44 protein-coding genes, 1 tRNA gene and 2 pseudogenes (2 of these 47 only partly in view) are annotated in these 57671 nt (G+C 62.6%); 24 read left to right on the top strand and 23 right to left on the bottom strand.

The features are described from left to right. Together AC0L2M_RS06045 and AC0L2M_RS06050 are read left to right on the top strand one after the other, a co-directional pair. A protein-coding gene (locus tag AC0L2M_RS06045) for a vWA domain-containing protein (protein WP_473534328.1) crosses the window boundary here: on the top strand, positions 1 to 719 show its final stretch. Its footprint begins 943 nt before the window's first position; the window shows 719 of its 1662 coding nt (coding positions 944-1662); the start codon falls outside the window, past its left edge; its stop codon occupies positions 717 to 719. 335 nt (positions 720 to 1054) lie between these two features. Beyond that, positions 1055 to 1588, top strand: coding sequence for a dihydrofolate reductase family protein (locus AC0L2M_RS06050; RefSeq protein WP_473534329.1), 534 nt, complete (start codon positions 1055 to 1057; stop codon positions 1586 to 1588). A 369-nt stretch (positions 1589 to 1957) separates the two neighbouring features. Here AC0L2M_RS06050 and AC0L2M_RS06055 read toward each other — a convergent pair whose 3' ends face one another. The 7 genes and pseudogenes from AC0L2M_RS06055 to zwf form a co-directional block, all read right to left on the bottom strand. After that, positions 1958 to 3847: a CHASE2 domain-containing protein gene (locus AC0L2M_RS06055; protein WP_473534330.1), complete on the bottom strand. Its 1890-nt coding sequence runs from the start codon at positions 3845 to 3847 to the stop codon at positions 1958 to 1960. A 5-nt stretch (positions 3848 to 3852) separates the two neighbouring features. Then, the gene (locus AC0L2M_RS06060) at positions 3853 to 4389 is read right to left on the bottom strand and encodes a FecR domain-containing protein (protein ID WP_473534331.1); all 537 of its coding nucleotides are present in this window, start codon (positions 4387 to 4389) and stop codon (positions 3853 to 3855) included. A gap of 223 nt (positions 4390 to 4612) precedes the next feature. After that, complete coding sequence (locus AC0L2M_RS06065; protein ID WP_287173647.1) at positions 4613 to 4744, bottom strand: hypothetical protein; 132 nt, start codon at positions 4742 to 4744, stop codon at positions 4613 to 4615. Between the two features lie 38 nt (positions 4745 to 4782). Continuing rightward, a pseudogene (locus AC0L2M_RS06070) lies at positions 4783 to 5241 on the bottom strand (anion permease); the annotation flags it as partial. Between the two features lie 90 nt (positions 5242 to 5331). After that, the gene (gene edd, locus AC0L2M_RS06075; protein ID WP_473534332.1) at positions 5332 to 7176 is read right to left on the bottom strand and encodes a phosphogluconate dehydratase; all 1845 of its coding nucleotides are present in this window, start codon (positions 7174 to 7176) and stop codon (positions 5332 to 5334) included. Between the two features lie 66 nt (positions 7177 to 7242). Then, on the bottom strand, positions 7243 to 7959 hold the full coding sequence (gene pgl, locus AC0L2M_RS06080; RefSeq protein ID WP_473534333.1) for a 6-phosphogluconolactonase: 717 nt from the start codon (positions 7957 to 7959) through the stop codon (positions 7243 to 7245). Continuing rightward, the gene (gene zwf, locus AC0L2M_RS06085; protein ID WP_236375126.1) at positions 7941 to 9410 is read right to left on the bottom strand and encodes a glucose-6-phosphate dehydrogenase; all 1470 of its coding nucleotides are present in this window, start codon (positions 9408 to 9410) and stop codon (positions 7941 to 7943) included. The genes pgl and zwf overlap by 19 nt, the downstream gene beginning before the upstream one ends. Before the next feature lie 307 nt (positions 9411 to 9717). On the opposite strand from zwf, the gene AC0L2M_RS06090 reads away from it, so the two are divergent. Continuing rightward, entirely contained in the window at positions 9718 to 10464 is a 747-nt protein-coding gene (locus tag AC0L2M_RS06090; RefSeq protein ID WP_473534488.1) for an SDR family oxidoreductase, read from the top strand. 112 nt (positions 10465 to 10576) lie between these two features. On the opposite strand, the gene AC0L2M_RS06095 is transcribed toward AC0L2M_RS06090, so the two are convergent. The 4 genes from AC0L2M_RS06095 to AC0L2M_RS06110 all read right to left on the bottom strand — a co-directional run bounded on the left by AC0L2M_RS06095 (position 10577) and on the right by AC0L2M_RS06110 (position 14858). Next, a complete protein-coding gene (locus AC0L2M_RS06095) occupies positions 10577 to 11434 on the bottom strand; it encodes an SH3 domain-containing protein (RefSeq protein ID WP_473534334.1) in 858 nt (285 codons plus the stop codon). A gap of 228 nt (positions 11435 to 11662) precedes the next feature. After that, positions 11663 to 12946 carry an NAD(P)/FAD-dependent oxidoreductase gene (locus tag AC0L2M_RS06100; RefSeq protein ID WP_473534335.1) on the bottom strand — a complete coding sequence of 428 codons (1284 nt, stop codon included), beginning with the start codon at positions 12944 to 12946 and terminating at the stop codon, positions 11663 to 11665. A 53-nt stretch (positions 12947 to 12999) separates the two neighbouring features. Continuing rightward, the gene (locus AC0L2M_RS06105; RefSeq protein WP_473534336.1) at positions 13000 to 13317 is read right to left on the bottom strand and encodes a four helix bundle protein; all 318 of its coding nucleotides are present in this window, start codon (positions 13315 to 13317) and stop codon (positions 13000 to 13002) included. A 104-nt stretch (positions 13318 to 13421) separates the two neighbouring features. After that, on the bottom strand, positions 13422 to 14858 hold the full coding sequence (locus AC0L2M_RS06110) for a glutamine synthetase family protein (protein WP_027156302.1): 1437 nt from the start codon (positions 14856 to 14858) through the stop codon (positions 13422 to 13424). A gap of 149 nt (positions 14859 to 15007) precedes the next feature. Here AC0L2M_RS06110 and AC0L2M_RS06115 point away from each other — a divergent pair, with 149 nt between their 5' ends. The 5 genes from AC0L2M_RS06115 to AC0L2M_RS06135 all read left to right on the top strand — a co-directional run bounded on the left by AC0L2M_RS06115 (position 15008) and on the right by AC0L2M_RS06135 (position 19521). Then, the gene (locus AC0L2M_RS06115; RefSeq protein WP_473534337.1) at positions 15008 to 15721 is read left to right on the top strand and encodes an HAD family hydrolase; all 714 of its coding nucleotides are present in this window, start codon (positions 15008 to 15010) and stop codon (positions 15719 to 15721) included. 320 nt (positions 15722 to 16041) lie between these two features. Then, on the top strand, positions 16042 to 16923 hold the full coding sequence (locus AC0L2M_RS06120; RefSeq protein ID WP_288142217.1) for a metal ABC transporter substrate-binding protein: 882 nt from the start codon (positions 16042 to 16044) through the stop codon (positions 16921 to 16923). Continuing rightward, positions 16920 to 17825: a manganese/iron ABC transporter ATP-binding protein gene (locus AC0L2M_RS06125; protein WP_027156305.1), complete on the top strand. Its 906-nt coding sequence runs from the start codon at positions 16920 to 16922 to the stop codon at positions 17823 to 17825. Before AC0L2M_RS06120 ends, AC0L2M_RS06125 begins: the two co-directional genes overlap by 4 nt. Further along, a complete protein-coding gene (gene sitC / locus AC0L2M_RS06130; protein ID WP_287341971.1) occupies positions 17822 to 18679 on the top strand; it encodes an iron/manganese ABC transporter permease subunit SitC in 858 nt (285 codons plus the stop codon). Before AC0L2M_RS06125 ends, sitC begins: the two co-directional genes overlap by 4 nt. Beyond that, the gene (locus AC0L2M_RS06135) at positions 18676 to 19521 is read left to right on the top strand and encodes a metal ABC transporter permease (RefSeq protein WP_128247872.1); all 846 of its coding nucleotides are present in this window, start codon (positions 18676 to 18678) and stop codon (positions 19519 to 19521) included. The genes sitC and AC0L2M_RS06135 overlap by 4 nt, the downstream gene beginning before the upstream one ends. 137 nt (positions 19522 to 19658) lie before the next feature. Here AC0L2M_RS06135 and AC0L2M_RS06140 read toward each other — a convergent pair whose 3' ends face one another. The 4 genes from AC0L2M_RS06140 to aceA form a co-directional block, all read right to left on the bottom strand. Beyond that, complete coding sequence (locus tag AC0L2M_RS06140) at positions 19659 to 20102, bottom strand: Fur family transcriptional regulator (protein ID WP_023800311.1); 444 nt, start codon at positions 20100 to 20102, stop codon at positions 19659 to 19661. 194 nt (positions 20103 to 20296) lie between these two features. Further along, positions 20297 to 20710, bottom strand: a complete 414-nt coding sequence (locus AC0L2M_RS06145; protein WP_287341972.1) for a response regulator — start codon at positions 20708 to 20710, stop codon at positions 20297 to 20299. A gap of 279 nt (positions 20711 to 20989) precedes the next feature. Further along, positions 20990 to 21232: an SMc00767 family acetate metabolism repressor gene (locus tag AC0L2M_RS06150; protein WP_027156310.1), complete on the bottom strand. Its 243-nt coding sequence runs from the start codon at positions 21230 to 21232 to the stop codon at positions 20990 to 20992. Positions 21233 to 21296: 64 nt separating this feature from the next. Then, positions 21297 to 22586 (bottom strand): isocitrate lyase, encoded by a 1290-nt coding sequence (aceA, locus tag AC0L2M_RS06155; protein ID WP_287341973.1) that lies wholly within the window; start codon positions 22584 to 22586, stop codon positions 21297 to 21299. A 245-nt stretch (positions 22587 to 22831) separates the two neighbouring features. Between aceA and AC0L2M_RS06160 the strand changes: the two genes are divergently transcribed. From AC0L2M_RS06160 to AC0L2M_RS06185, 6 genes are all read left to right on the top strand, one after another. Further along, positions 22832 to 24286, top strand: coding sequence for a helix-turn-helix domain-containing protein (locus AC0L2M_RS06160; protein ID WP_287341974.1), 1455 nt, complete (start codon positions 22832 to 22834; stop codon positions 24284 to 24286). A 147-nt stretch (positions 24287 to 24433) separates the two neighbouring features. Continuing rightward, on the top strand, positions 24434 to 25384 hold the full coding sequence (locus tag AC0L2M_RS06165; protein ID WP_287341975.1) for a DMT family transporter: 951 nt from the start codon (positions 24434 to 24436) through the stop codon (positions 25382 to 25384). A gap of 357 nt (positions 25385 to 25741) precedes the next feature. Continuing rightward, complete coding sequence (locus AC0L2M_RS06170) at positions 25742 to 26839, top strand: polyamine ABC transporter substrate-binding protein (protein ID WP_473534338.1); 1098 nt, start codon at positions 25742 to 25744, stop codon at positions 26837 to 26839. Between the two features lie 75 nt (positions 26840 to 26914). Beyond that, complete coding sequence (locus AC0L2M_RS06175) at positions 26915 to 28054, top strand: ABC transporter ATP-binding protein (protein WP_091595229.1); 1140 nt, start codon at positions 26915 to 26917, stop codon at positions 28052 to 28054. A 9-nt stretch (positions 28055 to 28063) separates the two neighbouring features. Beyond that, the gene (locus tag AC0L2M_RS06180) at positions 28064 to 29038 is read left to right on the top strand and encodes an ABC transporter permease subunit (RefSeq protein WP_287377848.1); all 975 of its coding nucleotides are present in this window, start codon (positions 28064 to 28066) and stop codon (positions 29036 to 29038) included. Beyond that, positions 29035 to 29853, top strand: coding sequence for an ABC transporter permease (locus tag AC0L2M_RS06185; RefSeq protein ID WP_287065432.1), 819 nt, complete (start codon positions 29035 to 29037; stop codon positions 29851 to 29853). Before AC0L2M_RS06180 ends, AC0L2M_RS06185 begins: the two co-directional genes overlap by 4 nt. Positions 29854 to 29921: 68 nt before the next feature. On the opposite strand, the gene AC0L2M_RS06190 is transcribed toward AC0L2M_RS06185, so the two are convergent. Beyond that, on the bottom strand, positions 29922 to 31772 hold the full coding sequence (locus tag AC0L2M_RS06190; protein WP_023800321.1) for an AsmA family protein: 1851 nt from the start codon (positions 31770 to 31772) through the stop codon (positions 29922 to 29924). Positions 31773 to 32048: 276 nt separating this feature from the next. Between AC0L2M_RS06190 and AC0L2M_RS06195 the strand changes: the two genes are divergently transcribed. Continuing rightward, complete coding sequence (locus tag AC0L2M_RS06195; protein ID WP_473534339.1) at positions 32049 to 34031, top strand: acetoacetate--CoA ligase; 1983 nt, start codon at positions 32049 to 32051, stop codon at positions 34029 to 34031. A 381-nt stretch (positions 34032 to 34412) separates the two neighbouring features. Here the strand turns inward: AC0L2M_RS06195 and AC0L2M_RS06200 are convergent, their stop codons facing one another. Next, a complete protein-coding gene (locus AC0L2M_RS06200) occupies positions 34413 to 38081 on the bottom strand; it encodes a PAS domain S-box protein (RefSeq protein ID WP_473534340.1) in 3669 nt (1222 codons plus the stop codon). Between the two features lie 254 nt (positions 38082 to 38335). Between AC0L2M_RS06200 and AC0L2M_RS06205 the strand changes: the two genes are divergently transcribed. Continuing rightward, positions 38336 to 38794, top strand: coding sequence for a phasin (locus AC0L2M_RS06205; RefSeq protein ID WP_128166139.1), 459 nt, complete (start codon positions 38336 to 38338; stop codon positions 38792 to 38794). 441 nt (positions 38795 to 39235) lie between these two features. Beyond that, positions 39236 to 39312 (top strand) — tRNA-His (locus AC0L2M_RS06210). A gap of 254 nt (positions 39313 to 39566) precedes the next feature. Here the strand turns inward: AC0L2M_RS06210 and AC0L2M_RS06215 are convergent. Further along, entirely contained in the window at positions 39567 to 41018 is a 1452-nt protein-coding gene (locus AC0L2M_RS06215; RefSeq protein ID WP_473534341.1) for an acetamidase/formamidase family protein, read from the bottom strand. A gap of 329 nt (positions 41019 to 41347) precedes the next feature. Between AC0L2M_RS06215 and AC0L2M_RS06220 the strand changes: the two genes are divergently transcribed. Then, positions 41348 to 43663: an acetamidase/formamidase family protein gene (locus AC0L2M_RS06220; RefSeq protein ID WP_473534342.1), complete on the top strand. Its 2316-nt coding sequence runs from the start codon at positions 41348 to 41350 to the stop codon at positions 43661 to 43663. A 49-nt stretch (positions 43664 to 43712) separates the two neighbouring features. Here AC0L2M_RS06220 and AC0L2M_RS06225 read toward each other — a convergent pair whose 3' ends face one another. The 3 genes from AC0L2M_RS06225 to AC0L2M_RS06235 form a co-directional block, all read right to left on the bottom strand. Then, a complete protein-coding gene (locus AC0L2M_RS06225; protein WP_473534343.1) occupies positions 43713 to 45620 on the bottom strand; it encodes a putative bifunctional diguanylate cyclase/phosphodiesterase in 1908 nt (635 codons plus the stop codon). A gap of 229 nt (positions 45621 to 45849) precedes the next feature. Further along, positions 45850 to 47334: an ROK family protein gene (locus AC0L2M_RS06230; protein ID WP_473534344.1), complete on the bottom strand. Its 1485-nt coding sequence runs from the start codon at positions 47332 to 47334 to the stop codon at positions 45850 to 45852. Between the two features lie 268 nt (positions 47335 to 47602). After that, positions 47603 to 48508 (bottom strand): tagatose-bisphosphate aldolase, encoded by a 906-nt coding sequence (locus tag AC0L2M_RS06235; protein WP_473534345.1) that lies wholly within the window; start codon positions 48506 to 48508, stop codon positions 47603 to 47605. 284 nt (positions 48509 to 48792) lie between these two features. Here AC0L2M_RS06235 and AC0L2M_RS06240 point away from each other — a divergent pair, with 284 nt between their 5' ends. The 5 genes from AC0L2M_RS06240 (at position 48793) to AC0L2M_RS06260 (ending at position 53796) form a co-directional block, all read left to right on the top strand. Next, the gene (locus AC0L2M_RS06240; RefSeq protein WP_023800329.1) at positions 48793 to 49698 is read left to right on the top strand and encodes a sugar-binding transcriptional regulator; all 906 of its coding nucleotides are present in this window, start codon (positions 48793 to 48795) and stop codon (positions 49696 to 49698) included. A gap of 467 nt (positions 49699 to 50165) precedes the next feature. Further along, positions 50166 to 51146, top strand: coding sequence for an ABC transporter substrate-binding protein (locus AC0L2M_RS06245; RefSeq protein WP_473534346.1), 981 nt, complete (start codon positions 50166 to 50168; stop codon positions 51144 to 51146). Positions 51147 to 51242: 96 nt separating this feature from the next. After that, on the top strand, positions 51243 to 52295 hold the full coding sequence (locus tag AC0L2M_RS06250; RefSeq protein ID WP_027156329.1) for an ABC transporter permease subunit: 1053 nt from the start codon (positions 51243 to 51245) through the stop codon (positions 52293 to 52295). Beyond that, a complete protein-coding gene (locus AC0L2M_RS06255) occupies positions 52288 to 53043 on the top strand; it encodes an ATP-binding cassette domain-containing protein (protein WP_023800331.1) in 756 nt (251 codons plus the stop codon). The genes AC0L2M_RS06250 and AC0L2M_RS06255 overlap by 8 nt, the downstream gene beginning before the upstream one ends. Before the next feature lie 510 nt (positions 53044 to 53553). Continuing rightward, positions 53554 to 53796 carry a hypothetical protein gene (locus AC0L2M_RS06260; protein ID WP_287065469.1) on the top strand — a complete coding sequence of 81 codons (243 nt, stop codon included), beginning with the start codon at positions 53554 to 53556 and terminating at the stop codon, positions 53794 to 53796. A 170-nt stretch (positions 53797 to 53966) separates the two neighbouring features. Here AC0L2M_RS06260 and AC0L2M_RS06265 read toward each other — a convergent pair. Next, positions 53967 to 55099: pseudogene (locus tag AC0L2M_RS06265) on the bottom strand (DmpA family aminopeptidase). A 9-nt stretch (positions 55100 to 55108) separates the two neighbouring features. Continuing rightward, positions 55109 to 56674: an exodeoxyribonuclease VII large subunit gene (gene xseA / locus AC0L2M_RS06270; RefSeq protein WP_473534489.1), complete on the bottom strand. Its 1566-nt coding sequence runs from the start codon at positions 56672 to 56674 to the stop codon at positions 55109 to 55111. Between the two features lie 114 nt (positions 56675 to 56788). Here xseA and AC0L2M_RS06275 point away from each other — a divergent pair, with 114 nt between their 5' ends. Continuing rightward, positions 56789 to 57671, top strand: partial view of a putative bifunctional diguanylate cyclase/phosphodiesterase gene (locus tag AC0L2M_RS06275; RefSeq protein WP_473534347.1) — the 5' portion only. The gene runs 1331 nt beyond the window's last position; 883 of the gene's 2214 nt are visible here — the first part of the coding sequence; it begins with the start codon at positions 56789 to 56791; its stop codon lies off the right edge, out of view.

Here is a 57671-nt window from a genome sequence, read left to right on the forward strand (position 1 = left end):
CGCTCATCATTCATCCGCGGCCAAGCGAGGGAGCGGATGTGGCCGATGGTGCGGCTGTCGTGATCGCCTATCCGGGCGTTGAAATGCCGGCGACCTATTATGGCCACACCAAGGTGGTGTTGCCGGCCGGCGATCAGAAAGTGACGGTCAGGATCGGGCAGGGCGAGGTTACCGAAACCATCCCGCTCGCTGCCGGCAAGGTCGTCGACAAGGATATCATCGTCGGCGTCGGCCATGTCGTTGCCAACGCCTACTACATTGCCGGCGGCGACAAGGCCGACGGCTCGGGCATTGGCTTCAAGGTGTTCAAGGCAAAAAAGAAGCTCGACGGAACGAGGCAAGAGGTGGCTTATGCCTATGGCCCCGACAGCAAGTTCGATCTGCCGCCCGACGACTATGTGCTGACGGCGACGGTCGACCTTGCCGTCGTCGAGCAGCCGTTCAGCGTCAAGGCCGGTGAGCATCAGGATCTGCAGATCGCCATCAATGCCGGCGTGCTGGCGATCACCGCGCCAGGAGCTTCGAAGATCGAGATTTTCGATGCGAAGAAGGACATCAATGGCAACCGCAAATCGCTCGGCTACGCCTTTGACGAGAAATATCAGGCGGCGCTGCCGGCCGGCGAGTATGCGGTCGTTTCGGAGAAGTCGGACAACAGCTCGAAGGAAAGCGCGGTGACCATCAAGGCCGGCGAGCGTTCCGAACTGACGGTGCAGTAGGGACATTCGACGTCTGAAAAAGGGTGGTCGTGAAGACCCGCCCCTAACCCAAATTGGAACCCAAGTATCTTGCAGCGCAATATTCGCCTGCGGCGCAGACGTTTCGCGCGGTTTAGCTTGCTGTAAAAATTTCGCAAAGCATTCTGTTCGCTGGATCGTCGCAGAACATCCGGTTTTGCGATGTCGCAAATATCAGTCGCGAAACCGATTCAAAACTCGGGAATTTTGCGACAAGAACCGGGTAACGACCCCACAAGAAAAAATTTCGGGCATGTGTCGGGGCGCTTGGCTGTCGTTCGTCTTGTATACCCGACACGACGGGGAGATTTTGCAGCATGGCGAAGATCGTATTTGGAATGAACCAGTCCCTCGACGGCTATGTCGACCACCAGGAATTGCCTGCGCCAAGTCCCGCGCTCTTTCGTCACTGGATAGAGCACGTGCGCGACCTGACCGGCAGTGTGTACGGTCGCCGCATGTACGAGGCCATGCGCTATTGGGACGAAGACCGTCCTGAGTGGAGTACGGAGCAACACGAGTTCGCGGCGGCGTGGCGGCGCCAGCCGAAATGGGTTGTATCGCGCTCGTTGAAGTCGGTCGGTCCCAATGCCACGCTTATCGCGGATGAGGTCGAGGTAGTGATACGCAGGCTAAAGGCCAAGCTAACAGGAGAGATTTCCGCTTCCGGACCAGAGTTGGCGCAAAGCCTGACCGAAATGGGTCTGATCGACGAATACCGCCTCTACCTTCACCCCGTGGTGCTTGGTCGCGGCAAGCCCTTCTTCGCCGGCTCTCGGCCACCGCTCCGCCTTGCGGCCAGCGAGCGAATCGGCGGGGAAGTCATCAGGTTGACCTACGTTCCCGCCTGATTACAGACCACGCCGATGAGAAGGCGATGCATCGAAATCCCCCTTTCGGTTCAGCATACGTTGCGGAAAGGATTCGGAAGAACGACGGCTGCGGGTGGGGAGATCGCCATTCGGCGGGGATCGGCCGAACGGCTCGGTTGCGCCATTTGCCGACCTTCATTGCGTTTCTCCAAACCTGCCGTTCGCGCTACAGCCTGATACGACCTAAGCGGAAGCTCGTTCGCCCCCGGCCGAATTCACGCCCATGACCCGAAGCTGCCTTCCATCAATGCGGATTTTTTCAGAATCTCCCGTTCGGGTTGGCCGAGGCCTCAGGCAGGATTCGAAGTGTCGCGGCCAAACGGGCGCCATTCAGACATTCCGGTACCATCATTGTTCACGGGGCCTGGTATCCTGCAGCGTCTGCGAACTCTGCCACAGCCAGATTGCGAGCGAGCCTGAACGCCCGCGGACCTGTGCTTCCACCGGTCCTCTCAGAGCACCAGATTTGAACAACTCGCAGTCGCGGCCGGCGACTTGCAGCATTTCGTCGCTCACTGCGACTTCGGCATTTTGGTCGGCCGCGATCTCCATCAAGCGACTGGCGACGTTAACCGTATCACCCGTCGTCGCGATGTGCTGACGGCCTTTGCCACCGAGTCTCGACGCAACGATTGTTCCGTAATGCGCTCCGATCTTGAAGCCGAGCCTAGATGCAGTTGATGCGGGCAACGAGACGAGCCAGTTGCTGGTACGGCTGGAGAGCGCTGCGCAGCAGCGGACAGCATTGAAGGCATCATCTGTCGCTGCTTCCGGTAGACCGAACAGGATCATGGCTCCGTCACCCATGAAATTCGTGACAACGCCACCGCAGCTTGTCACCTCTTCGTCCACCAACGCATGGAACGTGTTCAAAAGTTCGCGTGTGGCGTTCGGCCCCAATGTTTCGCTCAGTCCGGTGAAACCGGACAGGTCAATGAATATGATGGCGGCGTCCCTCCGGACAGGTTCCAGGAGAAAGTCGCCATGCTTAGCGAGCCACCCCGCAAAGCCCGGGGCCTCAACTCGTTGAAGCAATTCGCTCTGCGTGGCGAAATACTGGGCCTGGTTCCTGCCCAACCAAAGCTGCGCGGCCCCGAACAAAATAGCCGGCGGAACGGCGGCGGCCATCGGCAACGCCGCGCTCAGCCAGATATGGTGTGAGAATGCGGTCATATTGACCACGAACCAGATCACAACCACGCCAACGATCGCTGCAAGGCCGATGGCGTTGCGACGCCATGCCAACAGCCCCACAAGAACCACTGGCAGCACCACTGCAAAGCCGGCATCTGCAAGGCGAACGTACTTATCTCGCACTATGCCGTCGCCGGTCATCAGATGGGCAATGGCCGTCGACATGACCTCGACGCCTGGGAGCACGGGATCAAACGGTGTCGGGAAAACATCGCCGGCGCCGGTTGCAGTTGCTCCGATCACAACAATTCGATCCCGAATAATGCCGCCATCGACTTGGCCGCCCAGCACCGTCGTGGCGCTGATCGTGCGGATCGTGCCGCGGGGGCCATAGAATGTCAGAGGGAGTATGTGACCAATGTCCGTCCGAATCCGCTGTCCGCCCAGAGATAGATAGTCGGGCGCTATTCCCGGATCCTCTCCCACCGCCATGGTGGCAACGCGCAGGGAGAAAGACGCTTCCGTCCGATCTCCGGCCCGAAACAGCAACGGGACGAACCGAGGCGTTCCCGTCCAGTCGGTAACCACGTTCACGACGCCGACAGCGGCGATATCCGAGAACGCTTTCAGGGGCCACAAAAACCGCTCGGCATTCGGCACTCGGGCGAGAGGGCCATCGCCCTCGACTGCAATCGATTGTTTACCTCCCGAGTAGACCGCTGCAGCAGCGATTACGCTTGAAGTCCCACGCAGCGAACGCGCGAGCGCCTCATCATCATCTTTTGTCCCGGGATCGACCAGCAGCAGGTCGACCGCAATGGCTTTCGGTCCAAAGCGAGCTATCGTATCGACAATCCGGGCAAGCGTGGCGCGGCTGAGGGGATAGCGGCCGTCGTTTCGGACCGCTTCGTCGTCTATTGCGACAATGGTAATCACCTCCGGCGGCTTTGCCGTTCCCCGAACAAGCGTTCGAAGATCCGTCATCGTTGCTTCGACGCGATCGAGGGACCACATGTTGCCGCGCCAGTGCGCAAAGCCAAGCCCGGCCCCCCAAAGACCCGCCAGAACGAGCGCGATCAGCGTCTGAAGCGCTCGCCCGCTCATTTAGCTTACTGACCGAAACGGGCCATCAAAGCCGAAACACGTGCGGCGGGCCAGCGCTTGACCGTCAGTGTGCCTGTTCCGGCTTCCACATCGACGCCTTCGCCCGGCCCGAGGACTACGCCAGCATTGGACGCCGGCCTTTGCACGGCGACGCGACCTTTGACGACGAAGACAGACGTCTTGCCTCGGGCAACGTCGACTGCCCATTTTGTACCTCGCACCGCGGCGATCGCCTGCGGGGTGACGACAGCGAAGCTACCCCGGACCCTGCCGGCTGGAGCATCGAGCAACAGCGCCTTGCGCCGTAATCTGACCGCATCGGCACTACCATTTCGATCACGGTCCACCAATGTAAAACGAGCGCCATCTTCCGCAATGATGGTAAGGCCTTCCCGGCATCTCAGAATTTGTCGGGACGTACCTGCTACCAGTCGGAACGTACAGCCGGCGTTATTCGACTGCGCTGAAGCGGTATCCACCCAGAAGACACAGGCAAGCATGCATGCCATCAGGCTCCGGAGATATCGGCCACTTGCGCTCATGAACGTCTCCTTGCTTTTGCGAAAATCTGCGGCAAGAAAATCTATGCATTGTCTTCTGCGGTCAGCTTGGCAGTATACTCATGCATACGAACCGGCACTTGCAGCCGCGTTGCCTTAGAGGTAGCACGGTGCCGACCAGCGATCTTAGCACGATAGCTTGCTCCAACACCAAATAAGGCGACATCAAGCCGTTGAAGCGGCCGCGATGCGAATGTCGCGAACGTCACGCGGCGACGCTGCTGTTCGGCTCATCTGCCAGAACGAGCAGGTCGCGCCATTTCGCGACATTCTGACCGCTTCTCCAAAGCTGATCTTCGAGCAGCGGCAGCAGTCGACCTTCGCGATCGTCAGTCAAACTTCCGGGCTCCGCATTAACTGAAGAGTGCCACGATTCTAACAGCAAGCAGCAATCAGCGCCGTAGAGGGCATGGTGATGACCCAGGCGATCACGATCGAGCCGGCTATGTCCGAGCGGAGGCAGAGGTGCGCCGTGCCGCTCCGACGCCGACGATCACGCCGGTGATGGTGTGCGTGGTGGAGACCGGGATGCCGAGCCAGGTCGCGCCGAACAGCGTGATCGCGCCGCCGGTCTCGGCGCAGAAACCCTGCATCGGATTGAGCCGGGTGATCTTCGAGCCCATCGTGTGGACGATGCGCCAGCCGCCAAAACAGCGTGCCTAGGGCCAGCATTGCCTGGCAGGTGATCACCACCCAGAAGGGCACGTAGAACTCGCCCCCGAGCATGCCCTGCGAGTAGAGCAGCACCGCGATGATGCCCATCGTTTTCTGCGCATCATTGCCGCCATGGCCGTGCGAATAGAGCGACGCCGACACGAATTGCAGGGTGCGGAAGGCGACAGCACGATGGCCGCGACGGTCTTCAAGAGCCCCTACCAGACGATGGCGACGCTTCCCGCCTTGGCGACAGCCCCGCCGCCCTTTTCACTGCAGCGCGAATTCCGCCACGTTGTTTCCGAATGCGCTGGCGCCGTGGTCGGCACGGCCGACCATTTGCCGCAACCCGGCGAAAAGCTCGCGGCCAAAACCGAATTCATTGCCGACAAGATCGCTGTCCGCTGCCCGGCGCAGCGCGAAATCGCCTGCCGGCACCAAGACTTCCAGCGTACCGGCGTCGGCGTCGAGCCTGATGATGTCGCCGTCATGGATCCTGGCGATCGGCCCGTCCTCGACCGCCTCCGGCGTCACATGAATCGCCGCCGGCACCTTGCCGCTCGCGCCCGACATGCGCCCGTCGGTGACCAGCGCCACATGCTGGCCGCGATCCTGCAGGACGCCGAGCACGGTGGTCAGCTTGTGCAACTCCGGCATGCCGTTGGCTTTCGGCCCCTGGAAGCGGATGACGGCGATGAAATCGCCGGTCAACGTGCCGGCCTTGAACGCCTCGTTGAGCCCTTGCTGGCTGTCGAAAACCTTGGCAGGCGCCTCGATGATGCGCCGTTCCGGTTTCACGGCGGAAGTCTTGATGACGGCGTGGCCGAGATTGCCTGACAGCATTTTCAGCCCGCCCGTCGGCTGGAACGCCTTCTTGAAAGGCGCCAGCACCTTCTCGTCGCCGCTTTCGCGGGGCGAGGCCTCGCGCACCACGCCGCCATCGGCGCCGAGCTTGGCCTCGACCGCATAAGGCCGCAGCCCTTCGCCCCAAACCGTCTGGACGTCCTCGTGCAATATTCCCTCGTCGAGCAGTTCGCGGATCAGGAAGCCGAGCCCGCCGGCTGCGTGGAAATGGTTCACGTCGGCAAGGCCGTTCGGATAGACCCGCGCCAGCAGCGGCACGGCTTCCGAAAGGTCCGAAATATCCTGCCAGCTAATGGCGATGCCGGCCGCGGCGGCCATGGCGATCAGGTGGATGGTGTGATTGGTCGATCCGCCGGTGGCGTGCAGGCCGACGATGCCGTTGACGAACGAGCGCTCGTCGATCATCCGGCCGACCGGCGTGTAGGCGTTGCCGAGCGCGGTGATGGCCAGCGCCCGCTTCGTCGCCTCCCGGGTCAGCGCGTCGCGCAACGGCGTGCCGGGGTTGACGAAGGAGGCGCCCGGCGTGTGCAGGCCCATGATCTCCATCAGCATCTGGTTGGAGTTCGCCGTGCCGTAGAAGGTGCAGGTTCCCGGCCCGTGATAGGATTTGGACTCGGCCTCGAGCAGCTCGGCCCGTCCTGCCTTGCCTTCGGCATAGAGCTGGCGGACCTTGGCTTTCTCGTCGTTGGGCAGGCCCGTCGTCATCGGCCCGGCCGGGATGAACACCGCCGGCAGATGGCCGAAGGTCAGCGCCGCGATCACCAGCCCCGGCACGATCTTGTCGCAGACGCCGAGATGGACGGCGGCGTCGAACATGTTGTGGGACAGGCCGATCGCCGCCGCCATGGCGATCACGTCGCGCGAGAACAGCGACAGCTCCATGCCGGGCTGGCCCTGGGTGACGCCGTCGCACATCGCCGGCACGCCGCTGGCGACCTGGGCAATGCCGCCGGCCTCGCGCGCCGCGTCCTTGATCAGCGCCGGAAATGTCTCGAAAGGCTGATGCGCCGACAGCATGTCGTTATAGGAGGTGATGATGCCGAGGTTCGGCACGCGGTCGCCGCCAAGTGCCAGCTTTTCCGAAGGGCTGCACACGGCGAAGCCGTGGGCGAGGTTGCCGCAGGACAGCACGGCCCGGTTGGCGGTGCGGCTCGATGCCTCGGCGATGCGGCCGAGATAGGCCTCGCGCCCCGGTCTGGAGCGTTGGCGGATGCGCTCGGTGATGGCTTCGATGTCGCGTCTCGCGGTCATGGCGTCGGTCCTTTCAGGCGAGGTCCCGCAAACACGGTCCGTGCGGGACCCCTTGGCAAGTTGAAATCAGGGTGCCCAGAAAACCTGTACGGGTCTCTCGGCTGCGTCGAGCACGGCGCGAATGGGCTTTCGCGTTTCCGATGCCATCGCGCTTTCGAATGCCGTGCGCTTGTCCTCGCCCTCGATGTGCAGCGCGACGAAGCCGGCCCTGACGATCCGCGCCAGCGACAGCGTCAGCCGCGGCTCGCCGGCGCTTGTCGCGTGAACCGGGAGCACGACCCTTTCCGAGGAGGGGTCGAGCAGTGGTTCCAGATTGTCGGCGTCAGGAAAAAACGACGCGGTATGGCCATCGGTTCCCATGCCAAGCACGACCACATCGAGCGGCCAGGGCAGCGACCGCAACATCCTGCTATCGGCCTCCGACGTATTGCAGACGGTTTCTGCCTCTTGGTAGAGCGGCACGAAACGTGCGGCTGCGGCGGCGTGTTGCAGAAGATTGGCGGCGACCAGCCCGGCATTGGAGCGCGGCGAGGACGCCGGCACGCAACGCTCGTCGACCAGCGACACCGTGACCTTGTTCCAGGCGATCGGGATGCTCGAAAGCGATGCGAAAAATTTCGCCGGCGTCGTGCCGCCGGAAACGGCGAGCAATGCCGTGCCACGCTCAGCGATCGCAGTGGTCAGGCGGCCTGCGACGTGGCCGGCAAGTGCAGCCGCCAGGTCCTGGCGTTCGGCAAATGCGTGCCAGTTGTAGGCGTCGCTGTTCAATTGCTCTCGTGCCATGTCCGCCCGTCGCGTTCGATCAGCGCAATCGAGGCGGAGGGGCCCCATGTGCCGGCGGTATAGCCCTGCGCCTCCTGCCTGGCGCCTTCCCATGCGTCCTGAATCGGGTCGATCCATTTCCACGCCGCCTCGACCTCGTCGCGGCGCATGAACAGCGTTTGGTTGCCACGGATGACGTCCATGATCAGTCGCTCATAGGCGTCGGGGGCGCGGCCGTCGAAAGATTGCGCGAAGCTCATATCGAGCGGGATCTGGCGCAGCCGCATGCCGCCAGGCCCCGGATCCTTGATCATGATGAACTGCTTGACGCCTTCGTCGGGCTGCAGCCTGATGACCAGTTGGTTGGCCGAGATCGGCCCGGCGCTGTCGCCGAAGATCGAATGCGGGATCGGCTTGAATTCGATGACGATCTCCGAAACGCGTGTCGCCAGCCGCTTGCCCGTCCTGAGGTAGAACGGCACGCCAGCCCAGCGCCAGTTGCCGATTTCGGCCTTGAGCGCAACGAAGGTCTCGGTGTTGCTATTCTTGCCGAGCTCCTCGACATAGCCTTTCACCGGCCCGCCGGCCGAGGCCCCGGCACGGTACTGGCCGCGTACCGTGTGCTTGGGCGCTTCATTGCCGTTGATGCGTTTCAGCGCGCGCAGAACCTTCAGCTTTTCGTCGCGCACGGCGTCGGCGTCCATCGACGACGGCGCCTCCATGGCGACGAGGCAGAGAAGCTGCAGCATGTGGTTCTGCACCATGTCGCGCAACGCGCCCGCCTTGTCGTAATAGGTGACGCGGTCTTCGAGGCCGACGGTCTCGGCCACGGTGATCTGCACATGATCGACATTGGCGGAATTCCACAGCGGCTCGTAGAGCGCATTGGCAAAGCGCAGCGCCATCAGGTTCTGCACCGTTTCCTTGCCGAGATAGTGATCGATGCGGAAAATCTGGCTTTCATGGAAATCGTCGCCGACCAAATCGTTGAGCTGGCGCGCCGAGGCGAGATCGCGCCCGATCGGCTTCTCCAGCACGATGCGCGAGTTCGGCGTGATCAGCCCGTTCTCTTTCAGCTTGTGAGAGATGTCGCCGAACAGCGCCGGCGCAACCGCCAGGTAGAAGGCACGGATGCATTCGCTGTCGCCGATCGCCGTCTTCAATTTGTCGAAGCCCGCGCCGGTCGTCGCGTCAGCCGAGACGTAGGAAAGCCGGGCAAGGAACGTCTCCAGCTCCGCGGCGTCGATATCGGCCGGTTTCACATGGTCGGAAATCGCCTGCCTGGCGAAAGCCTGGAATTCCTCGTCGGTCATTTTCGAGCGCGAGGTGCCGATGATGCGCGTCGGTTCGGAAAACTGATGGCCGCGCTGGCGATGATAGAGTGACGGCAAAAGCTTGCGTTCCGACAGATCGCCGGTGCCGCCGAAAATGATGAAGTCGAAAGGGTCGACGGGAATGATCTGGCTGGTCATGGTCTGTCCGCTCTGACGCCGCTCGCTGTGGTGCGGTGGATATAATCTAATCGATTTAGATTTTCCAGTGACACGGCGTCACATCCCAGGGCCAATCGGGTGTTTGCCGATTGTCCTGAGGTGTGCCCTTGACACTGGCGCAACCCGGACGCTTGTCGGCGAGGTGGTTCCGGGAGGCCTTCGCGGATGCAGCATAGAGCGGGATCGAGGCGAAAGCCAAAGGAGAAATCGAGAGTATATTGATCTTTCGGCGGCCATTGCCGGAGGCTGCCGGAGCGGGGAGTCTTCAATCATGAGTGAGAAAGCCATGCGCCTGGAAAACAAAGTTGCCATCATCACCGGTGCCGCGTCAGGCTTCGGCGAGGGCATGGCCAAGCGTTTTGCCGAGGAGGGCGCCAAGGTTGTTGTCGCCGACCTCAACGCCAAGGGCGCCGAACGCGTCGCCAACGAGATCGGCCGGGCGGCGATCTGGACCCAGACGGACGTCTCGACCCGTTCCGAGTTCGACGAGATGGTCTATGCCGCAAAGAGTGCCTTTGGCCGCATCGACATCATGGTCAACAATGCCGGCTACACCCATCGCAACGGCGATATGCTCGAGGTCGACGAGACGACCTTCGATCTGATCACGGCCGTCAACATGAAGGCGATCTACCACGCCGCCCTGGCGGTCGTGCCGGTGATGGCTAGGCAAGGCGGCGGCGTCATCCTGACCACGGCCTCGACCGCCGGCATCAGGCCGCGGCCCGGCCTCACCTGGTACAATGCGTCGAAGGGCTGGGCGATCACCGCGACCAAATCCATGGCGGTGGAACTCGCGCCGAAGAACATCCGCGTCAACTGCCTGTGCCCGGTCGCCGGCGAGACCGGCATGCTGGAAAAATTCATGGGCGCCGACACGCCCGAAATCCGCGAGAAATTCCGCGCCTCGATCCCACTTGGCCGGCTTTCGACCCCGCTCGACATAGCCAACGCGGCGCTCTGGCTGGCGTCGGCCGATGCGGCCTTCGTCACTGGCGTGGCGCTGGAGGTCGACGGCGGACGGTGCATCTGAGCCGTCCGGCCCTGTCGGTTTCAAGTTTGACCTGACCGTCCCTCGCACGCGGGCGGTTGATTGCGGCAGCCAAATGAGCCGTGGGCAACGTCAAAGAACGGCCTGACCGATGCTAGGCGCCGGTCTTGACGAAGCTCTTGTAGATCCAGCCGCGTTTGCCGTTGTAGACGATCTGGCACCATTTCTTGCAGCCCATCACCTGAACCGAGGTCTTGGCGGGAATGGTGACGATGGCGGCCGCACTGTTCTTCGGACCGGTGCGCATGGTGACGCCCCTGAGGATGCGTCCGGTCTCTGCCGCGCTCGCTGGCTTGGCCTCGACTTTGGCCTGGGCGCCATCCTTCTGTGTCGCGGCCGGCAGCGGCTTCGGGGTCGAGATGGCGGCGGTTGGCGCACCGTCCGTCGCCGCCTTGGCGGGAGCCGCGACTTTGGCAATCAATGCTGCCACTTTGGTTTTCGCTGCCGGATCGGCGAATGCCGCCGCAGTGGACGGCTTGTCTGCTTTTTCAGCCTGGCCCGCCATCTGGCCGCCCGCCGTCTGGCCGCCCCCCGTCTGGCCGGATGTGGTCTTCGGTCCCGATCCTGTCCAGCGAGGGTCATTGGGCGCCAGCGCCGCTATCTCGGCCTTCGCTGCAACCACCGCCGACGAAATCGCATCGGTCTTGCTTGCAGCCTGCTGTGCCGCTTCTATCCTCGCGGCCGCGGCCGCGGCCGGCACAATCCTTGTCGTTTTCACCGGAATGCTGGAAACGATCTGCTCGGGACTGGCGACCGCTTGCCTCTCGGTGGCCGGCAATGCCAGCCATAGCGCCATCGCTGCCACGCCAAGCAGCGCTGCTGTTCCAAACGCGGCGATGACCAGATGCAGGTTCGACCGGATCTGCCGCCAGAACCTGGGCTGCATGTCGTAGCCAAACTGCATCGCAAAGCGCCGTCGTTCCGGCGCGCCGAAACTGAAGGGCTCTCTCACTCTTACAACCTCCATTTGCGGGCCAACGTTCTTACGACCTGGGCCGGGAAACCGGCATCTGGTCGGCATTGGTCCCAATCCAACGCGGGCAGGCCCGCAAAATCCCCCTTCGACTGCCCAGAACCGGCATCCTTTGCCGGCGATTGTGGCATCACTGCGCCCTTGCCGGGCGGATTCTGCACCTTTACGATCGATTCTGCAACTTGCAAGGGATTTTGCAACCTTTGGTTATATGCGGTCCCTCAAGGCATACCAGTTGAGCGCAAGAAACATCAGAGGCGCGCGCAAGCGCCGGCCACCGGGAAAGGCCGGGATGTTCAGGTCCTCGATCAGCCTCAGCCGGTCCCGGTTGCCGGCGACGGTTTCGGCATAGAGCTTGCCGAAAAAGTTCGACAGCATGACGCCGTGGCCGGAATAGCCGCCGACCGAGATCACATTGGGCATCACCTCGCGCACGAACGGTTTTCTCGGCATCGTGATGCCGACATAGCCGCCCCAGCCATGGGTGATCTCGACATCCCTGAGGTCAGGGTAAAGCTCGGCGATCTGCCGGCGGATGTGGACATGGATGTCTTTCGGATCGTTGACCGCGTAGATCTCGCGCCCGCCGAACAGCAGCCGCCCATCCGTCGATTTGCGGAAGTAGCGCACGACGAAGCGGGAATCGTCGACCGCCTCACCGCCCGGCAACACGTTTGAATCCGCAAGCGGCACCGTCGCGCCGATGAAGGAGCCGATCGGCATGATATGCGCGGCACTGATCGGCTCGAGCGTGCCGCCATGGGCGTTGACGCCGATCAGACATTTCTCGGCTGATATCGTGCCTTTCGGCGTCGTGACCCTGATCTTGCCGCCAACGGACGCGATGGCGCTCGCCGGCGTCTGCTCGAACAGCTGCGCGCCCGCCTGCGCCGCCACTTTTGCCGTGCCGATCACCAGCTTCAGCGGATGGATGTGCCCGGTGCCGGTGTCGCGGGTGCCGCCGAAATAGCGCGCCGAGCCCAACCGCTCCGCCGTCTCCCTGGCGTCCATGAAGCTGATGTGTGGATAGCCGAAGCGGTTCGCCATGATCTCGGCATGCGCTTTGTAGTCATCGACATAGCGCTGCTTGTGCGCCACCGACATCTGGCCTTGCATGTAGTCGATCTCGATCTTGTTGACGGCGGCGAATTCGAGGAGATGCGCCTTGGCCTCTTCGGCGAGGTCGAACAGCGCCTTGGCCCGGGAAAAGCCATATTCCGCTTCGAGCTCCTCGGCCCAGGCGCGCTGACCGGTGCCGAGCTGGCCGCCATTGCGGCCCGATGCGCCGTCGCCGAAACGATGCGCTTCGACCAGCACGACATTGCTGCCGGCCCTGGCGAGGTGCACCGCCGCCGACAGGCCGGTAAAACCGCCGCCAACGACGACGACGTCGCACCTCAGGTCACCGTCGAGCGCCGTGTATTCGGGCCGTGGACCGGCCGTGTCCTCATACCAGGAGCGGCCGGGGGAGATTGGGGATTGGTAGGGCATGATGCTCGGAGTAGGGGAGTAGGGGAGTAGGGCAGTAGGGCAGTAAGGAGATGTTAGTCGGCTGAAAGTTTGCGGATTAGGAGCCGAAGAAGCTTTCCCACACTTTCGGTGCTCGCCAATAATGAAGCCGCTGTCCCGTTCGGCGCGATGCCGGTACGCTCAGCGATCAGAAGCTGCGTTTCCAGCTCCTTCAGTGACCCTTGAGCGATACGGAGAAATTGCTGATAGGAACCCCGTACCTCTCTGCCATAGCCTTCCGCTATGTTCGCCGGCACCGAGCTTGCGGCGCGCCGCACTTGGCTGGTCAGTCCATAAAGTTCCTCCTTCGGCCAGGATTTCGTCGCGCCGTAAACCGCCACCGCAAGGTCCATTGCCTGCTGCCTAACTATTAAACCTTGTAGGAACCCGTTTTCTCAGTCATTTCCCCTACTCCCCTACTCCCCTACTCCCCTACTCCCCTACTCCCCTACTCCTCCTACACATTCAACAACAGATACTCCCGCTCCCACGGGCTGATCACTTCCATGAAGGTCTCGAATTCCGCCCGCTTGATCGCCGCATAGGTGGCGGCGAACGACTTGCCGAGCAGCGCGCAGAGTTCCTCGTCGGCTTCGAACAGGTCGACGGCCTCGAGCAGGCTGCGCGGCAGGTCGATCTCGGCCGCGTTGGCGGTGGTGAGAACCGGCGGTTCGGCCTTGATCTTGTTGGTCATGCCGATCAGCCCGCAGGCGAGCGATGCGGCCATCGCCAGATAGGGATTGGCGTCGGAGGAGGGGATGCGGTTCTCGACGCGCCTGGCTGCCGGGTCGGAGCGCGGGACGCGGAAGGCGGTGGTGCGGTTGTCGTAGCCCCATTTGTTGTTGACCGGCGCCGAAGCCGACTGCGTCAGCCGGCGATAGGAATTGACGTAGGGCGCAAACATCACCAGCGCGTTCGGCACATGTTTCTGCATGCCGCCGAGGAAATGGAAGAAGGCTTCGGTTTCCGAGCCGTCCTCGGCAGAAAAGACGTTTCTGCCGGTCTTCTTGTCGATGATCGATTGGTGGATATGCATGGCCGAGCCGGGCTGCCCCTGGATCGGCTTGGCCATGAAGGTGGCATAGATCTCATGCTTCAGCGCCGCCTCGCGGATGGTGCGCTTGAACATGAACACCTGATCGGCCAGTTCGATCGGATCGCCGTGGCGCAGATTGATCTCGAGCTGGCCGGCGCCTTCCTCGTGGATCAGCGTGTCGATCTCCAGGCCCTGGCTTTCGGAGAAATGGTAGATGTCGTCGATCAGTTCGTCGAACTCGTTGACGCCGGCGATCGAATAGCCGGCGCCACCGCCGATCGCCCGTCCCGAACGCCCGACCGGCGGGGTCAGCGGGTAGTCCGGATCGGGATTCTTGCGCACCAGGTAGAACTCGATCTCGGGCGCCACCACCGGCTTCAGCCCGCGCTTGTCGTAAGCGGCAAGCACACGCTTCAGCACGTTGCGCGGCGTGAACTCGACCGAGCGGCCGTCCTGGTGGACGAGGTCGCAGATGACCGCCGCCGTCGGGTCCTCTTCCCACGGCACCACGGTCAGCGTCGAAAGGTCCGGCATCAGCTTGAGGTCGCCGTCGTCTTCCGGATAGTTGAAGCCGTTGCCGTTCTCGGGGTAGCCGCCGGAGATCGTCGTCATGAACACCGCCGAAGGCAGCGCCAGCGAGGTGTTGGAGGTGAATTTCTTCGACGGCATCATCTTGCCGCGCGCAACACCGGCCTGGTCGGGGGTGATGCATTCGATATCCTCGATGCCGCGCCACGCCAGCCAGGCGCCGACTTCCTTCCAGTTTTTCACACCACGTTGATTTTTCACGAAGGCAGGCGTGCGGATACGTCCTCCGCGGCTCGACGGACGGACTTCCTTTTTTGCAGGCGGCATCATTCACCAGATTGGGTTGCGGATTTGGGAGTATAGCCGGGGCCGGTGATGGAAGGGAAGGGGAGCCGGCCCTGCCTTCGCCCGCCAGTTGAAAATTGCTCCAGGCAGCTTAGGTTCGACGCAAGTCCAATGACCTCGGCTGAAGACGTCGAATGCGGAACCATGAATTGACCACGATCGGCTTCGATGCCGACGACACGCTCTGGCAGAACGAGCAGTTCTTCCGCATCACCGAAAAGCGCTTTGCCGCCCTGCTCGCCGATCATGCCGAGGAGGAGCACATCTCGGCAAGATTGCTGGAAGCCGAGAAGCGCAACCTCGCCGTTTACGGCTTCGGCATCAAGGGGTTTACCCTGTCGATGATCGAAACGGCGATCGAGATTACCGACGGCCGCGCGCCGGCCTCGGTCATCGCCGAAATTCTCGCCGCGGGCCGCGAGATGCTTGGCCATCCGATCGAGGCGCTGCCTCATGCGCGCGAAACCGTTGAAAAACTGGCGGACGCCTATCGCCTGGTGCTGATCACCAAGGGCGACCTTTTCGATCAGGAACGCAAGCTGGCGCAATCGGGCCTCGGTGACCTGTTCGATGCCGTCGAGATCGTCAGCGACAAGAGCCCCGCCACTTATACCAGCATCTTCAGCCGCCACGGTGATGGCGCCGAAAAAAGCATGATGGTCGGCAATTCGCTGAAGTCGGACGTGGTGCCGGCCATCGAGGCCGGCAGTTGGGGCATCCACGTGCCGCATGAGCTGACCTGGGCGCTGGAACATGTCGAGCCGCCGGTCACCGCGCCTCGCTTCCGCCAGATAGCCGATCTCTCGGAATTGCCCCCGCTGGTCGAAAGCATCGGGAAAGCCGGCTGATCGCATGTCTCGGCGTCGAACCGGACGTGCGCGGCAGGCGTATCGATGCCGGACATAGCGCGTCGCAATCCTTGTTGTTCGCTCCGCCAAAGAGCCGCGCTGTCGCTGACCCTCCATCGTGCGGCCCCTCCATCGCGCGGCCCCTCCATCGCGCGGCTCTTGAACAATCGATGCTGTAAAATCGTTTTCTACTTGCAAATCAGTCGCAATTGCAGAATATGCGACAAGCGCGGCGTTACAGCGCCCGCGCGGCATGCGAGTAATCGCGACAGGAGATTTTGATGATCGAGAGATACGGGCGATGGGTTGCCGTCGGGTTGATGGCTGCGGTTTTCGCTGCGGCAGTGGCTTCAAGCCAAGCGAAAGCGCAGGAAAAATTCAAGGCCGTGACGACCTTCACCGTCATCGCCGACATGGCGAAGAACGTGGCGGGCGACGCAGCGATCGTGGAATCGATCACCAAGCCGGGGGCGGAGATCCACAATTACGCGCCGACGCCGGGCGACATTCAGCGGGCTCAGGGCGCAAAGCTCATTCTGTGGAACGGGCTCAACCTCGAAGTCTGGTTCGAAAAATTCTTCCAGAACCTCAGCGACGTGCCCGGCGCCATCGTCTCCGAGGGCGTCCAGCCGATGAGCATCGCCGAGGGACCCTATACCGGCAAACCGAATCCGCATGCCTGGATGTCGCCGACAAACGCGCTGATCTACGTCGACAACATCCGCGACGCCTTCGTCGAGCACGATCCGGCGCATGCCGAGACCTACAAGGCCAATGCGGAAGCCTACAAGGCAAAGATAGAGGCGGCCGTCGCGCCGATCCGCGATAAGCTTGCCTCGATCCCGCAGGACAGGCGCTGGCTGGTGTCGAGCGAAGGCGCTTTCTCCTACCTCGCACGCGATTTCGCGCTGAAGGAGCTTTATTTGTGGCCGATCAACGCTGACCAGCAAGGCACCCCGCAGCAGGTTCGCAAGGTGATCGACGCCGTCAGGGACAACAAGATCGTCGCCGTCTTCAGTGAAAGCACCGTGTCGGACAAGCCGGCCCGGCAGGTCGCGCGCGAGACGGGGGTCCATTACGGTGGCGTGCTCTACGTCGATTCCCTCAGCGAGGCGGACGGCCCGGTGCCGACCTATATCGACCTGCTGCGTGTGACATCGGATACAATTCAGAAAGGCCTCGCCGCAGGGCTGTCGCAATGAACGAAGCCGTTCCGCCTCTTGCCGCCGCGTCCGAGGATGCGGGAGGCGGTCTCGCCGTGCGCGGCGCGACCGTCACCTACCGCAACGGCCTCACGGCGCTGCGCGATGCGAGCTTTGAAATTCCGACAGGCACGATCACGGCACTTGTCGGCGTCAACGGCTCGGGCAAGTCGACGCTGTTCAAAGCCATCATGGGCTTCGTGCGGCTGGCAAAGGGAGAGATTCTTGTTCTCGGACGGCCGGCCGCGGCCGCGCTGAGGAAGAACGTCGTCGCCTATGTGCCGCAGGCCGAGGAGGTCGACTGGGACTTTCCAGTACTGGTCGAGGACGTCGTCATGATGGGGCGTTACGGCCATATGGGCATGATGCGCATTCCGAAGGCTGCTGATCGCGAGGCGGTTACATCGGCGCTTGCGCGAGTCGGCATGAGCGATTTCCGCAAGCGCCAGATCGGCGAGCTTTCGGGCGGGCAGAAGAAGCGCGTCTTTCTCGCTCGGGCGCTGGCGCAGGACGGGCGCGTTATCCTGCTCGACGAGCCCTTCACTGGCGTCGACGTCAGGACCGAGGACGCTATCATCGAACTGCTGCGCGCGCTCCGGGACGAAGGCCGGGTGATGCTGGTCTCGACGCATAATCTGGGTAGCGTGCCGGAGTTCTGCGACCGTGCCGTGCTGCTCCGGAACACGGTCCTTGCCTACGGGCCGACAGGCCAGACCTTCACGCAGGCGAACCTGGAAAAGGCTTTCGGCGGCGTCTTGCGTCATTTCGTGCTGGGCGGCGCCGGACTGCATGAGGACGACGACAGGCGCCGCCTTGCCGTCATCACCGACGACGAGCGGCCACTGGTCTTCTACGGAGAGAACGGAGCCATGCAGCACAAGATGCGGGAACCGGACGAATGAGTGTCCTGCTCGAGCCGTTCGGCTACGAATATATGCTCAATGCCATGTGGGTGTCCGCCCTGGTCGGCGGTGTCTGCGCCTTCCTGTCCTGCTATCTGATGCTGAAAGGCTGGTCGCTGATCGGTGACGCGCTCTCGCATTCGATCGTGCCGGGCGTCGCCGGCGCCTATATGCTGGGCCTTCCCTTCTCGATCGGCGCCTTCTTCTCCGGCGGGCTCGCCGCCGCGGCGATGCTCTTCCTCAACCAGCGCACCAAGCTGAAGGAAGACGCCATCATCGGCCTGATCTTCTCCTCCTTCTTCGGCCTCGGCTTGTTCATGGTGTCGCTGTCGCCGACCTCGGTGAATATCCAGACGATCGTGCTCGGCAACATTCTGGCCATCACTCCGGAAGACACGCTTCAGCTCGCTATCATAGGCTTCGTCTCGCTCGCCGTCCTGCTGGTGAAATGGAAGGATCTGATGGTGGTCTTCTTCGACGAGAGCCATGCCCGCTCGATCGGCCTCAACCCGAGCGCGCTCAAGATCATGTTCTTCATGCTGCTATCGGCCTCCACGGTCGCCGCGCTTCAGACCGTCGGCGCCTTCCTGGTCATCTGCATGGTGGTGACCCCCGGCGCGACCGCCTATCTTCTGACGGACCGGTTTCCGCGCCTGCTCGTCATCGCGGTCGGCATCGGCGCGGCGACGAGTTTCACCGGCGCCTATGCCAGCTATTTCCTCGACGGCGCCACCGGCGGCATCATCGTCGTGCTGCAGACGCTGATCTTTCTCGCCGCCTTCTTCTTCGCTCCCAAGCATGGAATGCTGGCAGCCCGCCGCCGCTCGGCGCGGGCCTTGGAGGCCAGCCTGTGAGCGTCCTCGATACACTGCTTACCCCCTTCCAGTTCGGCTTCATGGTCAATGCGCTGATTGCTTCGGTGCTGGTCGCCGTGCCGACGGCGCTGCTCTCCTGCTTTCTCGTTCTCAAGGGCTGGTCGCTGATGGGCGACGCCATCAGCCACGCCGTCTTTCCCGGCGTGGTCATCGCTTACATCCTCGGATTCCCCTATTCGATCGGCGCCTTCGCCGCCGGGATGGTCTGCGCTCTAGCCACCGGCTTCCTCAAGGACAACAGCCGCATCAAGCAGGACACGGTCATGGGCATCGTCTTCTCCGGCATGTTCGGCTTCGGCCTGGTGCTCTACGTAAAAATCCAGTCCGACGTGCATCTCGACCACATATTGTTCGGCGACGTTCTGGGCATCGGCCTGCGCGACATCGTCGAAACGGGGCTCATTGCTGCGATTACGGCCGGCATCATCGGCATCAAGTGGCGCGACTTCCTGCTGCACGCCTTCGACCCGGCTCAGGCGCGCGCGGTCGGTCTTCGGGTCAACCTGCTCCATTACGGCCTGCTTTGCCTGATCTCGCTCACCATCGTCGGCGCGCTGAAGGCGGTCGGCATCATCATGGCCATCGCCATGCTGATCGCGCCGGGCGCCATCGCCTTCCTGCTGACAAGGCAGTTCAGCGCCATGCTGATCCTGTCGGTGGCGATCGCGGTCGCCGCATCGTTTCTGGGCGTCTATCTGTCCTTCTTCATCGACAGCGCACCGGCGCCGACCATCGTTCTCATGCTGTCTGCCGCCTTCATTGCTGCTTTCGTCGTCACCACACTCAAGGCGGGCCGAATGGAGCTCGGCGAGGAGGGCTAATGCATGTCGCCCAAAAGCATGCCCTCGGGCCTGACCCGGGGGTGCGCAGCGGTTTTGGGATAACGACATGCATAAAACAAGAACTCAAGCGCGTCGCATGAATCCCTTCAGACGCGACGCGCTTTAGAAACTGGCGGTCATTCTCTGGTTTGACGAGAGCGACGCTGTTTCTGGATCGGCTTCACGTAGATCTCCAGTCTGTGGCTGATGATCGTGAATCCGTGCTGTCGAGCGATTTCCTCCTGGAGCCGCTCGATCTCCGCCGACTGGAACTCGATGACATCTCCGGTCTCGATGTTGATGAGATGATCGTGATGCTCGCGGGGGACGGTTTCGTATCTGGCGCGCCGATCGCCAAAGGTGTGCCGCTCCAGAATGCCCTTTTCGCGCAGAAGGCTGACGGTGCGATAGACAGTGGCGAGCGCGATCGTCGGCTCGATGGCGACAACACGGCGATGGAGTTCCACCACATCCGGATGGTCGCTGGATTCGGATAGAACGCGCATGATGACGCGGCGCGGACCGGTGATGCGCAGTCCGAGTTCCCTGCAAAGCGCGGCGATGGTCTGTTCTGAGGACATGTCATGATCCGCCAATATCGACAGCCATGTCGCGAAGTCGGAACATGCCTGCGGATTTGTTCGAAGGTGCTATCCCAGATGCGTCGCAATTGCAAAAGGACATCGGACTGGGTTCGCTGTCAGGCGGTCACACACTGACACAAGATATCCAGATCCGATCGCAAGAAGCGAGGAAGGAGCCGGATAGACGCCGGCTAGCTGCGTCCGAGCCCGATCAAATGGTCGATCACCGGCTGCAGCCGTTCGGTCGTGATCGGCTTGGCGACCACCGCATCGACGACGCTCGACAGGCCGAGGCTCTCCGGTGTGCCGCTTTTGGTCGAGAGCAGGATCACCGAGGGACGCGATCTGCCCGAGATGCGTCGAAGCGCGTCGATACGCGACATCAGTGCGTCGCAGTCCTTGTTGTCGGCTCCGCCATCGAGGACGATCGCTCCGGGATTGAGCGAGCGCAGCGTCGTTGCTGCCGTTTCGGGCGATTCCGAGATCGGTTTGAGCCCGGACCGTTCGACGATTTTCGAAACCACCACCCGGTTGACCGGCGATTTTCCGACGACGAGCACGCGGGTGAAGTCGGTGAGCATTTCGGGGTCCACATTCCGGCTCATCAAACTCAACTGGTTCACAGTGCGATTTAAGGGGCGCATGAGCAGGGCGGGCACTCGCTAGTTTCAATGCAGGGTTGTACTTTGGAAACAATTGCCGTGAGATCGCTGCCTATGTCAAGCTGAAATGGCCGGCGTCGAGAACATCGCAAGAAAGGTTAAAATTTAAAGCAAGTTCTTTTCTGGCCGTGCATGCAAACTGGTTGTGCAAGTGCAAATCACCTGCGCAGAGAACTGCGCAGGTGATGCCGCATCCGCCAGCAGGATTTCGTCGGATTTCGATCAGCCGACGCTCCGCTGCGTGACGATGACCGGGATCAGCAGGTCGCCCCAGTTGCCGTCGCCGCCATGGTGCCGTGCCGAGCGCACCAGTTCCACCGACACACCGGCCTCGACCGCCTTCATCACCGACTGGTTGAGCCTGTGCAGGTCGTTGGCCAACATGCGGATGGTCGCCTGCTGGTCGACGGTCATGGTGGTGGCCTGTTCTTCGGCCCGTTCCTTGACGCGGCTTATCGATGCCATTGGTCTTCTCCTTGCGTATTTTTTACCCCTTTTGGGGCGTTGCCTCTATTTTGTTGCGTTCGTGCTATTCCGCCGCCGGTTTGAACTGGGCGTGCTCGGTCGATTCATGCATGGCCGTGGTCGAAGACCGGCCACCGGTGATCGCCACCGACACGGCGTCGAAATAGCCGGTGCCGACTTCGCGCTGGTGCTTGGTCGCGGTGTAGCCGTGGGCTTCCGCCGCGAATTCAGCCTCCTGCAGTTCGGAATAAGCCGCCATCTGACGCGCCTTGTAGCCGCGGGCGAGTTCGAACATGCCGAAATTGAGCTGGTGAAAACCGGCCAGCGTGATGAACTGGAACTTGTAGCCCATGGCGCCGAGTTCCTTCTGGAACCTGGCGATGGTGGCATCGTCGAGGTTCTTCTTCCAGTTGAACGACGGCGAGCAATTATAGGCGAGAAGCTTGCCAGGATGGTGCCTGTGCACGCCCTCGGCGAACTTTTTGGCCTGCGCCAGATCGGGCTTGGAGGTTTCGCACCAGATCAGGTCGGCGTGGGGCGCGTAGGCAACGGCCCGTGCGATGCAGGGCTCGATGCCGTTCCTGACTTGATAGAAGCCCTCCACCGTACGGCCGGCGCCATAGTCGACGAAGGGCTGGTCGCGCTCGTCGATGTCGGAGGTGAGCAGCTTTGCCGCTTCCGCGTCGGTGCGCGCGACGACCAGCGTCGGCGTGCCCATGACGTCGGCGGCAAGCCGCGCGGCGTTGAGGTTGCGGATGTGTGCGGCGGTTGGGATCAGGACCTTGCCGCCGAGATGGCCGCACTTCTTCTCCGACGCCAGCTGGTCCTCGTAGTGGACGCCGGCGGCACCCGCCTCGATGAAGGCCTTCATGATCTCGAAGGCGTTGAGCGGTCCGCCGAAGCCGGCTTCCGCATCGGCGACAACAGGCGCGAACCAGGTGTCGACCGAAAGCCCCCTGCCTTCGGAGGTCTCGATCTGGTCGGCGCGCTGCAGGGTGCGGTTGATGCGCTTGACCAGTTCGGGCGCCGCATTGGCGGGATAAAGCGACTGGTCCGGATACATGGCGGATGCGGTGTTGGCATCGGCCGCGACCTGCCATCCAGACAGGTAGATCGCCTTCAGTCCGGCCCGGACCTGCTGCATCGCCTGGTTGCCCGACATGGCGCCGAGCGCGTTAACGAAATCCTCTTCGTGGATGAGCTTCCAGAGCCGGTTGGCGCCCATTTCGGCGAGGCTCTGCCGGATCTGGACCGAACCGCGCAGCCGCTTCACGTCGTCCGGTGAGTAGGGCCGCTCGATGCCGTCGAAGCGGCCTTCCGGCGCCGAGGGGACGAGGTTGTAAAAATCAGTCATTGGTCGCTCCGACAGATCGTTGCTGGGATAGAAACGCCGCCTCATGAAAATTTCTGCGCCGTTTTGGTATGACAGCATTTACATTTTGGCGCGGGCCAGGCGAGGAAAACCAGAGGATTGGCTGGAAAATAAGGGAAAACCTGTGTTGCGTTTGACAGTCAGGCGCTGTAAATCTGTCATGATTGTAAAAGGCCGGCATGGCAGCGCCGCGCGGGAGTCATGTAAATTCTGTCAAGGACAGCCGAGTGGCCGATCAAAAAATCTTCGCCGGGCCGCGCATCCGCCGCATCCGCAGCGCCAAGGGCCTGACCCAGACGGCGATGGCCGAAGGTCTTGGCATCTCGCCGTCCTACCTCAATCTCATCGAGCGCAACCAGCGGCCGCTGACGGTTCAGCTGATCCTCAAGCTGGCATCTGTCTACAAGGTCGACCCGCATGAATTGCAGGGCGAGGCGAGGGGGTCGGTCACCGCCCTGAAGGAAGTGTTTTCAGATCCGCTGCTGGTCGGCGAATTGCCTGGCGACCAGGAACTGATCGAGCTTGCCGAGGCGGCGCCCAACGCTTCCGCCGCGGTGATAAAACTGTTTCGCGCTTATCGCGAGCAGGCCGAGCGCCTTTCCGACCTCAACGAACTCCTGGCGCGCGATGGCAAAGCAACGGCGCTGTCCGGCGCCCGCCTGCCGATCGACGAGGTGCACGAGATTTTCGAGCGCCGTCCGAACCATTTTGCCGCGCTGGAAGAGGAGGCCGAGGCATTCATTTCGGTGCTCGATCCCGGCGACGACCTGCTCGGTGCGCTGAAGGCCTGGCTGAAGCGCGAATACGGCATCGTCGTCAAGGTGCTGCCGGTCGCCACCATGCCGAACTGGCGCCGCCGCTACGACCGCCATTCGCAGCGTCTGTTCCTGTCCGAGCGCCTGTCGCCGTTCGACCAGTTGCGCGAGGTGGCGATGGAGGCCTGCCTGATCCGCATGACGGTCGCCGTGGCAAGCGAGATCCAGGCGCTGAAGCTGACCACGGATGAGGCCCGCCGGCTCGCCCGCTTCGAGCTTGGCCGCTACGCTGCCCACGCGCTGATGATGCCCTATCAATCCTTTCACGCAGCCGCCACACGCGCGCGTTACGACATCGACGTGCTGCGCTCGCGCTTCGGCGTCTCCTTCGAGCAGGCGGCGAACCGGTTGACCACGCTGCAGCGGCCGGGCACGCCGGGCGTGCCCTTCTTCATGCTCGAGGTCGACAACGCCGGCAACCGCTTCCGCAAGGCTGGCAGCCAGGGTTTTCCGCAGAGCCGCTTCGGCGGCGGCTGTCCAAAGCTTCCCGTGCATGCCGCCTTTACCCAGCCCGGCCAGATCTTCGTCGAGGCGGTGGAAATGCCCGACGGCGCCGAATTCCTCTGCGTCGCCCGCACGCTCGAGGGGCCGCAAGGCTCGTTTGCGGAGCGCCCGCGCCGTACCGCACTTCTGCTCGGCTGCGACATCGGCTTTCGTGACGAGATCGTCTACGGCGCGGCACTGCCGGGGCCGGCTGCCGCTGCGGCCGGAAAAGCCGGACAGGGCACAAATCCGGCCACGCCGGTTGGCCCGGCCTGCCGGCTGTGCGAACGCATCGGCTGCCTCGCCCGCGCCGAGCCGCCGGTGACGCGCCCGCTCGGCCTCGACGAGATGGTGACCGGATTAAGCGCCTTCGATTTCCAGTGAGGTCCCGGCAGGCGACTGCCGTCTTTGCCACAACCGTCGCTGCCCGGTGGACCACGCTCCGCCGCTGCCTTTGCGATAGGCGAATGTGGCACGTTTCTGTCGTCCGCTATGCATCGTGTTGCCTCGAAACCGCCGACAGTCGCCATCATGACCGATACATCATCACCGTTAGCCGTTTCGCCTGTCGTCTCGCCGCGTGACGAGCGTGTCGGCTTCCTGTTGATTTTCCTGTCGGCGCTGATGTGGAGTTTCGGCGGCGCCATCGCCCGTTTCATCGACGCCGGAGACAGCTGGACGGTGGTGTTCTGGCGCTCGGTCTGGGCCGCCGCCTTCCTGATCTGCTTCATGGTCTGGCGCGACGGCTGGCACGGCACGGTGAGGTTGTTCCGCGGCATGGGCCTGTCCGGCCTTGCCGTGGCGTTCTGCTTCGCCACCGCATCGACCTCATTCGTCGTGGCGCTTGCCTACACCACCGTCGCCAACATCCTTTTGATGCAGGCCGGCGTGCCGCTCCTGGCGGCGCTGTTTGCCTGGGTGCTGTTTCGCGAACGGGTGGCGTTGGCGACTTGGGTGGCGATTGCCGCCGTCATTGCCGGCGTTGCCATCATGGTATCGGAATCGCTCGATGGCGCGGTGTCGCCCATCGGCGACGGCCTGGCGCTGCTCATCGCTGTGATGTTTTCGATCGCCACCGTCATCACGCGACGCTTTGCCCATGTGCGCATGACGCCGGCGACCTGCCTCGGCACGATGCTTGCCGCCGCATTCGCCGCGTCGCAGGCATCGCGATTCGGCGTTTCCAGCAGCGACATGGGCTTCCTGTTTGCATTCGGCGTGGTCAATCTCGGTCTCGGCCTTGCCTTTTTCGCCACCGGCGCCCGGCTCGTTCCGGCTGCGGTCGCAGCACTACTCGGCACTTTCGAGCCGATCCTCGGCCCGATCTGGGTCTGGCTCATCCATTCCGAGGTGCCGTCGGGACGCACCATCCTTGGCGGCACGGTCGTGGTCACGGCGCTGCTGGTCCATATCGGGCTCGAATTCAAGCGTCAGGCGCGACCCGTGCGGCCGGGTGTCACCGGCATGCCGTCGCCTAATTGATGCAGCGCACGCGCCAAAGCGAGATGAGCCATTGACAATGGCGCGGCCTGGCGGGCAGGCTGCAAATACGGCAACAACAAGACAGGCTCATCTTGCCAAGTCTCCCCTCCGGCCCGACCGAGACCGGACAACATCGTCGTATCCCTGCCCGCGCCGTGGCGAGAGCCTTTGACGGCGCCGGCATGCCACCTGGATCACGACAAAGGAACCGGGGGCTCGGCCGTTGCGCATCGAACTGCTGTCGTGTTGGCGGTTCGCGCTTGTCGCTTGTCGGAAAGCTCAATAATCTGAAGCAAACGCCCAGCCGCGCAGCCCCGCGACGTGCTGGCGATGGAACACTCATCAAAGGAGAGACGCATGATCCGCAAAGCATTCTGGCTTTCGGCGACCTCGGCATTTCTGGCGCTTTTCACCCTCGGCGCTCATGCCCAGGACCGCGTCGTCAACGTCTATAACTGGTCGGATTACATCGACAGCTCGATCATCGAAGACTTCACCAAGGAAACGGGCATCAAGGTCACCTACGACACCTTCGATTCCAACGAGCTGCTTGAGACGAAACTGCTTGCCGGCGGCAGCGGCTACGACGTTGTCGTGCCGACCGCCAATTTCCTCGCACGCCAGATCCAGGCAGGGGTGTTCCAGAAGCTCGACAAGTCGAAGCTGCCCAACATTTCCAACATGTGGGACGTCGTTTCGGAGCGCACGACCAAGTACGATCCCGGCAACGAATATTCGATCAACTACATGTGGGGCACGGTCGGCCTCGGCTATAACGTTAAGAAAGTGCAGGAAGCGCTCGGCACCGACAAGATCGACAGCTGGGACGTGTTCTTCAACCCGGAAAAGCTGGCCAAGCTGAAGGATTGCGGCGTCTATGTCCTCGATTCTCCGAGCGACATCCTGCCGAACGCCTTCAAATATCTGGGCATCGATCCCGAGACCACGTCGCCGGACGATTTCGCCAAGGCCGAAGAAGTGATGCTGAAGGTCAGGCCTTACATCCGCAAGTTCCACTCGTCTGAATATATCAACGCGCTGGCCAATGGCGACATCTGCCTGGCCGTTGGCTGGTCGGGCGACGTGTTCCAGGCGCGCGACCGTGCGACGGAAGCAAACCAGGGCGTTGAGATCGCCTATTCCGTGCCGAAGGAAGGCGCCGAAATGTGGTTCGACCAGATGGCGATCCCGGCCGACGCGCCGCATGTCGCCGAAGCTCATGAATTCCTGAACTACATGATGAAGCCGGAAGTCATCGCCAAGGCGAGCAATTTCGTCTTCTACGCCAATGGCAACAAGGCGTCGCAGCAATTCATCGACAAGGAGATACTCGAGGATCCGGCGATCTACCCGGACAAGGCGACGCTGGCGAAACTGTTCACCATCACCCCCTACGATTCCAAGACCCAGCGCGTCGTCACCCGCACCTGGACCAGGATCGTCACCGGGCAGTAAGCGACAATCGGCGACCCCGGCAGGTGCTGCCGGGGTTAAGTCTTCTGGGGATAGAACGCGAGGACGGAGTGGGACATGAAATCGCTTGGCAGCATCCGCAGGGATTTCGCGCCATGGAACGATCCGAACGCCAAGCCGTACATCCAGTTCGACAAGGTCACCAAGAAGTTCGGTGACTTTACCGCCGTCAACAATTTGTCGCTGACGATATTCGAGCGCGAGTTCTTTGCCCTGCTCGGCGCATCCGGCTGCGGAAAGTCGACGCTTCTGCGGATGCTCGCCGGATTCGAGGAGCCGACCGCCGGTCGCATCCTGCTCGACGGCCAGGATCTGCGCGGCATCCCGCCATACCGGCGGCCGGTCAACATGATGTTCCAGTCCTATGCGCTGTTCCCGCATATGACTGTCGAAAACAACATCGCCTTCGGCCTCAAGCAGGACGGTATGCCGAAGCCCGAGATCGCGGCGCGCGTTGGAGAGATGCTGAAGCTGGTCAAGCTCGAGCAGTTCGCCAAGCGCAAGCCGCACCAATTGTCCGGCGGCCAGCGCCAGCGCGTCGCGCTTGCCCGCTCGGTCGCCAAGCGGCCGAAGGTGCTGCTGCTCGACGAGCCGTTGGGCGCGCTGGACAAGAAGTTGCGCGAGGAAACGCAGTTCGAGCTGATGGATCTGCAGCAGTCACTCGGCCTCACCTTCGTTGTCGTCACCCACGACCAGGAAGAGGCGATGACCATGGCCGACCGCATCGCCATCATCGACAAGGGCGAGGTGATGCAGGTGGCGACGCCGGCGGAAGTCTACGAGGCGCCGGGCTCCCGTTTCGTCGCCGGCTTTGTCGGCAACGTCAACATGTTCGAAGGCAAGATTGCGCATGGCGAGGCGGGTGCGGCAAGCATCGATGCCGGCAACGGCATCACCATCCGCACCGAGCATGCCGGCGATGCCGCAACTGGCGCGGCCGTCGCCTTCGCCATCAGGCCGGAGAAGATCAGGATATCGTCGACGAGACCGGCCGGCGCCGTCAACGCCATCGAGGGCGAGGTCTACGATATCGCCTATCTCGGCGACATGACCGTCTATCACGTCAGGCTGGACGACGGCCAGGTGGTGCGAGCGAGCACGATGAACGCGGCCCGCATCACCGAGGATCCGCTGAGTTGGAACGACCGTGCCTGGGTGTCGTTCCGGCCGGATGCCGGCGTCGTGCTGACGCGATAGGGGGCGGCCATGTCGAATGCCGCTGTCACCGCTGCAACAAGCTCTCGAGCCACCGCTGCCGGCAAATCCGCCCTGGCCAGAACGGGAGAGGCCTTCGTTGGCCGTCTTGTCATCCTCATTCCGTATCTCTGGCTGGTCTTCTTCTTCCTCATTCCGTTCGTCATCGTCTTCAAGATCTCGCTATCGCAGACCGCGATCGCCATACCGCCCTACACGCCGGTGCTCGGCTTCGGCGACGGCCTTGCCGGTTTCTTCGCCCAGCTGAATGAGCTCAGCATCGACAACTACACATGGCTGACGCAGGACGCGCTCTACGTCAACGCCTATGTGACCAGCGTCATCGTCGCCGCCATCTCGACGGTGCTGACATTGCTTGTCGGCTACCCGATCGCCTACGGCATGGCGCGCGCCCCGGCGATGCTGCGCCCGACTTTGCTGATGCTGGTGATCCTGCCGTTCTGGACCTCGTTCCTGATCCGGGTCTACGCCTGGATCGGCATCCTCAAGCCTGAGGGGCTGCTCAACCAGCTGCTGCTCGCCACCGGCGTTATCAGCCAGCCGCTGATCATCCTCAACACCTATACGGCGATCTTCATAGGCATCGTCTATTCCTACCTGCCGTTCATGGTGCTGCCGCTCTATTCGTCGCTGGAAAAGATGGATTATTCGCTGATCGAGGCAGCCAAGGATCTCGGCTGCCCACCGACCAGCGCCTTCTGGAAGATCACCTTTCCGCTGTCGCTACCCGGCGTCATCGCCGGCTGCCTGCTGGTGTTCATCCCCGCCGTCGGCGAATTCGTCATTCCCGACCTGCTCGGCGGCTCACAGACGCTGATGATCGGCAAGACGCTGTGGAACGAGTTCTTCGCCAATCGTGACTGGCCGGTGTCTTCGGCCGTCGCCGTCATCCTGCTGTTGCTGCTGATCGTGCCGATCATGCTCTTCCAGCGGGCCCAGGCCCGCGCCCAGGAGCAGGACAGATGAACCCGACCTGGAGCCGCTTCAACATCACTTCGATCGTGCTCGGCTTTGCCTTTCTTTACCTGCCGATCGTCCTGCTCGTCGTCTTCTCTTTCAACGAATCGAAACTGGTCACTGTCTGGGGCGGCTTCTCGACAAAATGGTACGTCTCGCTGTTCCACAACCAGGGCCTCATGGACGCCACCTGGGTAACGGCCCGCGTCGCCGTCATCTCGGCCACCGTGGCGACCGTGCTCGGCACGCTGGCGGCTCTCACCTTGACGCGCTACACGCGCTTCAAGGGCCGGACGCTGTTTTCCGGCATGGTCTTTGCGCCGCTGGTCATGCCGGAAGTCATTACCGGCCTGTCGCTGCTGCTGCTCTTTGTCGCCGTCGGTCTCGACCGCGGTTTTGTCACCGTCACGCTTGCCCACATCACCCTGACCATGTGCTTCGTCGCCGTCGTCGTGCAGTCGCGCCTGATCACGTTCGACCGCTCGCTCGAAGAAGCCGCGATGGATCTTGGCGCGCCGCCGGTGAAGACCTTCTTCCAGATCACGCTGCCGGTCATCATGCCGGCGATCGTGTCCGGCTGGATGCTGGCGTTCACACTGTCGCTCGACGATCTGGTCATCGCCAGCTTCACCTCAGGGCCTGGCGCCACCACGCTGCCGATGAAGATCTACAGCCAGGTTCGTCTCGGTGTGACGCCGGAGATCAACGCCGCCTGCACCATCCTGATCGCGGTTGTGGCGGTCGGCGTCATCATCGCTTCGCTCGCCAACAAGCGGCGCGAGGTCCAGCGCCAGCGCGACGAGCAGGCCGCTCAGCGTGGGTGACGAAAGGGGCGGCAGCAGCAAAAGCCGGCAGGAAGCACTTCTGACGACGACCGCAGCAGCTTCGTTGCTTACTCGCCGGATACCCCGCGGCTTATCGGCGAAATGAACGGCGTGCTCCACGTTCCGCCGATGAAGAACGAAGACTGGTTGGGACCTTGGCTATTTGTCTGCGTGGCTGGCTGGTCCGCCTGAATGATGCCGCCGGACAGCGCCAGCCCGCGCCCGGCATAGGAGGCGATGCCGGAAAGCCAGATCTTGTACTTCGCCGAATTCGCTTCGGCCTTGTCGATCTTCGCCACACCGTTCGAAATGCTCGCCTTGAGTTCGGCCCCGTCGATCGGCAGTGTTCCGTCGGAGACATCGTCGAGCGCGAAGAACCCGCCCTGTTCGTTGTGTTTGAGAAACGCCGGCAGGTTGAACCGGCTCAACGCGCCTTGGCCGAATTTCGCCGAAACCGAGCCGTCGGCATTTTCGAAAATGGAATCCCAGGTTCTGCCCGGCCCCTTGAGGATGACCGAAACGGTTCCCGTGCCAATCGGCACCAGTCGCGTCATTCCGGCTGCGGTGCCAAAAGCGCCGCCGTCGATGTCGGAGGCGAGCAGCCTGATCTCGACCTGCGTGCCTTCCGGCTTGCGGTCAAAACGAAGGCTGCTCTGGATGTTGCCGCCAAAGGCCGATGCATCGGAAATATCGAAGACGGCAAGACCGTTCTTGACCTGGGCAGCGGCGGCGACGTCGGCAAGCTGGATGGCGCCTGCGGTGGCCTGCGCTGCCGACAGTCTGAGATCGAGATCGATGCGGTCGGCGACGCTTATGTCGATTTCGCCGGGGCCAGCGCCGTTCGCGGGCGCCAAGGGTGCGAAGGCGGAGAGAAACGACCGCAGGTCGAGCGTCTCGAAGGCGAGCGTACCGGCGATCACCGGGCGCGCCTCGCCAAAGGAGAAATCCAGCGCACCCATTCCCGGATTGTCGTCCAGGGCGATCTCGGTGTTTTCGAATTTAATGCGGCCGGAGGTCGCCGTGAGCTTGCTGGAAACGGAAACCGAGCCAATTGCTGCGCCCGGCGCGATGCCGGCCCGCGACCATTCGAGCGCGCGCCTGAGCGAGGGTGCGGCAAATTTTGCCTGGCCGTCGAAATAGGCGTTCTCGGACATGCTGGCCACGCCGTCGAACGAAAAACTGGCAGGGGCCGCCTTGAATGAAAGCGTCATCGGCGCCGCACCTCCGCCAAACAGCACCAGCGGGTTTGATGATGCGGCATCCACGGCGACGCTTTCGCCGCGCCAGATCCCGGTCGCCGACAGCGTCGCATTGCTGTTCATTGCGGCCCAGTTCGCCTGGCCGCTCAGGCTGCTCAGTATCTCAGCGTCCTTGCCATCGACGGAAGTCACCACGCGGCCGTTCCTGAACTCCACGGTGCCGAACGGATCAGCCGGCAGCTTGCTGAGGTCCGGCTTGGCTGGATTGGCGCTGACAACGGCGCGAGCGACGTCGATGGACCGGGTGATGCGCCCGCCCGAAGGCAGGGCGGGCAGGAAAAGTCCATGTGCTGCGCGTTGAACCCTGATCGTCGGCCGGATCAGCCGCGCCGTCGAGAACACCACATTGCCACGCAACGCCGCCATGGCGGAGAGATTGACCTCGACCCGTTCAGCCTCGATCACCGGCGGCGCGTCGGTCTCTGTCCATTGCGAAAGCGTCACGTCGGCCAAGATGGCACGGAAATTCGGCCAGACCTCGATCCGTGGCGCGCCGTCGATGGTGACCCTGAAACCGCTCCACGCACTCATTTCCCAGGCGATGCGGTCGCGCACGATACGGGTCGAGGCGACGAGCGGCAGGGCGGCAACGGCCAGCGCGATGACGAGCACGGCAGCGCCGATCGCCCATATTCCGCGCCGGATCAAAGGTGATGGCATGTCGCCCCGTATGCTTCCGTTCCGACAAAAAAACGCCCGACGGGTGTAACCCACGGCTGACGCATTTCAAGTCTTTATGGCCCAGCGATGGCATTTGCGCACATCCGCGTCGCTCGGCCGAACAAAATCTTGCTCTGCTGCGTTGCGATATGCATAAGCGATGCCAATGCATGTCGCCAAAATGCGCAACGTTTTTGGATAACATGATAATAACAAAAGTCTAAAGCGCGTCGCGTGAATCTCTTCAAGCGTAACGTGCTTTAAGGAGGAACGATCATGGCTGGCGACGCACCGCTCTGGATACCGACCAAAGACCAGATCGACGCGGCGCCGATGACCGCCTTCATGCAGGCCGCGGCGGCCGCAACCGGCAGGTTTTTTCCCTCCTACGGCGATCTTCATCGTTGGTCGATCGACGATCGCGAGGCGTTCTGGAGCCTGGTCTGGGAGTTTTGCGGGATCGTCGGCGACAAGGGCGCCAATGGGGGGATCAGTGGCGGCGAGCGCGTGCTTGTCGATGGCGAGAAGATGCCCGGCGCCGCCTTCTTTCCCGACGCCAAGCTTAACTTCGCCGAGAACCTGTTGAAAAAAACTGGGCTCGGTGACGCCATCGTCTTTCGCGGCGAGGACAAGGTCGAGCGCCGGCTCTCCTGGAACGAGTTGCATGCGCTGACCTCGCGGCTGCAGCAGCTTTTCCTGTCGCTCGGGGTGAAAAAGGGTGACCGCATCGCTGCCATGATGCCCAACATGCCGGAGACGGTGGCGGCAATGCTGGCGACAGCCTCGATCGGGGCCGTGTGGTCGTCCTGCTCTCCCGATTTCGGCGAGCAGGGCGTTCTGGACCGGTTCGGGCAGATCGAGCCTGTCGTCTTCATCGCGCCTGACGGTTACTGGTACAATGGCAAGGCGATCGAGGTTGCCGACAAGATCGCGGCCGTTGCGGCAAAGCTCGTCACCGTCCGCAAGATCCTGATCGTCGACTATCTCGGCACGTCGACCGACGTGGCGGCGACCATCGAGAAGGCGACTGCGCTGGACGAGGCGCTCTCATCGTTCGCTGCCAAGTCGGTCACCTTCGAACGGTTGCCGTTCGCGCATCCGCTCTACATCCTGTTTTCTTCCGGAACGACCGGCATCCCCAAATGCATTGTCCATTCGGCCGGCGGAACGCTGATCCAGCATGTCAAGGAAGAACGGCTCCACGCCGGCCTGCTCGACGGCGACCGCTTCTTTTATTTCACCACCTGCGGCTGGATGATGTGGAACTGGCTGGTCTCAGGCCTGGCGTCGGGCGCAACCCTTCTGCTTTATGACGGGTCGCCCTTCTACCCCGACGGCAACGTGCTGTTCGACTTCGCCGACGCCGAGAAGATGACCTATTTCGGCACCTCGGCCAAATTCATCGATTCCGTGCGCAAGGCCGGCCTCAGGCCGATCAACACGCACGATCTTTCCAGCGTGCGCACGATCTCCTCCACCGGCTCGCCACTGTCGCCGGAAGATTTCCGCTTCGTCTATGACGGCATCAAGAAAGACGTGCATCTCGCCTCCATCTCCGGCGGCACCGACATCGTCTCCTGCTTCGTGCTCGGCGTGCCGATCGAACCGGTGTGGATCGGAGAGATCCAGGGACCTGGCCTCGGCCTCGCCGTCGATGTCTGGGACGACGACGGCCAGCCGCTCAGGCAGGAAAAGGGTGAGCTCGTCTGTACGAGAGCGTTCCCGGCGATGCCGATCGGCTTCTGGAACGATCCCGAAGGCAAGAAATACCACGCCGCCTATTTCGAGCGCTTCGACAATGTCTGGTGCCACGGTGACTTCGCCGAATGGACCGCCCATGGCGGCCTGATCATCCACGGCCGCTCCGACGCGACGCTCAACCCTGGCGGTGTGCGGATCGGCACGGCGGAAATCTACAATCAGGTCGAGCAGATGCCGGAAATCCTGGAAGCGCTGTGCATCGGCCAGGACTTCGACAACGACGTGCGCGTCGTGCTGTTCGTGCGGCTGGCGGCCGGCGTTGAACTCGACGCCGAGCTGGAAAAACGCATCCGGGCGAAAATCCGCAGCGGCGCGAGCCCGCGCCACGTGCCGGCTAAAATCGTCGCCGTCGCCGACATTCCACGCACCAAATCGGGCAAGATCACCGAGCTTGCGGTGCGCGACGTGGTGCATGGCCGTGCCGTCAAGAACAAGGAGGCGCTGGCCAATCCCGAAGCGCTCGAGCTGTTCCGCGACCTGCCGCAGCTGGCCGATTAGTTTCTCGAGGTCCAGGACATGAGAACCGTCAGGCGTTCAAACGGAGCCGAGCACGGTTAACGAAATATCTCGCTCGAATTTACCTAGATTTCATGAGTGGTACACATTGGTAAATTATTCGCGGTGCCGGTAAGGTTTTGTTAAGGGCCGACATCGATAGTCGTGCGTAACTTGAGGGAGAAATCCCGTTCCTCTAAATCCCCAGAGGATCTGAATTCGCTCAAGCCCCCGATGTACAGCAATCGATCATTCAAGGCGTCCTGTTGGACGCCTTTCTTTTGTGTGCCGAGCATGAGCCAAAAGTGGACACCGGTTTTGGGAAATCCGGTGCTCAAACAAAGAGATAGAGCGGCGACACGGACGGGCCGAAAGTCCGCTGCCCTAATCCGCCAGCACGCGGGTCGACGGGAAAGCGACTTCGACCAGAGTGCCCTCGCCGGGCGTCGAGTTGATGGTGAACCGGGCCCGGTTCGCCTCGACCATGGCCTTGGTCAGCGGCAGCCCGAGACCGGTGCCGTCGCCGCGCCCGCGCTTAAGCGCGTTGAGTTGCTTGAACGGCTTGAGCGCCTGCTCGATCTCGGACTGGCTCATGCCGATACCGGTGTCGCGCACGCGCATCACGACGTCGCCGGAGTTCTCGTAGGCTGTCGATACAATCACCTGGCCGCCGGCCTGCGTGTAGCGGATGGCATTCGACAGGATGTTCAGCGCGATCTGGCGTACGCTGCGCAGATCGGCCACCACTTCCGGCAGCCGGGAGGCGAAGCTGGAGCGGATGATGACACGTTCGCGGTTGGCTTGCGGCTGCATCATCGCCACCGTCTCGGCCAGCGTGTCGTTGAGCGACACTGCCTCATAGGCCATCTCCTGCTGGCCGGCCTCGATTTTCGAAATATCGAGCAGATCGTTGACCAGGTCGAGCACATGGTTGCCCGACCGGTTGATGTCGCGCAGATAGTCGCGGTAGCGGTCATTGGCGACCGGTCCGAATTTCTCGTCGACCATCAACTCGGAGAAGCCGATGATGGCGTTGAGCGGCGTGCGGATTTCGTGGCTGATGCGGGCGAGGAAGTCGGTCTTCTGCGAGGAAGCGCGCTCGGCCACGGCGCGCGCCTGGGTCAGATCCTCTTCGGCCCGCTTCCACTGGGTGATGTCGCGCACCACCGCGCAGAAACCGCTGTCGTTGGGCAGCCTGCCGATGGTCATGAACAGCGGAATGAAGCGCCCCTGCGCCTCGCGTCCGATCACCTCGCGGCCGTCGTTGAGCACGCTCGCCACGCCGGGCTCGGACAATCCGTCGATATAGTCTCGCGCGGCGCGCTGGCTTTCGATCGCGAACAGCGAGACGAAGGGTTTTCCGGTCACCTCGTCGCTGTCGAAACCGAACAGCGCCTCCGCCGGTCGGCTGATCGAGCGGATCGTTCCGTCTCGGCCGATCAGCACGACGCCGTCGGTCGCGGTGTCGATGATAGTGCGCATCTCGGCAATGCGCGCCTTGAGCTCCGAAGTGTCCGGCTGCGTCTGGTCGTCGGCGGCACCTGCTGCCTCGTCGTCGCCGGAACGGCGCACGACCAGCATCAGCGCCTTGCCGCCACGCCATGGCACCGAGCGCAAAATGGCCTCGATCGGGAACTCCTGACCGTCACGCGTCTTCAACCGCAGCGCGTGGTCGGTTCCATCGGAGGCGCTGCCGTCGTAAGGATCGGCAAACAGCGCGTCGAGGCCACCGGCATCCTCCAACTGGTCGAGCGTGTCATAGCCGGTCAGGCTGAGGAATTCCTCGTTCGCATAGTGAAGATCGTCGCCGGAATGGATCAGCAGCGGCACCGGCAGCTTGCCGAGGATCGAAATGTCCGGAGCCTTGTTGTCGTCCGCGGTCGAAAAAGCCGACGGCACGAACCCTTCGAGCTTGAGCGGCGGCACCGGCAGGCGCGGCCGCTCGACCGTCGTCGGCTCGACGTCGCCGGCATCGCCGATGCCATCGGTTGGCGAACCGGTTTCGCCGTCTTCGGGTCGCGCCGAGTCCTCGCTGTCTTCTGCATCGCGGAAATCGGCGGCCGTCATGCTGTCGGCGTCTTCGGCGATCGATCGACTGGCGGCGTCGGTGGGCTCAGCGATCTCCTGCGCCGGTTTGTCCGGCTCGGAGACCGGCGCACCGTCGCCATCGTCGGCGACGTAGTCCCGGTCGGCATAGTCGAGCAGCGAGCCTGAGAGGTCGGACACGGTTGCTTGCGGCTGCTCACCGTCGAGCCTTGCGACATCCTTCTCGTCTTCGACATCGGTTTCGGTCGGTTCCGCCGCAGCCGGCTCTGCCGCAATTGCGGCAGCGGGCTGTTCGGTCGGGGGATTGTCCTTCTTGAGCCGCTCGCCGATCTCACGGAATGCACTGCGTTCCAGCGTCGACAGGCCTTTATCGTTGGCCGGCTGCCTGTGCTCCGCCAACCGGATCACCTTGTCGGCTAAGCGCCGCTCCGGCTTCGGCACGATGGTCAGCGCCGGCACCTCGCCCTGGAACGGGTCGGTTTCGTCAGGCGTTTTGGCGACTTCCGGCTCGCCGGCCACGGGGACGTCGGCATTGGCGACAAGCGCCATGCCGATCGCTTCCGGATCGACCACCGCATCGCCGGTGCGAGCAACGCCGAATCCGCGAAAGCCTTCGAAGGCACGGCTGCGGCCGTAGACGGGCAGCGCCGCCAGGTCGACGGGTATCTTGAAATCGGTGCCGGCGACCGGCCACAGCACCGAGCGGCCGGACCAGGTATCGCGTCGGTCGAGCAGGCCGGCGATGTCGCCGGTCGCATCGAGGTCGAAGGTGGCCGCGACGTCCCTGAAGCGCCGGCCGATCACATCGGCGGCAGGCTTGCCGACGAGTTCCGCGAATTCCGTCGACAGCGCACTGAATCTGCCCTCGGCGTCGGTGCGCCAGACGAAACGCAGGGGCGCCGCCGCGCGGTCGATCGAGGGGATGGCATTTTTGACCGGGGAGGCGGCCCTGACGGCATTTTGTGCGAAGCTTTCCGCCGAAGCATCCGCCTCGACAGGACCGGATGCATCCGGTCCCGGCTTTTGCGCCTCCTCCTCGCTGGCGCTGAAATACCAATGGTCATGCTGTGGAGGTATCCCGCCGGCCGCTTCCGGACCCTGCTCGGTTGGCGCAGTTGAATGAGATCCGGTCGAATCGAGCCCAGTGGAATCGGGCCCACTGGAATCGGGAACATCATGCTCCGCCGACAGCGAAGTGTCTTCGTCGGCTGCCGCAAATGTCTGCACTGCCGCAGCCGTTTTCGCGACTGTTGCCGGCGGGTTGTCCTGTTGTGCTTTTGGCGGGACTGCGGCATCGGCCGCCGCCCCTGCGCTGAGCACGCCAGCAGGGGCTGCTTCGGAGTCCAGCTGGTTCTCGTCGATCACCACCAGCAGGTGCCGCTCGTCAGTCAGCCGGGCGAGGCCGGCCGGGTAGGAAGCGGTGCCGCCAGGAACGAGGCGTTTGACGACGCGACCGCTCTCGTTCGCAACATCGGCGACAAGCGCTGTCAGCGTTTCGGGCAGGATGCCGAGTGCCGAAAAATCATCGGAAGCGGCCTCTATGTTGCCGTTGGCATCGACGAAGGCGATGAAATGACCGTCTTCGGTAAAGCCGCTGATGGCCCGAGCGGCAAGCTCGGCGGCGCTGCGCGAGCCGGTCTGCGTCGCCGGCACCGCCAGCATGATGGCGTTTTCGCCGTCAGGCATTGTCACCGCGCTGGCCAGAAAGCCAACCGCGCGGCTGGTCAGCCCGGTTGCCAGCCGCACCGTGATGGCGCGGTCGCGGCCGATCTGTGGAAAACCGCTTGTCGCCATGATCTGGCGCCTGGCGATCGGCGGCAAGCCGGCCGAGGCGCCGATGATCGCCTCCATGTCGGGGTAGCCGAACACCGCTGCCCCTGGTCCGTTGGCCCAGATCACCTGTTCGAGGTCTGCCGACAAAAGGGCGATCGCGTCGCCGGCGGCAAAGCGCTGGCGGACCGCGTCGAGCACGGCGACGTCGAGGAAGGAGTAGTTTTCAGACGGCATGCGCTTTGGGAACCCTTACGAAGCGGGCAGTTTGCAGTTAACGCTTTGTTAATAAAAGCCGACGGTGCGAAGGTCCACAAGCCATAGCGTGCAACCGCCGGAATCTCTGGGCGCGTGGTTAACGCTGGGAGAGAAAATTTATGGTGCGCTGCAACAAAGATATTGCAATGCACAAGATTTGCCTTTATATTGCCATCATACATGAACGAGACGGCTTTCCTATCGAAGCCGCTACCACTGCAAAGGATGGAAAATTGTCCAGGACCAAGACCGCTGATACTATCGAAAACGTTGAATTCCCGAGCTTCGACGCTTCCAAGGCCACCGACCAGATCCGTGCTTTCGCCGAAAAGGGCGTCGAGCAGTCGAAAGAGGCCTATGCCAAGCTGAAGACCGGCGCCGAAGAGACCCAGAAGGCCCTTGAGTCCACCTTTGAGACCGCCAAGACCGTTTCCAACGACCTGTCGCTCAAGACCATTGCCGCTCTGCGCGCCAATACTGAAGCCGGCTTGTCGCATTTCGAAGCTCTGATCGGCGCCAAGTCGCTGTCGGAAGTCGTCGAACTGCAGACCGCATTCCTGCGCAAGCAGGTCGAGATGACTGTCGAGCAGGCAAAGGATTTCCAGACCGTCGCCTCCAAGGCGGCCGAGGACGTCTCCAAGCCGATCAAGACCGCCTTCGAGAAGGCGATGAAGGAAGTTAAGATCGCCTAATATTTGCGCATAGTTCGAAGATGCAACAAAAGGTCGCATTTCTTCGAACAGGATTATGTGAGATATAGTGGTCCAAGCGAATACCCGGCGGGTGGAACCTCCTCCCTCTGCTCTCCGGGATGACCAGCCAGCACCTCCTCCCGCTGGCTCGGAACAGGAAAAGGCCGGCACCTCCTCCCGCCGGCCTTTTTCTTTGCCCGGCGAATATGATGTCGGTGCCGGAGCACCCTTTGCCTACAGCGCCGGCGCCTTCCTGGACGCGCAAAGCACGCTGCGGAACCCTGGGATTTTGCGCATGATCCCCAGCGAAATCGATTCTGATTTTCCGGGCCATGCGCGGCCAAAAGCCTTGAATTAAACTCCGATAGCCCGTATGGACGCATCGCCGAACGACAGAGCGGGTCTCGGAGGATGAACGTTCCATCCCGCTCAGGCGAACGTGCCGTTGTAGCTCAGATGGTTAGAGCGCCGGATTGTGGATCCGGAGGTCGCTGGTTCGATCCCAGCCAACGGTACCATTGGTGCACGGTCGCCTTCTTCGGTTTCGGCCGCTTCTCTTGGCTACAGATGTCCGTTCTTACGGAGGGACCGGTCGGTGCCCCGCTTGGTTCGGATTCCTGATGCATGTTGCGCAAAAGCATGCCCTCGGGCCTGACCCGAGGGTGCGCAGCGTAAAGCGCTTCGCATGAATTCCTTCAAACGCGACGCGCTTTAGCCTTTGTCGAGCTTCCGAGTAACGGCGATGTGATGCGAGATTTAGTTACCCACCATCTCAGGCGACACGTGCGGCGAAGATGTCCTTCTTCACCACCGCATGCACCCCCCAGTTTCCATCGACGACCTGGGTGATGCCGAAGTCTACTCCGATCGACATCAGGGAAATCGCCTCGTCCTCTGTCAGTCCTTTGGTTGTCATGAGGAAGTGGCGCATCTTCCGGAACGCATCGCGCAGCGCTCTGTCGACAGACGACTTCGAATAGATGTCGCTCTGAGCGCTCGGTCCCAGTTCCTCAAGATAGTTGGCGTAGGAAAACCCATGCACCAGCCAGTCCGTTTGCGTCTCGAGCATGGGGTAGTTGAGCTCCTCGAGCGGTGTGCCGGCTAGGTCCGCTTTCTTGTGCAAGATGAGCTGGAACGTGCCGGTGAGCGAGCATTCGATCGCCGTCCCGCATAATTCGCTGTCGCCTTGGCTGGCATGGGGATCACCGACCGAGAGCAGCGCGCCGTCGACGGAGACCGGATAATACATCGTGGCGCCCTTGCCGATGCGCCAGTTATCGATGTTGCCGCCGGTGTAGCTCGGCGGGATGGTGTCTACGACGTCCGCTTCTTTCGGTGCCAGTCCGATCGTGCCAAAATGCGGGCGAATGGGCAGTCTCACGCCCTTCAGCACATCGTAGTTTCGTTTGGTCAGGCTGTGGTCGACCGGAACCCCGGGATAGTCGATCGTGTCATGCCTGACGCCAAACGGGTCAGTCTGCGGCACCCATTGGAAATTGTAGACCGCTTCGGCCCAGCTTTTGCCGCCGGCAACGTCGACCTCGTAGATGGTGACGACCTCGCGCTTGGTGCCGCCAAGGAGATCATTGTAGTGGAAGCCCCAATTGGCCGCCGCGTTGGAGCCATATGATTTGCCGCTGAACTTGGGATTGCCAGAGGGACGCGGCCCGCAATCGAGAATCCGCACCTCTAATATGTCGCCCGGCTCCGCGTTGCGGACATAGACCGGGCCGGTCATGATGTGCACGCCCTGCCCCTCACCAGAACCTTTCTTGTACTTGGCCGGGTCGGTAGGGCCGGCACCGCGGCGGTCGACGCCCTTCTTCTCTTTCGTCCAGAGATAGACGCTCTCTGCACCCTCGTCGCCGTCAACCATGCGCTCCAGGTCATCGCCCGCATGGTGGGTGAGCGACTCGATCGTGACGATGTCGCCGGAATTGACCTCGATGCGCGGCTTCAGCGATTTGCTGAGGTAGCCCCAATGCACGGTCTCGGCGTTGGCCGGCAAATAATGATAGGCGCGTTGTGCAGGCAGCTTCGATGACGTGGCCTGCGCCAGTGCGGGTGTGACCAGCGAGATGCCACCGGCGCCCAGCGTGGCCAGACCGCTGGCCGCGAACAGGCCCCCCTTCAGAAAGCCGCGTCGCTCGGCATTTAGATCTTGCTTCAACTTGTTGTAGTGAAGCTCGAAATGCGGACAGCTGATATCATCGCCTTTGCACATGAACAGTCCCCTTGTTTTTGTTGGAAGGAATGTGCGCGATTTTATGCATCACGCGCGCCATCGGCAATCCAGCCAGCCGGCCGCGAAATCAATGCATCGCGCTGTTGCCTAAATAAATACGTGTCAATTCAATGGCTTACGCTCACGCCGGCAAGACCGGCGAGCTTGAGCTCCGCCTGGTGACAGGGTAAAGTCAAGAGATTGTTCGCATGCGCACAAATACTGTCGCCGGCGTCGCGCTAAAGTGAATCTCGGCGGGCGGGTCGCCTGATGGACGTAACGCGCCCCGGAAAGGCCGCTGCAGTATGCAACAAAGACCCTCTTCTCTTATGGTTGCGGCTCTGCGATCGATCGACCATCTGCCCCTCGAACACCGCGACAAGGCGTGGCTCGACTGGTTTGAGGAGCTTTCGCTTTCCGCGTCTGTCGACGACCAGCCGATCCCGAGAGGCACCATGCACCTGCGGGCAGCGAACGCCACCACGCGCCTCGCCGACGTATCTGGTACACCCCAGCGCATCGTGCCGATGCGCCGGGACCACGGGATTCTATTCGCTCTCATCGTTGCTGGGCGCGGGCGTCTTGTCGCCCCGCACCAGGCGTTCGATCTCGCTGACGGCGACATGATGGTGCTCGGCACGGCCGACGACTGGTCTATGACCTTTCGCAGTGACTTCCGCGCGTTCATACTTCAGGCGGCCGCCGGTCCGCTGGAAGCACGGCTGGGCCGCAGCGGCATCCGCTTGCCGAAGGTGCTAGGCAGCACCGTCGTCGCTGCGGTTGCGAAATCCGGATTGCGAACGCTGGGCTCCAATCTCGAGACTTCCGGTGCGGCCGATCTGACAGCCGCCGAAGTGGCTTTGACGGAACTCGTGGCAAGCGCCCTGCTTGGCGAGGTACGTGAGCCCGCTGGCAGCCTGACCGGGGTGCAAGCGGCGCATTTCAGGCGCGTCGCGGCGACGATTGACACCCGGCTGTCGGACCGGGATCTTGCCTTGGCCCTGATCGCGAGACTGGAAGGGCTTTCCGTACGCTACGCGCAAAAACTGTTCGAGAGGCGCGGCGAAAGCTTCTCCGAATATGTGCGCCAGCAGCGCCTCGAACATTGCCGCATCGACCTGGCGGATCCCAACCATGCACATGAAAGCGTGGCCGCGATCGGACAGCGCTGGGGCTTTCGCGATCAATCGCATTTCAGCCGCACTTTCGGCGCGACGTTTGGAATGAGTCCCAGGCAGGTGAGGCGCGCTAGGTCGCAGACGGAGGAGGCTTATCCGCTGCGCGGCAAACCGGACGGCCGCAAGTCGGCGGCGGCGCGGCCGGCCCCGATGCTGCAGGCCGCTATGGATCGCCCACCAACGGCAAGAGCGCGCGAACGCAGGGACCATTGGCATTTGCCAGCAACAGCGGAGACCGTGCATTGGGGCTTTTTCAGCCGCTCGCTGCCGCCGGTGTTGCGCGTCGATCCGGGCGATTCAGTCACCGTTGAGACACTCACTCAGCACGCGGGCGACGACTGGCAGCGGATGGTGGCGGGTGACAGCGGGGCTGAAAGCGTGTTCGATTGGTCACCCGAACACAAGCGCGTCGACCGTCGCGGGGCCGGTCCGGCAAACGCTTCCATCTTTGGGCGCGGCGCTGGCGAGGGGTTCGGCGTTCACATCATGACTGGCCCGATCTATGTGCGCGGCGCCGAGCCCGGCGACGTGCTCGAGATCGAGTTCGTCGAAATTCGGCCACGGCCGAGCGCTGCCTTTCCCGGCAAGGCCTTCGCATCGAACGTATCGGCGTGGTGGGGGTATCAGTATCACGACCTTCTGGACCGGGATGCCAAACGCGAAACGGTGACTATCTTCGAGATCGACATGCGGTGCCCGGCCGCAGCGCGGCCGCTGTACAGCTACGAATGGCAGCCGCAGACCGACCCCTTCGGCGTTGTCCACGCGACGATCGACTATCCTGGCATACCCGTCGACCACAGCAAGGTTTCGCATCGCGACTTGAGTGGTAGCGGCGTGCGCATACCGGCGCGCCTGCACTTCGGGTGCATCGCGGTGGCTCCGCGCGAGGCCGACCTGGTCGATTCCATCCCGCCGGGCTATTTCGGCGGCAATATCGACAATTGGAGGATCGGAGCCGGCGCGAAGCTGTATTTGCCCGTTGCGGTTCAGGGCGCACTGCTCTCGCTCGGCGATGGGCATTTCGCGCAGGCGGACGGCGAGATCAACGGCACGGGTCTTGAGTGTTCGCTGACCGGCGACATCATCATCAAGCTGCACAAGGCGGGCGAAGTGTGCCCGGCTTTCCTGCGCGGTCTCAACTCGCCGCTCATCGAAACCGAGCACAACTGGGTGATACAGAGTTTTAGCCATCCCAACTACCTCAGGGACCTCGGCAGCAACGCGCAGTCGGACGTCTACAAGACATCCACCATCGAGTTGGCGCTGCGCAACGCCTTCCGCCAGACGCGCCGATTCATCATGCAGACATACGATCTCACGGAGGACGAGGTGTTGAGCATCATGTCGCTTGCCGCCGACTTCGGCATTACGCAAGTCGCCGACGGAAATTTCGGCGTGCACGCCACGATCACCAAGGCCGTGTTCGGCGAGCGACAGCACAGCCAGCGTACCGCTCGCCCCTGACCACCCATGATCAGAGATCACGCAGCGGTTTCATTGATGGCGTGTGCCCTCACAACTCCGTGGCGTGCTCTTTTAGTGTCACCTCAAGCGCCTGGCTTAGCGGCACCGCCTTGGAGAATAGGAAGCCCTGAGCAGTTCTGCAGCCGAGCTTGTACAGAATTTGCCGGTCCGCCTCTGTTTCGACGCCCTCGGCCATGACATCGATCCCGAGCGCCCGACCAAGGTCGATCACCGTTTTGACAAGCAGCTGGTCCTCCCGAGACTTGGCCAAGCCGCGGATGAAGCCTTGATCTATTTTCACCTTGCGTATCCGACTGTCCTTGAGCGATGCCAACGTGGAAAAGCCGGTGCCGAAGTCATCGAGCGCGATGGAAATGCCGGCATGTGAAAGCCGTCCGAGCTTTTCATCCAGTCTTTCCGGGTCCACTGGAGATTCTTCGGTAATCTCGATTTCGAACATCGTTGTCGGGAGGTCTTTTGCCGCCAGACCATTCAGAACCATGTCGTCGATATCGCCGGCTTCCAATTCGCGCGGAGAAACATTCATTGCCACACGAACATCTCGACGGTCAGCTTTCACCAAGCCGTCGATAAGAGCACAACAGTCGGAGAATACCGTTTGCGTTAACAGTTGAAGCATTCCCGTTTCGCGTGCGGCTGTCATGATTTCGGGTGGAGAGATGGAACCATGGATCGGATGGGACCACCTCAGCAGGGCTTCAAAACCGATCACGGCCTCGGTATCGAGTCTTACGATGGGCTGGAACCAAGGTGCCACCCTTCTCGCCTCTATCGCCGAATGAAGGTCGCGTTCGATGGACTGGCGACGTTGCAATTCCCTGTCGAGTTCGGCATCGAACAGGCGAATTTCGTTCCTGCCACGACGCTTGGCCGTGTAAAGAGCGACATCCGCCCGCAGCAACATTTCCGTCAGCCCCGGCCTTTCAGCCAGGTATATTCCGATCGATGCACCGATCCGGACGGACGCGACTTTAGGATAGGGGCTGGCGACTTTGGCTATGATATTGGATGCGAGGGTACTGGGAGAAAGCGAACTCCTGAGTGAGGGAAAAAACAGCACGAACTCATCGCCACCGATACGGGCGAGCGTTGAGCCTGCCGGCGCTTCCTGCTCTATGCGGCGGGCGATCATGACGAGCAGTTCATCACCGGTCCTGTGACCGTAGGTATCGTTGACAGATTTGAAGCCGTCCAGATCAATCAGCATTGCAACGAACGGGCCGTCCGTATTCTCGAGCTGATTGATCGCGTGTTCGAGGCCCCGTCTGTTGAGAAGGGCCGTCAGGTGGTCCTCCCTGGAATTGCGCTCCATTTCCGCCGCAAGCCGCTCCGCCTCATGTCTCAGGCGGCTTGCTTCGCGGAAGCGGGCTTGCCCTACAAACGAGCCTCGAACCAAGCCGCCCACGAAGAGCAGAACGGCAAAGGCCAGAATGTAATCTTCAAAGTTGCCTTTCGCCAACAGGCAACCCATCGCGATCACAAGCGGCGGCGTGATGAAGTTGATCGCGGCCGCGGCATATGAACTGCCGTATGTAACCGCACCAGCTGAGATGCCTGCCAGAATAATCAGATGCAGCGGCGCTTGCGGCGTTGTGTAGCCAACGGTAAGGACGGCAAGAAAGGACCAGGCAAACCCTGACAGAAGAGCAAGGATGCCAAACCAGCGAAGCCGCTGCGAAATCCCTGTTAAATCGTCCTGATCCCCCGTCTCGTTTAGCTGATAACGGGCGAGTCCGAGGCGGGCGGCATTTATGGCATTGACAACCAGGAACCAGATTGCGGCGGCAAAGCCCCCGCCAGAAAAGGCCTGCACTGTCAAAATCAGGCCTGATAGCATAGTGCTTATCGGCATCGATACGAAGAGACCGGCCTTCAGATCAGCAAGCTGATCTTGAAGGATTCTGGCCTCCAGCGCGTTTTCTTTCTTTAGGGCCATAGACCAGTCGGTTCGCTTCCCATGCCGATTCGCAACGTAAGCTTATGCAAGCCCACTGAAGGACGGGTTAACTACTCATTGTATCAGCCTTCTGCGAGGCCTTTGTATGAATCCTCCTCATTTGTGCGGTGATAGAGAACATGGATCGGCAGCATCCTGACGCTCGGGAATAACTTAAGGCGCGTCGCATGCATCCGTTCAAACGCGACGTGCTTAGGGGCTGCGCTGCCTACCTGTCAGCCGCAATCGTCCCCTGCAGCCATTGCGTGATGGCGTCGAAAGCGATCGGTCTGGTCGTGTCGACGTCAAGCAGCGGTCCGCGCCGCAGCGGCTCGGCGCGCTTGGCCAGTTCGATCAGTTCGGGGATGTAGGCCGCGCCGGGATGGCCGGCGGGACGCTGGTCGAGCCTTGCGCGATAGCGCTCGGCCAGAACCTCGCCGGGCGCATGGCACCAGATCTCGGCGGTCTGCTCGACGCCGGCGCTGCGCAGGTGATCCTCGAGCACCTGGCGCGGTTGGAAGCCGAACCAGGCGTCGATGACAAATGTGGCGCCCGCCGGGGCCTCGCCGACGACCGACCAGATGGCCTGGTAACTGGCGCGGCCGAGTATGCGGTTGAATTCGCGATCGCCGCCGCCGAGCACTTCGAGGAACGGGTTCTTGATCGTATCGAGCGCCAGCAATGGCCAGCCCATGCGCGCGGCGATGCCGCGCGAGACCGTGCTTTTGCCGCTGGCGGGGATGCCGTTGACGAGCACGGCGCGCCGGCCGGGCACGGCGCGCCTGGTGCGATCGAGCCGGGCGGTCGGCAAGGGTACTGGCGAGCCTTCTGCAACTGCTGATTGTGCAACTGCCGCTTGCGCGGCGAGCGCTTGCAGACCGGCGCCGATGACCCCGGCGTCGTCACCCAGTTGCGCCGCTTCCACCGGGCATTGGTACCAGGGCGCCAGGGCAGGAGCCCTGGCAAGCGCCCGATCGGCCGCCAGGCCAAGTCCGCCGCCGAGCAGCACCAGGTCGGGGTCGAACATGGCCACGGTCGTGTCGATTGCCGCACGCAGCGGCCCGGCCCAGGCTTCCAATATACCGCGCGCCAAGGGATCGCCGCCCGCATCCCGGGCAAAAAGCTGATCGACCGAAACGTCCGGACCGAGGCCTGCCCGCGCGATGTGACGGCCAAGCGCCGTGCCTGAGCTGGTGGTTTCAACGCAGCCGCGCCGGCCGCAGACGCACGCTTCGCCTGATAGGTCGACGGTGATATGGCCGAGCTGCCCCGCCGTCCCTTTGCCGCGGACGATCCGCCGGTCCTGGACCACGGCACCGCCAATGCCGGTCCCGATCGTGAACATGACGATGCTTTCATGGCCTCTGGCAGCGCCGAGGGCCATTTCCGCGACCAGTGCCATGTTGCAGTCATTGTCGATCACCACGGGCTTGCCCGCCAGGCTTTCCAGTCGTTGCGCAGGGGAGACCGAGGCGAGGTTGACATAGCCCCCTGACAAGACCGCGCCAAGCCGCGCATCGACGCGGCCGGGGACGCCGATGCCGATGGCCGCAACTTCGGGACAATCGAGCCGGCGCACCATTTCGGCGATCCGGGAGAGCACGAGCTCGGGGTCCGGCGCGCTTTTCTCGGAAATGCGCTCGAGGATTTCGCCCGTGCCGGAAACACGGGCGGCGCGCAGATTGGTGCCGCCGATATCGATTCCTATGGCCATCGAACCAGAGCCTGTTCCATTTCGACTAAATCGAAATGGGGCTCTATCTTGCTGTTTGACCATGATCTTCTCCGAAAACCGGTCCCCACTTTTCGGGATCATGGTCAGAGGCATGACGTCCCGTGCGTGCCTGGTGTGAACGTCGGATAGCTACAGCGCCGCGCATCCTGGTGCGCACAGGACGCTATAGTACTTTGATTTGCGCATGATCCTTTTCGAAGATCGACTTCGATTTTGCATCCGCGGACCTTCGGTTCGGGGTCATCTGCTAAGCGGCTTGCTGCCGGTAGTTTCCGATCACCGCCTGAAGCTCGCGCAATCTCGACACCGCGATAGTCCTGAGCCTTTCACGCTGAATGTCACGGTCGAGCGAGATGCAGTCCTTCCACAGCGACCGGCCGGCGATGACGCCTGACGCGCCGTTCTGCATCGCGATCTCGACCTGGCCCAGGAAGGTTGCGTGGTTGACGCCGGCGGAGAGGACCGCCCAAGGCACCTCGCCAGCCATTCTGCTGATCCTGGCGCAGGCTTCCGGCGTTCCGGGATAAGGAAGCTTGAGCACCTTTGCCCCGCATTCCAGCGAAATACGGGTGCCCTCTTCGACGAGCCAGGGGATCTTGGCCGTATACTCTTCAAGGCTTTCCGCTTCGAGCTGATAGGTCAGGAACTCGACGACGAGCAGGAGGTCCTCTTGCGCGAAATCGGCGATGCATTGGCGCAGAATGGCGACATTATGCTCGTTCGCCTCAGGCCTGTCGGGCCTGAGATAGACCATGATCTTGCCGCCGGTGCCGCCGAGCTCGCGCACGCGGCGCGCGCCGATGCCGGGAACGAGACGCGACAGGCGGTAGCCGGCAGGCGAGACGTCGAAGCCCGAAGCGTCGAGGCCGATGAGCAGAGCCGTATCGCGGCTCAGCACCCCGTCATCGACAACCCGCGGCACCGCGCAGAGCGGGTCGAGCAGCACGCAGGATGCCTGGCTGGCGAGGTATCGCGTGATGTCCGACTTGGTGTCGCCCAGCATGTCGTTGGTGATCTTGGCCTGTTCTTCAGGGTCCGACGCAAGCAAGCTTCGCATGCCGCCGCGCTGGTCACAGGCGATGGCCATCATCGCCCCGTCCTTGCCGCATATCTGCTGGTAGCCGCGCAACTCTGCGGTCGTCATCTTTGTCATGGGTCTTCTGTCCGATGTTGGCGCCCATTCACCGGGGCGCAGATCAGTGGAAACAAGAAAGGTTCAGTTTTACCTGCCTCCCGACAGGAGGTTTTGCCGCTTTGCTGCGCTATCGGACCGAGAAATTCGGCCTTGGCCGCAATCTGCCGTGGAAACCAGCCCACGTTGCGAGTCAGCCGGATTTGCGCGATAACTCCCATCGGTCGATGGGTCTGTAACACATTGCTGAAAGGAATTGCAAGCTGTCTGCACCTCCCGCACAAGATGCACCCGCATCGCGGACGATGCTGCATACGGTCGCCAAACTGCACTATGAGGCGGACATGTCGCAGGTCGATATCGCGCGGCGGCTTGGCGTCTCCACCGCGACCATATCGCGCCTCCTGCAGCGGGCGAGAGCGGAGGGCATCGTGCGGATCGAAGTTCTCGATCTTGCAACCCCCGAAGGCATCACCACGCAACTGGTCGAGGCACTCGGGCTGCGTGACGCGGCGGTCATCGAAACGCCGTCAGCCGGTGCGCTGGCGGCGCTCGCTGCGCCGCTCGGCGCCTTGCTCAAGCAAGCGGGACTGACGGCCGGCAAGGTCGTCGCCATCGGCTGGGGGCGAGCCATTCGCGAGGTGATCCAGGCAGGCCTGCCGCGCATTCCCGGCGTTCTTACCGTCGCTGCCACCGGCGGCATGCAGCAGCAGGCGGCGCATTTTCAGATCAACGAGTTTGTGCGGCTGGCCGCAGAAGAGCTGGGCGGGACGCCGCATTTCATCCATGCGCCCTATCTGCCGTCGTCCGAATTGCGTGAGGTCTTCCTCGGCGATGCGGCCATCCGCGACAGCGTCGCGCTTTGGGACCGCACCGACGTTGCGATCGTTGGCATCGGCCTGCCCCATGCCATCAATCCGCCCGAAGCGAGCGCGGCCACGCTGAGCGAACAGGCCCTGTTTCATGCGGCGGGAGACGTCATCCGCCACTACTTCGACGCCGAAGGCAAGCTCATCCCGTGGGAGGGGGAGGGCCGGATGATCGCAATGTCGCCGGCCCAGCTTCGAGCCGTCCCGCTGGTGATCGGCGTTGCCGCCTCGCCGGAGAAGGCGAAGGCGATCATAGGTGCCGTCCGCGCCAGGCTCATCAATGCTCTGGTGACGGACACGAAGACGGCCCAGGCCATTCTCGAGGCTCTCTTGCCCCGATAATGCTGGGCACGCCGATACGTGACATCGGCACAGCTGATCGATTCCAGACCGATCGACACCCAACCCGCAGCCGCGAAATCATCGCCGCGAAATCATCAGTTGTGTCGTCAAGGCGTTGGGGCAATAGTCTGCGGGAGGGGCTCTGCGGAGCAGACAGATGGTGTCCGGTTTGAAAGCGTTTCGATCCCGGAAATGTGCGGTTGCAATTTCTTTCAGCAAAGTGTTACAACATTGCAGCTAGGCAAGCATGCGCGCCGAGCGGCGCAGTTTCCTGCACCTTGCGGAGGCTCGTAACGCGACTGCGCATCAGGCTGGTCGGTTTCGACGGTCGATTTAATGACTGGGGCGCTTGGGAGGAGGCTGCCCCATAACAGCAAGCAGGCGAAACCCGCTTCTCGCCGCCAGCACTTCACAGAGCCGGGACGACTCGCAACGGCAAAATCTGCCAACATTAGGAGGAGGATGTTATGAAGAAGATTGTTGCCGCTCTGGCGGCTCTCGCCATCTGCGCAGCGGCGCTGGTCACGCCCGCATTGGCGCAGGACAAAAAATACACCATTGCGCTCATTCCGGGTCTTACCACCGACGGCTTTTACATCACCATGCGCAAGGGAGCCCAGGCGGCAGCCGATGCCCTTGGTGTGACCCTGGTTTTCCAGGGCGCCCCGGATTTCAATCCGGTAACGCAAGTCCCCGTGCTTGACGCGGTCATCGCCAAGAAGCCGGATGCCATCCTGATCGCGCCGACCGACAAGGTTCAATTGGTCGAACCCCTGCGCAAGGCCCATGACGCCGGCATTCCGGTGATCACCGTCGACACCTTCATCGGCAGCGGCGTCTACCAGACCGGCGCCGGCGAGGCGGATTTCCCACTGTCCTATATTGCCTCCGACAACATTCTGGGCGGCGAGATCGCCGCGCGGGCATTGGCCAAGGCCATAGGCGACAAGGGCAAGGTCTATGTTTCGAACGTCAAGCCCGGCATTTCGACCACCGACCAGCGTGAAGAGGGCTTCAAGAAGGAGATGGCGGCCAACCATCCCGGCATCACCCTTCTCGAAACCCAGTTCAACGACAATGACGCCAACAAGGCGGCCTCGCAGCTGCAGGCTGTGTTCGCGCGCAATCCCGATCTCGTCGGGGTGTTCGGCGCAAACCTGTTCTCGGCGCTTGGCGCGGCGAATGGCGTCCAGCAGGCCGGGCAGACCGGCACCGTCAAGGTCGTGGCGTTCGACGCGCCGACCAGCATTGCCGACAACATCAACTCTGGCCTTGTCGACGTCGCGATTGCCCAGCATCCCGCGGAAATCGGCTATTTCGGCGTCGTGTCGGCCTATGCCCATCTGACCGGCCAGTCGATCCCGGTTGCGATCGGCACCGGCTTTACGATCATGGACAAGGCCAACATCGCCGACCCGAACATCTCGAAATACCTCTATTCCGAATAAGTCCAGCCAGTCTCCTTCCGGCCTGCCGGAAGGAGACCTGCGCCGGGTCGCTTTGACCCTGTTTGTCGGAGGCCGCTCTGCGGATCGGAACCATCCATGACTTCAACATCACCAACCGAAACGCATGTCGCTCCTCAGGCGGATCACGGTGATCCGGCCAGGAGCTGGCTCGCACGCATCGCCGAAGGGCGCGCCTGGCTGTTCCTTGCGGGCCTGATCATCTGTTTCGAGGTCTGGTCGAGGCTCTCCTTCGGCGCGACCTTCGTGCTCAACCCGTTCAACGTGCAGTCCATTGCGATATTCGCCGTGGCGCCGTTGCTGCTGGCGACCGGGCAGACCTTCGTCATCATTTCGGGAGGCATCGACCTCTCGCTGGGCTTCATCATGGGTCTCGCGGCCGTCGTCGCCGCCCACGCCACGAATATGGCTGGCGTCGCCATGCCGGTGCCTCTGGCCATGATGTTGGGCATTCTGGCGGCCGTGATCGTCGCCGGCGTGCCTGGCGTCATCAATGGCTTGCTGATCTCGCGCCTCAGAATTCCCCCTTTCATCGGCACGCTTGGCATGTTTGGCGTGGCGCGCGGCGCTGCGTTCCTGCTGGCCGGCGGCACGACGGTGCCGGTCCAGAATTCGTGGTTCGCGCTGCTTGGCAACGGCAGGTTCTACGGGGTGCCTTATCTCGTCATCATTGCCGCCGTCTTTGTCGTGGTGATGCACTACATCCTGAGCCAGACCCGGTTCGGCCAGCATAACTACGCCATCGGCGCCAATGTGCAGGCGGCGCGCCGCGCCGGCATCGACATCAGGGGCCACATCCTGCGCCTCTACGTGCTTTCGGCGATGTGCGCCGGCCTCGGGGGCGCGCTCTATGCAGCGCGCTTCACCGCGGGCGCCGCCCAGGCCGGCGAGCCCTTGCTGCTGGACAGCGTGGCAGCCGTGGTAATCGGCGGCGCCAGCCTGTTCGGTGGCTCAGGCACCATCTTCGGGACGGTCGCCGGCGCCTTGGTCATAGCGGTCATTCAATACGGGCTGGTTTTCGTCAATGTCGAGCCGTTCTGGCAGTTCATCGCCGTCGGCCTGGTCATCATTATCTCCGTCCTTATCGACCAGGCGCAGCGCCGGTTCAGTGGAGCTCGCCAGGATGAATAGTTCCGAACCAACCACCCCCCTCCTCGAAGTCCGGCACCTTTCCAAGCATTTCGGCGCGGTGCAGGCGCTGAACGATTTCTCCATGGCCGTGCGGCCGGGCGAAGTGGTGGCGCTGGCCGGCGACAACGGCGCCGGCAAGACGACGCTGATCAAGGCGATATCGGGCGTCTTTCAGCCGACCGGCGGTGAAATTCTGCTGAGGGGGCAGCCGGTCACCTTCGCGACGCCGCAGGAGGCGCGCGAAAAAGGCATCGAGACCATTTACCAGGATCTCGCTCTCGCCGACAATTTGTCCATCGGCGCCAATATCTTCCTCGGCCGTGAACCCATGCGCAAGGCTTTCGGTTTCTTGCCGGTGCTCGACCGCAAGGCGATGGCCGTCGCCGCCAAGCAAACGATGGGACGGCTGGACTTCCATGTCAGCCGGCTCGACGCCCCGGTCAGCAATTTCTCCGGCGGTCAACGGCAGGCCGTTGCCATCGGCCGGGCCGTCTACTGGGACGCGCAGATCCTGATCATGGACGAACCGACCGCAGCCCTCGGCGTGCCGGAGCAGCGCAAGGTCATCTCGCTCATCCACCAGCTCAAGGCGCAAGGCCGGGGGGTGATCTTCATCTCGCACAATCTGCAGGACATTTTCGCCGTTTCCGACCGTATCGTCGTGCTGCGCCGCGGCATCCAGGCCGGCGAGCGCAAGATTTCGGAGACTAATCATGACGAAGTCGTCAAGCTCATGGTTGGCGGATAGGCCGAGCGCCCGCCCGATTTCCGGCGAAACATACTCGCCCCGACGGTGACAAAATGCCATCCAGATACGCTCGGCGCGGCGGAAGGAAGCAGGACGGCGAGCAGAGTCGACATTGCCTGAGGATGTCACTATATAGCGGCGGCTTTGGCATATAGCGGCGGCTTTGGCCGCGTACCCTAGGGTTGCGCAGCGAATGGCGCCGCAAACGTGCCGCGTAATGTGATACCTATTGTCATACAAATTGACTGGATTGCCGGAAAATAACAAGTAGAAACAATGGCGCGATCCGGGACCTGATCCCAGTCAACGGTGCCAGTCTGCTCAGGAAAATAGAATCTCCTTCAGAATTAGAATGTGCTCCTTGAACCTTCGATTTCCGTCAGCCCTGTGGAGCTTGGGCAAGATCGGCTTGCCGGGTGACGGCGACTCGGTTGGAATAGGACCGTGCATCTTTTCGGGGATGCCGGCGTTTATGATTACCAACCGGCGCAGCCGCCAGGGAACAGCAGCATGAGCGAACACGCGATCGAGTTCTTGCAGGAGTGGATCGGCGAAAAGGTCCACTGCCAGTCCCCGCTGGACAGGATCGAGGAGCAGGCCGAGACCCTCGCCAAGGAATGCGCGGCGAAGGCTGCTGAGGCCGGCATACCGCTGGAGGATATCCAGGAAGAGGTCGGCGACATTCAGGAACTTATCGCGTCGAGGCTGGAAGAGGCGGCTGAGGCCGACCAGGACGAAAAGAATTCGGACTAATGCATGTCGCCCAAAAGTGCGCAGCGGTTTTGGGATAACGACATGCATAAAACAAAGAACTAAAGGGCGTCGCATGAATCCCTTCAAACGCGACGCGCTTTAGCGAGTGACATGCCGACCCGGCGAAAAGCATCTATTCACCTGTGCGACGCGTGACACGCCACACAGTTCTACTTTCCCTGCCTAGCCCCGAATTTGCTCTTGAGCCATGCCGTTGGCAGCGCCGGCACGAAATTGCCGTCGCGCCCGGTCATGTCGTCATTGGCGACCAGCGCATTGAGGATCGCTTCCTCCACACTCCCGATCACGGCGTCGAAGAACGGGTCGATGTCGGTATCCGGGATAAAATCGGCGCTGGCGATGCGGCCTGGCGGCGCCAGCGCCGCCTCGCGGTTGGCGGTCGAAAAGGCCAGGAAAATATCGCCCGAGCTGTGATAGCCGAAGCCGCCGGTCATGGCGACGCCGAGCGGCACCCGGCGAGCCAGCCGCTTCATCTGATGCGGCAGCAACGGCGCGTTGGTGGCGATGATCCCGATGATCGAGCCCTTTTCGGCGCGCGGCGTGCTTTCGCGGATCGCCGGTTCGATGAGATCGGGCCCGGCGCGCAGGCCGCGAATGGTAAAATTGCTCCGCGTGCCGAAATTCGCCTGCACGAACGCGCCGACCGTGTAGCGCCGGCCGTGCCATTCGACGAGGCGCGATGCCGTGCCGGAGCCTGCCTTGAAACCGAAGGCGATCATGCCGGTGCCGCCGCCGACGCTGCCTTCCTCGATCGATCCGCTGGTCGCGCCATCGAGGGCCGCGGCGACATGCTCAAACCCGAGATGGTGGCCATTGATGTCGTTCAGGAAGCCGTCATAGGTCTCCGCCGCCACCGGCAGGCCCCAGCCGCTGTCGAGCGCGGCCGGCAGCACGCGCTGCATCCAGCGCAGCGTTCCGTCGCGCGAAACGCCGCAGGAATGCGTGTTGGTGATGGTGATCGGAAAATTGAAGGCACCGGTTTCCTCGATGATGTGCGAGCCGGTCAATTCGCCATTGCCGTTCTGGCCGAAAATGCCGGCAAACACCGGCGTGGCCAGTTCGGCGCGCGATCTGGGCAGGATGGCGGTCACGCCGGTGCGCACCGGCCCTCGCCGACCACCAGCGCACCTTCGCCCGAAATCAGCGTCGAATAACCGACCGCAACGCCAGCCACATCGGTGATGGCGTTGAACGGTCCGGGCGTGCCGTCAAAACGAATGCCGAAGGCTCGCGCGCGCTGCTTGCCGGAAGGCGTCGTCTGGTGATGTGGATTGCCGGAAATCATCGGCGCTCAAAACAGCGAGCCTTGGCTGCCAGGCTCCTTGGCTTTGGCGGCCGGCTTTGCAACAGTTTTCGGCCGTGCCGCGCCGCTGGTCGCAACCGCATCGGCGGTTCCGTCGGCGAACTCCAGCGAAAGTGCCATCCCCGGCGCCACTTCCGCCGCTTGATTGATCACTGCGCCGTCGGCATCTTTCACCAGGGCGAAGCCGCGCGCCAGCACCGCCTTGTGCGACAGCGTCGCCAGCAGCCGGTCGGCCTGGGTCAGTTTCCCGCGCAAACGCTCGAGCCGCACCGAAATCACCCGGTCCTGCCGCCGCGACAGCGCCGTCAGGGCATCTGCCTGCAATTTCTGCCGCCTTGCGAGCGGCGCCGGCGACAGCCGCGCCGCGGTGCGCGAAAACCGCGTTCGCCGCTCGCGCACGATGGCGAAGAACGCCGCTTGCGCGCGGCCAAGGTCGCGGCCGGCCAGTGTGCGGGCCTCCTTCATGCGTCGCGACAGGGTGGCCGGCGTCAGCCGCTGCGCCTGAAGCCTGGCTCGCTTGCGCTGGACGCTGACGGACAGCGCTCGGCCAAGCCGGCTCGTCGCCTCGTCGAAACGCCGGCGCGGCAATGCCAGCAACTGGTCGGGCGAGGGCAGCGCCCGGGTGGCGGCACGCACCGCCTGGCGCTTGCGCTCGAAATTGCGCGACACCGCGGCCTTGAGCCGCGCACCAAGGCCGGCAAGCGTCACTTCGAGGTCGGCGCGTACGGGCACGGCGATTTCGGCGGCACCCGTCGGTGTCGGCGCCCGCACATCCGCCGCCAAGTCGATCAGCGTCCAGTCCGTTTCATGGCCGACGGCCGAAATCACCGGAATGCGCGAGGCGGCGACGGCGCGGGCCAGCGCCTCGTCATTGAACCCCCAAAGATCCTCGAGGCTGCCGCCGCCGCGCGCCACGATCAGCAGGTCGGGCTGCGGGATGACGCCATCCTGCGCCAGTCCGTTGAAGCCGTTGACGGCGGCGGTCACTTCCGCGCCGGCCGTTTCGCCCTGCACTCGCACCGGCCAGACCAGCACATGCAGCGGAAACCGGTCCTTGATCCGGTGGATGATGTCGCGGATGACAGAGCCTGTCGGCGAGGTGACGACGCCGATGACGCACGGCATGAACGGCAGCAAGCGCTTGCGGCCGGCATCGAACAGGCCTTCGGACTGCAGCCGGCGCTTGCGCTCTTCCAGCAGAGCCATCAGCGCCCCGGCGCCGGCGGGCTCCAGATTGTCGATGACGATCTGGTAGGTGGACTTTCCGGGATAGGTGGTGAGCCGGCCGGTGGCGATCACCTCCATGCCTTCTTCAGGGCGGAATTTCAGCCGGCCCATTGTGGTCTTCCAGACCACGGCGTCGAGCCGTGCGCGGTCGTCCTTGAGGCAGAAATAGGCATGGCCGGAGGAGTGCGGCCCGCGATAGCCTGATATTTCGCCGCGCACCCGCACATTGCCGAAGACGTCCTCGACCGTGCGCTTCAGCGCGCCGGAAATCTCGCTGACCGTGTATTCGGTGGCGTTGGTACGTGATTCGGATGCAGCGTCGCTCATTAGCCGATTGGGGGGCGGTTGTTGGCCGGCGTCAAGGCCGTCGCTCATAGCGATGTCATAACTCGATCTTAACCCGATCTGATGACTGTGCGGAAAAGAGAGTGGCCAGGACGCATGAGCCGTCGTCTTCAACGCAGCCCATTAACGTTCCAGGTCACGCTGACGGTAATGGCGCTTGGCATTTTCGCGCTTGCCATGGTCGTCGGCTTTGGCTTTTACGCCACTGTGCAGGCGGATAGCGTCTCCCTCGAGCGGCAGAAAATCCTTTTCGCCAACGGCATGCGGGACCGGATGGCGGCGGTGGATCGCGAGCAGGAAAGCATCGCAGTCTGGGACGATTCCGTCATCAATGCCAAGGCCGGCAACGTGGACTGGATGATCGATAACATCAGCGTCTGGATGTATTCCTACTATGGGCATGATCGGGTCTATGTACTGGATGCCGTCGATCGTCCGGTCCATGCGATGCGTGAAGGAAACGTACTGGCGCCGGCGCGTTACAGCGAGGATGAGCCGGTTCTGTTGCCCACGGTCGAAAGGGTGCGCCGGTTGATCCGCGAGCCGGCGAAAGAAGACCTGGCCGGCGGTCCGGTCAAATTGGCCGCAGGGGATCTGGTGGAGCTTGACGGAAAACCTGCCATCCTCAGCATCATGCCGCTGGTGCCGAGTTCCGACCGCGTCATCCAGACGCCTGGCAGCGAATACCTTCATATCTCGGTGGACTTCATCACCGACGCGCTGCTGGCCAAGATCGCCGGGCAATATCTGTTGGGGGGCGCCCGCCTGCTGCCGTTGTCGCAGCCGGTCGGCGGGGCTGCCATTCCGCTGGTCGACTCACACGGCGTCATCCTGGCTTATGCCGGCTGGGATCAGGAGCGGCCCGGCAGCGCGCTTGTGCGCGAGGCAGGGCCGGCCCTGATCGGTGGCGCGCTGCTCGCGGCAGGTGTCCTGGCATTCCTGCTGCGCCGCCTCCGCCGTGCATCGTCGGCGCTGCAGA

Source organism: Mesorhizobium sp. WSM4806 (genome assembly GCF_055811635.1).

Excerpts from the sequence above, each read along its gene's own strand:
- AC0L2M_RS06050 (WP_473534329.1), top strand. The coding sequence starts at position 1,055 with ATGGCGAAGATCGTATTTGGAATGAACCAGTCCCTCGACGGCTATGTC.
- AC0L2M_RS06055 (WP_473534330.1), bottom strand. The coding sequence starts at position 3,847 with ATGAGCGGGCGAGCGCTTCAGACGCTGATCGCGCTCGTTCTGGCGGGT.
- AC0L2M_RS06060 (WP_473534331.1), bottom strand. The coding sequence starts at position 4,389 with ATGAGCGCAAGTGGCCGATATCTCCGGAGCCTGATGGCATGCATGCTT.
- edd (WP_473534332.1), bottom strand. The coding sequence starts at position 7,176 with ATGACCGCGAGACGCGACATCGAAGCCATCACCGAGCGCATCCGCCAA.
- pgl (WP_473534333.1), bottom strand. The coding sequence starts at position 7,959 with ATGGCACGAGAGCAATTGAACAGCGACGCCTACAACTGGCACGCATTT.
- zwf (WP_236375126.1), bottom strand. The coding sequence starts at position 9,410 with ATGACCAGCCAGATCATTCCCGTCGACCCTTTCGACTTCATCATTTTC.
- AC0L2M_RS06090 (WP_473534488.1), top strand. The coding sequence starts at position 9,718 with ATGCGCCTGGAAAACAAAGTTGCCATCATCACCGGTGCCGCGTCAGGC.
- AC0L2M_RS06100 (WP_473534335.1), bottom strand. The coding sequence starts at position 12,946 with ATGCCCTACCAATCCCCAATCTCCCCCGGCCGCTCCTGGTATGAGGAC.
- AC0L2M_RS06105 (WP_473534336.1), bottom strand. The coding sequence starts at position 13,317 with ATGGACCTTGCGGTGGCGGTTTACGGCGCGACGAAATCCTGGCCGAAG.
- AC0L2M_RS06110 (WP_027156302.1), bottom strand. The coding sequence starts at position 14,858 with ATGATGCCGCCTGCAAAAAAGGAAGTCCGTCCGTCGAGCCGCGGAGGA.
- AC0L2M_RS06115 (WP_473534337.1), top strand. The coding sequence starts at position 15,008 with ATGCGGAACCATGAATTGACCACGATCGGCTTCGATGCCGACGACACG.
- AC0L2M_RS06120 (WP_288142217.1), top strand. The coding sequence starts at position 16,042 with ATGGCTGCGGTTTTCGCTGCGGCAGTGGCTTCAAGCCAAGCGAAAGCG.
- AC0L2M_RS06125 (WP_027156305.1), top strand. The coding sequence starts at position 16,920 with ATGAACGAAGCCGTTCCGCCTCTTGCCGCCGCGTCCGAGGATGCGGGA.
- sitC (WP_287341971.1), top strand. The coding sequence starts at position 17,822 with ATGAGTGTCCTGCTCGAGCCGTTCGGCTACGAATATATGCTCAATGCC.
- AC0L2M_RS06140 (WP_023800311.1), bottom strand. The coding sequence starts at position 20,102 with ATGTCCTCAGAACAGACCATCGCCGCGCTTTGCAGGGAACTCGGACTG.
- AC0L2M_RS06145 (WP_287341972.1), bottom strand. The coding sequence starts at position 20,710 with ATGAGCCGGAATGTGGACCCCGAAATGCTCACCGACTTCACCCGCGTG.
- AC0L2M_RS06150 (WP_027156310.1), bottom strand. The coding sequence starts at position 21,232 with ATGGCATCGATAAGCCGCGTCAAGGAACGGGCCGAAGAACAGGCCACC.
- aceA (WP_287341973.1), bottom strand. The coding sequence starts at position 22,586 with ATGACTGATTTTTACAACCTCGTCCCCTCGGCGCCGGAAGGCCGCTTC.
- AC0L2M_RS06165 (WP_287341975.1), top strand. The coding sequence starts at position 24,434 with ATGACCGATACATCATCACCGTTAGCCGTTTCGCCTGTCGTCTCGCCG.
- AC0L2M_RS06170 (WP_473534338.1), top strand. The coding sequence starts at position 25,742 with ATGATCCGCAAAGCATTCTGGCTTTCGGCGACCTCGGCATTTCTGGCG.
- AC0L2M_RS06175 (WP_091595229.1), top strand. The coding sequence starts at position 26,915 with ATGAAATCGCTTGGCAGCATCCGCAGGGATTTCGCGCCATGGAACGAT.
- AC0L2M_RS06180 (WP_287377848.1), top strand. The coding sequence starts at position 28,064 with ATGTCGAATGCCGCTGTCACCGCTGCAACAAGCTCTCGAGCCACCGCT.
- AC0L2M_RS06185 (WP_287065432.1), top strand. The coding sequence starts at position 29,035 with ATGAACCCGACCTGGAGCCGCTTCAACATCACTTCGATCGTGCTCGGC.
- AC0L2M_RS06190 (WP_023800321.1), bottom strand. The coding sequence starts at position 31,772 with ATGCCATCACCTTTGATCCGGCGCGGAATATGGGCGATCGGCGCTGCC.
- AC0L2M_RS06195 (WP_473534339.1), top strand. The coding sequence starts at position 32,049 with ATGGCTGGCGACGCACCGCTCTGGATACCGACCAAAGACCAGATCGAC.
- AC0L2M_RS06200 (WP_473534340.1), bottom strand. The coding sequence starts at position 38,081 with ATGCCGTCTGAAAACTACTCCTTCCTCGACGTCGCCGTGCTCGACGCG.
- AC0L2M_RS06215 (WP_473534341.1), bottom strand. The coding sequence starts at position 41,018 with ATGTGCAAAGGCGATGATATCAGCTGTCCGCATTTCGAGCTTCACTAC.
- AC0L2M_RS06220 (WP_473534342.1), top strand. The coding sequence starts at position 41,348 with ATGGTTGCGGCTCTGCGATCGATCGACCATCTGCCCCTCGAACACCGC.
- AC0L2M_RS06225 (WP_473534343.1), bottom strand. The coding sequence starts at position 45,620 with ATGGCCCTAAAGAAAGAAAACGCGCTGGAGGCCAGAATCCTTCAAGAT.
- AC0L2M_RS06230 (WP_473534344.1), bottom strand. The coding sequence starts at position 47,334 with ATGGCCATAGGAATCGATATCGGCGGCACCAATCTGCGCGCCGCCCGT.
- AC0L2M_RS06235 (WP_473534345.1), bottom strand. The coding sequence starts at position 48,508 with ATGACAAAGATGACGACCGCAGAGTTGCGCGGCTACCAGCAGATATGC.
- AC0L2M_RS06240 (WP_023800329.1), top strand. The coding sequence starts at position 48,793 with ATGCTGCATACGGTCGCCAAACTGCACTATGAGGCGGACATGTCGCAG.
- AC0L2M_RS06245 (WP_473534346.1), top strand. The coding sequence starts at position 50,166 with ATGAAGAAGATTGTTGCCGCTCTGGCGGCTCTCGCCATCTGCGCAGCG.
- AC0L2M_RS06250 (WP_027156329.1), top strand. The coding sequence starts at position 51,243 with ATGACTTCAACATCACCAACCGAAACGCATGTCGCTCCTCAGGCGGAT.
- AC0L2M_RS06255 (WP_023800331.1), top strand. The coding sequence starts at position 52,288 with ATGAATAGTTCCGAACCAACCACCCCCCTCCTCGAAGTCCGGCACCTT.
- AC0L2M_RS06260 (WP_287065469.1), top strand. The coding sequence starts at position 53,554 with ATGAGCGAACACGCGATCGAGTTCTTGCAGGAGTGGATCGGCGAAAAG.
- xseA (WP_473534489.1), bottom strand. The coding sequence starts at position 56,674 with ATGAGCGACGCTGCATCCGAATCACGTACCAACGCCACCGAATACACG.